Raw genomic sequence first — 55,209 nt, forward strand, 5'->3', positions numbered from 1 at the left:
GCCATGCACCGAAGCTGAGGATGTGGATTTATCCACGTGGTAGCGGAGCGTTCCGTAGGCCGATGAAGGAAGACCCGTGAGGGCTTCTGGAGGTATCGGAAGTGCGAATGTTGACATGAGTAACGATAAAGGGAGTGAGAGACTCCCTCGCCGAAAGACCAAGGGTTCCTGCTTAAAGTTAATCTGAGCAGGGTTAGCCGGCCCCTAAGACGAGGCGGAAACGCGTAGTCGATGGGAACCACGTTAATATTCGTGGGCCAGGTGGTAGTGACGGATTGCGTAAATCGTGAGGACTTATTGGATTGTCCTTGCGGTGAAGCGGTTCCAGGAAATAGCTCCACCATGAGACCGTACCCGAAACCGACACAGGTGGTCAGGTAGAGTATACCAAGGCGCTTGAGAGAACTGCGTTGAAGGAACTCGGCAAATTGCACGCGTAACTTCGGAAGAAGCGTGACCCTTTTATACGCAAGTATATGAGGGTGGCACAGACCAGGGGGTAGCGACTGTTTATCAAAAACACAGGGCTCTGCGAAGTCTTTAAGACGACGTATAGGGTCTGACGCCTGCCCGGTGCTGGAAGGTTAAAAGGAGATGTGCAAGCATTGAATTGAAGCCCCAGTAAACGGCGGCCGTAACTATAACGGTCCTAAGGTAGCGAAATTCCTTGTCGGGTAAGTTCCGACCTGCACGAATGGCGTAACGACTTCCCCGCTGTCTCCAACGCAGACTCAGTGAAATTGAATTCCCCGTGAAGATGCGGGGTTCCTGCGGTCAGACGGAAAGACCCCGTGCACCTTTACTATAGCTTTACACTGGCATTTACCAAGACATGTGTAGGATAGGTGGTAGGCTTTGAAGCAGGGACGCCAGTTCTTGTGGAGCCATCCTTGAAATACCACCCTTATCTTCGTGGATGTCTAACCGCGATCCGTTATCCGGATCCGGGACAGTGTATGGTGGGTAGTTTGACTGGGGCGGTCGCCTCCTAAAGAGTAACGGAGGCGCGCGATGGTGGGCTCAGACCGGTCGGAAATCGGTCGTCGAGTGCAATGGCATAAGCCCGCCTGACTGCGAGACTGACAAGTCGAGCAGAGACGAAAGTCGGTCATAGTGATCCGGTGGTCCCGCGTGGAAGGGCCATCGCTCAACGGATAAAAGGTACGCCGGGGATAACAGGCTGATGACCCCCAAGAGTCCATATCGACGGGGTTGTTTGGCACCTCGATGTCGGCTCATCGCATCCTGGGGCTGGAGCAGGTCCCAAGGGTTTGGCTGTTCGCCAATTAAAGCGGTACGTGAGCTGGGTTCAGAACGTCGTGAGACAGTTCGGTCCCTATCTGCCGTGGGTGTAGGAATATTGACAGGATCTGTCCCTAGTACGAGAGGACCGGGATGGACGTATCTCTGGTGGACCTGTTGTGGCGCCAGCCGCATAGCAGGGTAGCTATATACGGAATGGATAACCGCTGAAGGCATCTAAGCGGGAAACCAACCTGAAAACGAGTGTTCCCTATCAGAGCCGTTGTAGACGACAACGTTGATAGGCCGGGTGTGGAAGCGCAGTAATGTGTGAAGCTTACCGGTACTAATCGCTCGATTGGCTTGATCGTTCTCATTGTTCATGTTCATCGGCTTCGCCGATGAACACGATCTTTTGTCCTCACGCTGTCGTGGCCTTCGGCCACTACGCTGCGGACGGCGCGCTGCGCGACGCAGGCAAGCTGCTGAGGGTAATCCCTCGACAGTCTTCGCCAATGTGCGTTACTGAAGCGACAACACAACAACAGACCTCACGACCTTGTATCCTTGCTCCTGCATCGCAGGGGAAGGTCGAAGCCAAAGGCTTCGCAAGGCCGACCGGCCGCCGGCGCTCATGCGCCGCCCCGTCCGGAGCGAAGCGGCGCAAGCCGCGTCAGCGTGAGGACATCAAAAAAGTCCAGCTTCTCGAAAACATGCTGCATTTGGCCGACCTGGTGGTTATGGCGGGGTCCTTAACACCCGTTCCCATTCCGAACACGGCCGTGAAATACCCCAGCGCCAATGGTACTTTGTCTTAAGACACGGGAGAGTAGGTCGCTGCCAGGTCTGCCAAATGCAGCAAAATATCTTCTCTTAACGGCGACTGCCGATATCAAGCCGCCGTAAAGGCGGCTTTCGTCGTTCTAAAACATCAATAACCCGGGCTGGAGCAGCCCCCGTCGACCCGCAGGAAGCAAAGCTTCCGAGGACCGACAAAACAAAATTCCGGGCGAGGCCAAGGACCATCCGTCTCAACCCTCAATCCCGGAAGCTCAGAAATAACGCGGGGTGGAGCAGCCCGGTAGCTCGTCAGGCTCATAACCTGAAGGCCGCAGGTTCAAATCCTGCCCCCGCAACCAACGCCTCGCAGTCCGGTGAGAGGCGTCCAAAGCGCCCTCCCGCAACCAACACTTCGCACTCATCTGGGTTAAATTCGGACAAATCCGCATTCACTGCGGGCTTGTCGTGACCAGAGGCGATTGCGAGAATTCCCGCAAGATCACCTACCAGATCGATGACAGGACGTTCCCGCTCCGCCGATGGCGTAAGCACGATCCCCTGAACAAGCGATCTGACCAACTCCGAAGCCTCTTCACGATGCTGCGGGTTATTCAAAGATTCCAGAAGCCGTTTCACTTCTTTCTTGTAGCGCGCGGCAATTCCGGGCTCGAAGAGCGCGGGACGCTCTACCTTACCCTCAAGCAGCGTTTCCAGTTGGTTCATTCGGGACTCGATCCTGGCCGCGTCGTCCTTCAGCAGGGTGCCGGACACGCCGTCCAAGATCGATTGCACCAGTTTCTTTTTTTCCCGTTGGAGCTTTGCCAGTTCCGCCTCGTACTGATGGAGAGATGCGTTATGCTGGCGTGTCAGTTCTGCACGGTGGCGTGCATATTCCTCACAGAAGACCTTGCAAAGCTCTTCATCCATCAAGTGATCCCGCAACGAGCCAAGCACTGCTTCTTCAAGTTCGTCACGTCGGATCGTCTGCTTGTTGTCGCATGTCCCTTTATTACGAGCATTCGAGCAGCCGATGCGTCCCTTTGAAACCGTCGAGCACCCGCCGCCGCAAACGCCGCATTTGATCAGATAGGCGAAGAGGTTTCGCGGGCGGTTCGTCTGCCATAGCTGTGGCTTGTGGTTCAACGCCTCCTGACGATCTTTCGCCTTCTGCCAGAGCTCTTCGGATATGATCGCGAGTTCGGGAACGTCCTGAACAATCCAAGCATCTTCTGGGTTCATCTTTGACACGCGCTTATGCCCGTGAAGAACTGGTTGCCGAACTTGGCGCGGCGTTTCTTTGTACTGATCTGGAATTGACCCCAGAGCCAGGCACCGATCATGCAGCCTATATTCAAAGCTGGCTCAAAGTGCTGAAAGAAGACAAGCGCGCCATCTTCAGCGCCGCCGCCCATGCGCAGCGCGCCACCGATTTCCTGCATGGTCTGCAAAGCCCTGCGGACGCCAAGGAAGGAGCCGCCGCGTAAGCGTCGGTTTCCCTTGCTCTGGCGGGAAAAATCGCGCCCGCCAGAGGCGGGCGCTGGAGATAGAGGTTTGAATATCGCTGAATACACTCAATTTCATTGAGCGTATTGCGATTTTGTCAAACTTGAACATGGTTTGAGAATCGTGTAATATACTCAGTATGGCTGAGCAAAATGCATCACTGTTAAACCGACTTGAGAAAGATCTGCCCGAAGGGCTGGTCGTGGATGCTGCTTGGCTGGAAGAGCGCGGCATCGCCAGCAATCTCCGCGCCTACTACGTCAAGAACGGCTGGCTGGAACAGCCCGTGCGCAGCGTCTACAAAAGGCCGCGCGGCACACTGAGCTGGCAGCAAGTCGTCATATCGCTCCAGACCCTGCTTTTGCGAACGCCGTTCTACGTTGGCGGGCGCACGGCGTTGGAGTTACAGGGCTTTGCCCATTATCTCGCGCATGAGACCAAGACCGTTCATCTCTACGGGCCGGAAAAGCCGCCCGCATGGCTGGACAAACTGAACCTTCCCCAGCGCTTTGTCTACCACAACAGCGCGACCCTCTTCCGCAATGATCCGATCACGCAGGGGCTTGGCAGTCTTGCCTGGAATGTCGCGGAGGGAACAGGCCGCGATCTTGCCCGCTTTCAGGGCGGCAGTCTGACCTCTCTTGCCTGGGGGCAATGGGATTGGCCATTGACGCTTTCCCAGCCCGAGCGCGCCTATCTCGAAATGCTCGATGAACTGCCGCGCCATGAGAGTTTCCATCAGGCCGATATGATCATGCAGAGTGCCGCAAATTTCAGCCCGAGGCGGCTGCAAAAGCTGCTGACAGATTGCGACAGCGTGAAAGTCAAACGCCTGTTCTTCTATTTTGCGGATCGCCATACCCATGCTTGGCTCAAGCGTCTGGACAAAACCGCCATCGATCTCGGCAAAGGCAAGCGCATGCTTGTCCCCGGCGGCAAGCTCGATCCGGTCTATCTCATAACCGTGCCGGAGGACCTCAATGCCGTTTCGTGATCAGTATCAGGCTCAGGTCCGGCTTCTCATGCGCCTTATTCCCATTGTCGCGCGCGAAGCCTGTTTTGCGCTCAAGGGCGGAACGGCGATTAATCTTTTTGTGCGCAACCTGCCGCGCCTCTCCGTGGATATCGATCTGATGTATCTGCCCGTGAATGACAGGCCGGAGGCGCTGGCGGACATCGACGCCGCCATGAAGCGTATCAGGGCGGCAGCTCTGGCGGAACTGCCCGGCGCGCGCGTCACCGAAAACGTCCATGATGACGCGATCCTGCGGTTGCTTGTGATGGCCGAAGGGACACAGGTAAAGATCGAAGTCTCGCCCGTGCTGCGCGGTGTAGTGCATGAACCCTCCACAATCCCTGTCACCGAGGCCGTGGAAGAGGCTTTCGGCTTTGCGGAAACGAGTGTCGTCTCCTTCGAAGACCTCTTCGCGGGCAAGCTGGTTGCTGCGCTGGACCGTCAGCATCCGCGCGACCTTTTCGACGTGCGCGGTTTGCTCGCCCATGAGGGGCTCAGCGATGACCTCCGCGAAGCCTTCATCGTTTATCTCCTCAGCCACAACCGCCCTATGGGCGAGGTGCTGTCAGGCCGCGTCAAAGACCTCGCGAATGAATACCGCAACGGCTTCGAAGGTATGACCGAAGAGGTTGTTGCCATTGATGAGCTGATCGAAACACAGCATGAAATGATCGAGGTGCTGATCGGCGGCATGCCGGATCACCACCGTGAATTTCTCATCGGCTTCGAGCGCGGCGAACCGGACTGGTCCTTTCTCAAGATTGGCCATGTTGCAGAGCTTCCGGCGATCCGCTGGCGGCAGCGCAATCTGGACAAGCTCAAACCGGAGCAACGATCTGCGTTGGTCGAATTGCTGCAATCTTCTCTTGAACGGCGCGCACAAAAATAGCTGCTTCCCGGCGTGAGACCGGAAAGCAGCCGGAGTTTACAAGCCAGGAACGCGCGCGGCCAGTTCTGCTTCGATATTGCGTATCGAAGTCAGAGCAACATCGCGGTCTTGCGATCCGCGTGGCTCAGCGGCAAAGGCATTGAAAGCCTCTTTCAGCAGGCCATGCAATTCGGTTGTGCTGCGGCTTGCCGCTTCAAAGCGTGAAACGAGTTTCATCGTATCCTCCTTTGTTTCAAGGAGGCCCCGAACCATTCAGGGCCTTTCGGCCCTCGCACACACCATCATCGGCCCAGCAAAGGCGCTGATGGTTCGGCGGACGATTGAAATGAAAAGGTCAGGATGCGCCTGAAATCCCGGTTGATGCTTGACGGCAGTTTCTCCGTAAATCTTGGCGCGAACCTATGCAGCATGAACGGAAAAGAGGTGCAGCATTTTGCCTTGCCAGCCGTCTCTGGGATCGGTGGCCACCTCGCAATTGCTCAAGATCGAGTATTCGTGGAACTGGACATGCCGTTCTCAGGCAAAAAACTCCGGCCTTCATGATCACTGTGGAGGTGGGCTGTTTGCGCGGAAGCGCCGTTTCACGCTCCTTGTCCCGGCATGGCTTACAGCAAGAACGCCTGAACTCCTGACCGAATGCGGCTCGACCTTCAATGGGCTGCCCGCACCACCTGTCTGCGCCAGCCGTGTTGCCCATGAATTCCGATCCTATGCCTCCGGCCTTTGGGAGGGCGTTAGCAAGCCAACCCGAACAAAGGAGATCAAACATGGCACGCGAAAACACACAGACCCCCGACGCGCTGAATGCACCGGACTTTCTGGCCTGGCACGTTACCCAGAAGGGTACAAAATCATTCTGGAACAAAGTCGGGGCAGCTTGGAAGCACAAGGACGGCAAGGGCTATACGCTTCAACTCGAAACCTGCCCGATCAATGGCCGCATCGTCTTGCGTGAACCGCTGGACGAGGCTTCCACCGACACAGACCGGACATAGGGAGGGCGCAATGACACATCCGTATTCAGTCGGCCCCTACACCCCCGGCCATCCATGGTACTATCTTTTGGGCGGCGAGGTTCTCTCGCCCAAAGTGATCCGCTTCGAGGCAAAGCTCAACGGTTATCAGGGATACCGCGCCAACGAAATCCTCGCCATCGCGGCATTGGCAGAGCCGCAACGGACGCGGAGGCTTCGCCAGATACGTGAAGAAGTCCTTCTCACTTTGCGCGCCGACATCTCGCGCTACCGCGAGGTTGTTCGCGAACTTCATCGCCATCGTAAGGAAACCGAAGGGCGGTCCGTGCCGTCATGTTCTGCTCCGGTGCACACGAGCGTGAGCCTGAAGCACAATCATATTTACAATGATTTTGCCCATTTGCTTTTGCTGGACAGTATACCAGAGCAGATAGATCTTTTTCATTATGAAGACTGATTTATATATTCTATAAAATTATAATAAACAAAATAAATATTGATTATAGGTAAAATATATAGATATGTTCTGTAATTATACTTTAATTAATAGGGAGGTCACATGACGTCATATTTCAACAAGAAAGCGGCCAAATCAGCGGCTGTCGTGGGAATTACAGCTGGAATAGCAATCGGCGGATTGGTCGCCATAACCGGCGGTCCTGTCGCTACTATTGCGGTTCCATTTACAATGGCTGCTGCGCTCTTCCATTACGGCGGCTATTGTATCGGTGCGAACGACGCAGAAAAAAAGCCGCAGTCCACTGAGACGCCGACCACCGCTGCGCCCTGATCCTATGTACAAATCTCTTGCCGAGTAGTATCGTTGTTCATGTTCTATTTGGGGTTGGTGGCAGGAGGTTGGGGTATGCGTTCCGTAGCCTATGGCTTGATCGTGTTCGCTTTCGTAAATGTGTCAAGTGCTGAAGCGGGTAATCCAGAGTACCGCTGTGATCTTGGGACGGTTGATCATGATGCCAGTGCGGTCGCCTTTCCGGGCGTTGATGTTGGAGCCTATTCCAATCCGAATGACAAGGTTTGCACCTTTGCCATCGGGGGAGCCTCGCCCGACGGGCCATCAAGCGGCGTTTCTCCGATAGCTCAAATTCTGGAGCAGGCTCAGACAGGCGAGTTCCAAACCCTATTTCTGAGGCTAATGATTGCGCGACCGTAAGCCAAAGAAACCGATGGGAAATATGTTGAGGGCGCCTTCTCATTGATGAAAGAAAATGAAGGGGCGATTTCGAATTGCGTCAAAGCGATAATTCTGGTGTCAAAAAGCGGTGACCAAACAAGCCTTTTCGCTCTGAGCGACGAGTTGCCCAAACCGGAATTCAGTTCTGGAGATGGGGCGTTCACATATGTCTCAAGCGAGAATGACGTTGCTTCGCTCCAGTGTTCGGTTTTCAGCCCCGTCCACGACGAAACGCTTCGATCAGACTACCCCACGTTTCGGCTGTATGCGCGATCACAAATAGATGGCTCCTCTGATAGTCTATTTGTCCCTTCGGCGGCGGCGAAATGAGCGCTGACGACCCCGCTCCAAAGAAATCTCTCCGTGCGCGAATTTGGGAGTTTCATCGCCAAATTGTTCAAGGACTGATTGTCGCTGCACTGATCGCCTTTATAGGTGGAGGCTTCTGGTATCTCGAAAGCCGCATCATCGCCAGGCCAGTCAATGCAAAATTGGCAAATAGCACTGGACAAACAAGTATCCGTCCGATCTTTGATATTTTGATACGACCAGCCTTCGCAAAATACTGTTCCGAGCCAGCATGGATTAAGTGGTTCGGTAAACGCCTCTGGGATCAGGAGTGCCGCCGGATCGTCTTTGAGCCGCATGAATTGGCGGACTTACAAACAAGGCGCGTTGATTTTAACGAGTCAGCCGATCCGTTAACCCTCATGTTTCTCTTTGAAGAGCGTCACAAAGACTGTATCAAAATTCAAATTGTCGATGATACATACAAGATCACTGAGTCAGAAAACTCTGCCATCCTACGGATAAACAACCAGCTTGTTTGTCCTTGACCGCCGCACGCCGGAACATCGGGTCTTTCTAGAACATGAGCCGACTGGAGCGAAGCGAGGATCGACAAGATCATGCGACCCAAACAACAATTTGGAGCGGTGATCCGCTTCAACCGGATCGAAACGCGCGGTAGACATGTTTTGAAGATCAATCATTGAGAACCTTGAGCATGATGTTCAACTGGTGCTCATGTCGTTCTTGGAAGCGGTCCTTTTTAAGGGTTGAACTTTGACGAGAATGACGAGGAGCTTTTTGATGGCACCGGACTTTCTATGATCCGTTACAGCACCTGAATAATATCAGGCGTCGTTTCGCCGCTGAATTCTTCGCCAATGCTCATACGAAAATTCGTGCGCTTGTGTCCTCTCCTTTGGGCTCTTTGTAAATTTGCGTCCGATGATTGAAATGAGCTAAAATATTAAAAACAAAACAAAAACGGAAATGGATGGTTTATTCTCTGGAGTTCAACGCGGTATCTGGCAGTGAGGCGCAAAAGCGCTCTCAGCAGGATTTCGACGATCTTCAGAATGAAGTCGCTGGCCGCGATGTGGGCCGGATCGAACGCTTCCTGAATGGCGAAGGCAATCACCCGAACTCGGAAAAGCAACGTCGCAAGGCGCGTGAAGAGCAATTGAGCCGCTTCATGATGCTGATGAGCGATCCGGTTTACGCCAAGCTTTACGATGACTGGGGCAAGAAGCTGAACGAAACACGTCAGTTTCTGGATGATGCCAGAGATCAACTCGCAGCATTCCGTGCCAGAATTGAGGCCGAGCGCCTGGATATCGATTCCCGCGCCGTGCGCTTGCCGGATGGAACCCTTGCCTATCGCGGTGAAGATGATCGCGCCTATAACCGTGACGGCACACTATCGGACAATCCCGACGCGCAGGACATTATCTGGAGCGAGGACAGCGCCCGCCTCGCTGAAAGCCAGCACAATGACGAACTGGCAGGCCGCGCTGATCGCCTCGAAAAGAAATTGGATCATGCTGATATGATTCATGGCGAAATGGTCGAGCGCCGCGACAATACCAATGACCCGCAAACGCCGGACGCCATCAAGGCTGATATGCAAAGCCTTGATGGTATCATTGATGATATTTCCGGCGATTTGGCAGGAATAAAACCAGACAACTCTCCGGGCTATGCGCCGGAGGAAGCCAATGGGTTGTCCATCGCGCTCCCTCAGCTATAGCGGTCAAGCTTACCGCGAGGGAAATCTCCCGCAAACTTTCTGTATATGGGCAAGTATCACGGCATGCGGCCAAAAATCCTGATGCTCGCGGATAAGACCGAGCATCACGTCCTGTTGCTCCCGCTTTTTCTCCCCCGTTCCATACCAGTCGATCATGCAGCGCATCAGCCAGTAGCCGCTTGAGCTTGGCGTTCTCGTCTTCCAAAGCCTTGAGACGGGCGGCTTCAGAAACCTCCATGCCACCATATTTGGCCTTGAACTTATAAAAACTCGCCGGGCTGAGGCCGTGCTTGCGGCAGATCTCGGACGTCGGAAGTCCGGCTTCCTGTTCCTTGATCATCCCAATAATCTGCGCCTCGGTGAAACGGCTCTTTCGCATAAATCTGCTCCATATGAATGAGCAAACTCTACATCAAAACGCGGGACCATGCGGGGGCAGGTCAATTCCAGCGAGATCGCCCCTGACGTGCCACTGAGAATTTCCTCCAGAATGGATTAGAGTCCGGCCTATTAAGGGATGGACGAATGAAGAAGCAGAGATTTACGAAAGAGCAGATTATTGGTGTGCTGAAGGAGCAGGAGGCTGGCGCGAAGGCGGCCGATCTCTGCAGCAAGCACGGGATTTCAGAAGCGACGTTTTATAACTGGAAAGCCAAATTTGGCGGCATGGAAGTGTCCGAGGCCAGGCGGTTGAAGGCGCTTGAGGACGAGAATGCCAAGCTGAAGAAGCTGCTCGCCGAGCAGATGAGCCGTCCGGCGTCAATCGCATCTACCGACTGTATCGGGAGGAAGGTCTTTCCTTGCGTAAGCGCAAAGCCAGGAGGCGTGCTGTCGGAAAGGACCTGCTGGTTTTGCAGGCACGCTCGGTTCTCGAGATCGCCTATGATGTCGGCTTCAACTCCAAATCCGCCTTCTACACCGCGTTCCGGCGCGACACCGATAAAACGCCGGCGGCCTTCCGCAAGGCGCAACAGGCGGACTGCTGCGTAGACCCGAACGAGGCGGCCGGCTGAGACTGGCGGCCTGCCTTTTCTTCAATCGCGGGATGCGGACGCACCGCGCCGTCGCCGCACTGCCCAGAGGATCAGAAACAGGAGCAGGAGACCGTAGGCGGCGCTGTCAAAGACGGACTTGGCCGTCGTTATCCGGCTGGCGGTTTCAACCTGTTCGGGCTGAAGGGCCGAGGGGCCTGCCACAAGCATGGCCCTGACGGCGGCGTTCTCCAGATAGTCGAACACCATGCCGGCCACCGGTATTGCGGCGAAGAACAGCTTCCAGAACCGGTTGAGGGGGGCGAGGCGATAGAGCGCGAGGCCAAGCCCGAGGGCGAGCGCTGCCGGAAAGACAAGATCGAGACGCTGCTGCGGACCGAGATAAAGCGTCCGTCCCTTTTCCGAAAGCGCCGTTAGGAAGGCGTGCGCTTCGCCAAAGTCATAGCCGCCCGGACGCATGCAGAAAGGCGGAAGCCCGCCGGAGGCCTGGGCGATCGCCGGCAAGGTCCAGAGCGTCGTGACTGCATAAAGGCAGGCGGCAACCGAAAGGGCAGTCCATGTTGCAATGCCGATGGGTTTCATGGTCTCTGATCTTCAAAACGTCGGTGATATGTTTTTTGCATCAACACTGGGCGGTGGACAGAATGGCCCAGCCCTTTGCCCCCAAATGCAGGGATCTGTCGCCGGTAAGATGCGCATCGCGTCCCGCAAGCACCGTCTTCGCATCCGGCGCGGTGAAGGATGCCGGTTCGTCGAGATTGAGCGCCAGATAGAGCCGTTTGCCGTGATGGGCCAGTTCGACGAGGAGCCGGGTGTTTTCGAGCCGAAGCGGCTTCGCGCGCGCCCTGATAAGCCAGGGGTGGCGGCGTCTGAGCCCGATCAATTCCTGATGGCGGCGATAGACCGGCCAGCCATCCGGCCAGAGACCCTGCGGGCTTTCGGGAAAGGCCGGGCGGACCGCGTCGTCGCCGCCAACCCCTTCCGTCTTGATGCCATGAAAGGCCTGCTCGTCGCCGGCATAGACCGAGGGGATGCCGCCGACCGCAAACAGCACGGCAAGCGCCTGCTCCAGCGCGCCGCCATCCTCAAGACGGCTCGCCAGCCGGGTGACGTCGTGATGGGGGCGCCGGTAAACCCGAGCGGGTAAAGGTGCCAGAAAATCGCGTGTTCGATCCATGAGGGCATGGTCCGCCCCGCATTATGTACTGACTGGTACATTGTTCGTCTAATCTCCGTTCGAAGAAGCAGGCGGCAGGGCGCCGTTCAGGAACATGGCGACCGTGTCGGCCGCCGAGCGCGCATTCAGCGTGGCGAAGCTGTTGAGCGCGATGCCGATATGATTGTTGACCAGGCCGAGAAAGGAGGCCGCCAGCAGCCTGTGCCGCCCCGTCAACCCGTGACCGGAAGCCTGTTCATGGGCGCGAAAACAGGCGTCGAACGCCTCGAAATGGCGCTGGTGATGCTCTTCGGCCGCCTGCCGCGCCTCGCTTTCGACCGGCGCGAACCAGAGCGTCAGATAGAAGCGGTAGAGCTGAGGCTCCTCCCGGGCGAAAGCGAATGTCGTCTCCGCAAGCGCAACGAGCGCATGATCGAACGGGGTCAGCGCGCAGGCCCGCTCCAGCGCTTCATGCAGGGGCGCAAGCCGTTCCCTCAGCAGGGTTTCGAGAAGGCCGAGCTTCGAGCCGAAATAATGATAAAGCGTCGGCTTTCCCACGCCGGCATCATTGCAGATCTGCTGAACCCCCACGCCTTCATAGCCATAGGCGGAAAAGAGGCGAAGTGCCTGATCAAGCAGGAAGATTCTTGTGGGAGGTGCAGGTTTCATGACGTTTTATATACCGAATGGTATATAAAACGTCAACGTGAAATCTGAGTAAGTACAGTCCTTCGGCATGAAGACGCTGCGCGACCTGCCTGATATCGAGGCGCTGGAGGATGTCGGCCGACTCGGCAGCCGTGCAGGAGGAGGTGATGGCGGCCGTGGCCGATGGCGAGGAGGAGTGAGCGACTGTCTTTCTGGTCAAGCGTTTTGTTCGCGCCATGGATGATTGTCCCGGAGGATTGCGTTGAGGATGGTGATGAGTTTTCGTGCGACTGCGATGATGGCCACGAGTTTAGGTTTTCCATGAGCGACCAGACGATCCCTGAACGCCCTGAGGCTTGGATTGTGATGCGCTGCAACGAGGGCTCCCATGTAGAGCGCCGTTCTGACGCCGGCGCGTCCTCCGCCGATGAAGCTCCTTCCGCGCCATTGGCCGGACTGACGCGTCCATGGAGCCAGACCGACGAGAGCGGCGATCTGACGTCGGTCGAGCGTACCGAGTTCCGGCAGTTCGGCGATCAGGGTGCGGGCGATCTGGTCACCGATACCGGGGACAGACTTCATGAGCTCGACCTTGGCCCGCCAATGGGGCGATCGGCGAATGCTGTCGTCAATGTCCTGATCGATGTCGGTGAGTTCCTTCTGCAGCGCCTTGAGGAGCCGGTTGATGCTCTTGGCCGTGCGCTGAGACGATCGCTTCAGGCGTTGGTTTTCCGCGCCGATCATGGCGATGATCTGCCGCCGGCGAGCGACGAGATCACCCAGGGCCTGGGTTTCGGCGTCCGGCAGCGGCCGCAGGGCGGGCCTTGTGGCCTCGGCGAAACGGGCGATCACGGCTGCATCGATCGGATCGGTCTTGGCCCTCTTGCCGAGCGCCTGGGCAAAGGCCCGCACCTGCGCCGGATTGACGATGACAACCGGCAGTCCGGCCGAAGCCAGCGCCGCCGCGACCACGGTTTCGAAGCCGCCGGTGGCCTCAATGGCGATCCGTGCGGCCCCGAGCGGCTTCAGCCGCGCGATCAGGTCCTCCAGCCCGTCATGATCGCGCGGGACATGAAAAGGGGCCATCGAAGACGTGTTGGCGGCGACATCCAGACGATCCCTGGAGACGTCGATACCGATGTTAAGAGCGTCCATCCGATCCCATCCTTGCTTAAGCGGGCTTCGCTTCGAGCGGCCCAAGCGACTGTTCGGGTTCGATGGAACGGCGGACGAGGACCCTTGCTCACTCACGGGCTTGGTGTCCCTCAGGGTGACCGGTCTCCCGTCCGCCACCGCAACCTGCTCTATACCACAAGCAGCGGATTCGAAGTTACAAGGTGTTGCCGTAGGGCTCGCGCGACTCCTTGAACCTTCATGACAACTGCCACCCCGAACCTGTCTTCAGTTGAAGGCGGCCCGGAACTGGGTCGCCATCAGTGAAACATAGGCTTCGAGCGGCGGCCGGAGCTCGAACGCGCGCGTCCCGGGAAAAGTTGAACAGACGCACCAGGCTCCATTCATGACGACGGGCCTCTGCCAACTCCAGCTCGTTATTTGAGATGTAGAAGGGCGTGCACTCCCATCCAATCGACGGTGCCTTGTCGGATATCCGCGCTTTCTTTACCGCATTGAACGCTGCGGGGCCGGCGTTCCTGAGGACGATAGTTGCCTCTCTCAAGCCAGTTGTCGGGGTGAGTTCGAAGCGAGAGCGCGTCAGCCCATATGAGCGGACAATGTTCTGAGCTTCTTTCGCGCCGTTCCGTTGTTGCCGAGTTGATAGATCGCGAAGCCGGCGGGACGAAAATCGAACGCGTCGAATGGTTGCCGTTCGATTTTCTCGAGGAAGTCCAGAGGCGCCAGGCCTGCGGTCATGTGGGCAATGAAATTCGCGCCGCTGTGAACCGGCACGTAGTTGGCGACATAGTCGAGCGTGTCGGCGTTTATATGCGGTTCATCCTCGGTTGTCACAAATGCGCGTCGTCGCCCCGGTCCGCCGTGAAAGGCGCGACCGCATCGATCAAAGCGGATTGCAGGATCAGTACCTCGGGGCCAGGCTGAACCACGATAGCCGCAAGGCCATGGCCGGGTATGGTGGAAATCGGCATGTGGCCAAGACCGGTCGCCTTGAACGACAGGCTCTCGCGCTTGACGGCTTGCACAACCTCCTCGACTGTGGCGAACAGTTCGGCAAGCCGCTCCGACCATACATAGCGTTGCAGCAATGTGATGTGCGGCATGTGCAGGGCATCAAGCGCAAATCCCTCCGGGTATGCCTCGCGCAGCCGGCTGTTCTCGGCGCCGACCCGCTCAATCGCATTGCTGTCCGGTTCGACCAGGATGTCGATGGCTGTGAGGTCATTCATGTCGTACGCTCTTCGGTGAGCGCCACCCGCAATTCGCGGAGTGTCCCGCTCTCGATTTTCAGCCCGTCCTCAAAATATGCGTCCAGTGAGCCGAAGGTTCTCCGCATCTCCTCGAACGCCGCTTCCAGATAGGCGGGCTGAACCCCGAGCACCGGTTTCAGCAGATCCGGGTCGCCTCCGGCCGCCGCGAACCGGTCGAACACCGGCTGAAGGGCAGGCAATAGCTGCAGGTTGGTGAGCATGTAGTCCTGAAAGACATCGTCCTGCGAGACGCCCAGCAATGATAATGTCGCGGCAGCCGCCCATCCGGTGCGATCCTTTCCCGTTGCGCAATGGAAAAGCAGAGGTCGGCGGGTTTCGTCCGCCAGGACCAGAAAATAGCGTCGAAAGGCGTCGAGGGCGCTCGGAAGGGAGACGATGTCGCGATATCCTTGCGCGAAGAGGCTTTCGGCCTTTCCGTCTCCAAGAAGTTCACCCGCATTTCGGGGATCGGCCATGATCATGGGAAGCATGGCGGGCGCCGCGTTCCGGGCATCGGCCAGGACGTCGCAATAAAGCTGTGTCGCTCCGTCCGGCAGTCGGTCGGGCTGCGGTTCCCGCTCCGCGACCGTCCTCAAGTCCACAATGGTTCGCAGCCCGAGCCTCGCCAGGGCCTCCAGCCCGGCGTCGGCGACGGCATGAAGGTCGGTTGAGTGAAAGATCAGGCCGGAACGCACCCGACGCCCGTCCCCGGCAGGCCATCCTCCGAGATCCCGAAGATTGTGGACGGCAAGGATATCTATCTGCGTGCCGGGCGGTTGCGTTGCGTGCATTCGGTTCTCCTGTTCCTGTTGCCCGGTCGCGCAAGCTGCGCGGGCCCGTTCGCTTGGCCCCAATGAACCCTTGAAGCCGAACTTCGCCGAAGCGGCAGGACAACAGATTTCGCGGGCCGTCGCCATTCATTTCACGCCACGGATCCGCTGCTTCCGCCTGATCCGGATTTCGCGATGACGGAAAAGGCGCTGAACGCATCGCGAACTTCGGGCCCGCGAACAGCGTTTTCTCCGGGCGGGAGAGACGAAAACTGTTCTGCGGCGCCATGTGGCCAGTCTCTCGTCCGAAATTCCCGCGGTCCGTAGCCGGTTACCTTTCTGAACGCGCGCGCGAAATTGGCGGGGGAGGAATATCCCATCTCAGCCGAAACCGCGGTGATGGTTCCCTCGGTGTGTCGAAGCAGCTCGATCGCCCTCTGGGTCCTGATCGCATTCACCATGCCGCGAAAATCGGCGCTGGTCCGGTTCAGCTCGCGCTGCAGTGTCCGCACGCTGGTGTCCATCGCGCGCGCCGTGCTGTCCAGAGAGACGCGGCCGGTGCGGACTTGCGTGCGGATCTGCTCGATGACCACGTCCAGCAGATCGCGCGGAGCGCCGCCCCGCCTTGCTCGCATGACATCCTCGATGGTGACGATCGATCTTGCGTCACGGCGTGCCGTCGCCGCGAGATGATGGCGTTCGATCACAACCGTCACTGCTCGCGCTCCAAAGATGACGGGGCACTGGAACACCGTTTCGAACGCTGCTGTCTGGCGGGGCTTCGCGATGTCGAGTTCCACCCGTAGCGGTTTCCAGTCGGCGGGCAGATAGGCTCTCATCACGCTGAGAAGCACGCCGGCCGCCGCAACCGCGATCGCGTCGTACCCCTCACAGCCGGCAAGGGCAAAAGCATAGCTGTATCGCACTTCGTTGCCGACAATGGCGACCGACATTCCATCGCCCGTGCTGTGATAGGGCAGGGCGGTGATCGCCCGCTCAATGGCAAGGCCCAGCGTTTCCGCGCCAAGCAGGTAGCGACCATAGCTGCCGTAATTGGCGGCATTCATCGCGGGCACCATCAGGATGCCGATATTGGGTTCGCCCGCCGCTCTTGCCGCGACGTTCAGAAACGAGACCACCGCCGCATGCGGAATGAAACAGTTCTGATCTTCAAGAAGCTCGAGATCGAAGCCCGCGGCGCGATTGGCCTGCCGCAGCGCCCGCTCCCCCAGTTCCTGACGGACAAAGTAGGGTACGCCATGCAGTATGCGGCTGGAAATAACGGGTATTTCAGTCATATCTGCAAATCCTACGTCGGAGGCGAGTTTGGCGCAAAATGAGTGGTTACGAATTTCTTTCGTTGCTACGTCTTGTCGTGTGGATGTTCCTGAGAAGCGAAGTCTCCTTCAGGGCATGCGCACAGATACGACCTTAGCCGCGTAAGCCACAGGCCATCGACACGTGAATATCAGGCGAGCCGATCAGTCGTCGCCCGTCATGTTTCTAATGGTCGTGCCTTTCACGCAAATGACAGATCTGGATACAGTTGAGATTCTTCTCCCTCAAGTAAAGGGAGAATATTTCGTCTTGCCTGTATCCCCAAGCATTTTCGGGCGGCGCTGTCCGTCTTGATTGGCCGGCAGCCATGCGCCGTGGCGAGCCTTGTGGAGCGCGTTCATAAAAGTGGATGCCGGGTCTCGGTCCGGACGCGCATGAAAACAAAGAGAAAGAGCATCGCCGGTGGTCCGGTTCTTCACCGCAAGTGCTCCATGGAAGGATTGAGCTATGATGATGCGAACTGGCAGGCTTGTCGGCAAGGTGATGCTGGGTCTGGCGGGATCTCTCGTCGCATTTTCGGTGCAGACGGCCAATGCAGAAGACTGGCCAAGCATTGTCGAGGCGAAGCAGATCGCCGAGGAAGGCTACGTCTACGGGCTGCCGATCGTGATGAATTACGCGATCATGTACGACTATGCGGTCGATCGCGACTCAGATCAGTTCAAGGCCCCCTTCAACGAGATCAAGAACGAGGCGCGGGTCTACACTTACAAGGACACGACGATCATCAGTCCGAACAGCGATACGCCCTACTCGGTTGCGTCTCTCGATCTGCGGGCGGAACCGGTCGTTCTGTCGGTCCCGGCGGTCGACAAGCGCTACTACTCGGTGCAGCTCGTCGACGGCAATACCTATAATTTCGGCTACATCGGCAGCCGCGCGACAGGCAGCGACGCCGGCGACTACATGATCGCCGGTCCGGACTGGAGCGGGGAGACGCCGGAGGGCATCAAGAAGGTGTTCCGCGCCTCCACGCAGTTTTCGCTGGCGATCTATCGCACGCAGCTCTTCGGCCCCGATGACATGCCCAATGTCGAAAAGGTCCAGGCCGGCTACAAGGTGCAGACGCTTTCCGCCTACGCTGGCGAACCCGCCCCGGCGGCCGCCCCGGCCGTCGATTTCCCGAAGGTCGACAAGGAACTCGTCAAGACCAATTTCTTCGAATATCTGGACTTCGCACTTCAGTTCGCCCCTGCGTCTTCCGCCGAAACGGAGATCCGCGCCAAGCTCGCCAAGATCGGCGTCGGCCCGGGCAAGTCGTTCCAGTTCAAGGACATGCCGCTTGAGCACCGGCTCGAAGTCGCCCTCGGCATGCGTGACGGGGACGAAAAGGTGAAGGCGTACCTCGCCGACAAGCTGTACAAGGCGAATGGGTGGTCGATAAGCGATCTTTGGGGCGATGCCGCGTTCATCGACGGCGACTGGATCAAACGGGCGGCGGGTGCATCCGCCGGCATCTATGGCAATGATGCCGCCGAGGCGGTCTACATCCTGGGCAGGAACCTCGCCAATGGCGACCTGCTCGATGGCAGCAAGCAAAGCTATACGCTGACGTTTCCGGCAGGAGAACTGCCGCCGGTCGAAGCGTTCTGGTCGATCACCATGTACGACGGCAAGACGCAGTTGCTGATCGAGAATCCGATCAACCGTTACCTGATCAATTCGCCGATGCTGCCGGAACTGAAGAAGAATACGGATGGTTCGCTGACGCTCTACATTCAGAAGGACACTCCTGGCGCGGACAAGGAATCGAACTGGCTTCCGGCGCCGGACGGGCCGATCTATCTGGCGATGCGCATGTATTGGCCGAAGACCGGAAAACCCTCCGTCCTGCCGGTCGGGCAGGGCACCTGGCAGCCGCCGGCCCTCGAAACGGCGAAATAGGCAGACGACCTCGCGCCGCTCATGGGGCGGCGCGACAGCCGGCGAGGACCGGGCCCGACGCTTCCGTTCGGTCTTCGACGCGCAATGCCATCAAACCTTTCGGGACTGATGTTTCCGGATGGCGCAAGCGGTTTCAGGCGGAATGATGCCCACGTGGAGGAAAGAGAACAATGGTGCCCATGAAAAACCTGGTCTGCGTCACTTTTGCGGTGATGCTTGCGGGCGCAGTCCGCGCCGAGGCGCCGCCCGTCATGAAGATGACGACGACCATCCCTGAAGCCATTGTCACGCCGGAAAGCGTGGAGACCCGTCTTGGAACGCTGAACTTCTTCGACGGCTATCCGGACGATGCCACCGCGAACCTGGTCTACGACAACCTTGATTTCATGCGCGGCGTCGAGGCATTCCTGAACGCCATGCCCGGGGCTTCGGCGGAAGCGATGCGGGTCGGGTTCGCAAGCCAGGGCGCGGACAACAACCAGTCCGTTCTGGTTTTCGAGGATCTGATGGACTCGCATTCGCTGTTCCTGACCGGGAACACGGAAAGCGTCTACAATCTGGCCTGGCTCGACACCAAGGCGGGGCCGCTGGTGATCGAAACGCCGCCGAACATCCTCGGCTTCATCGACAGCCACTGGTTCGAATATGTCGGCGATATCGGCAATGCCGGTCCTGACAAGGGCAAGGGCGGCAAGTATCTGCTGTTGCCCCCGGGCTATGACGGCGAGGTGCCGGATGGCTATTTCGTGCTGCGCTCGCCCACCTACGGAAACCTTCTGTTCTTCAGGGGGTTCATGGAGGATGGAAGCACCAAGACGGCGGTCGACAACACCAGGAAGTTCACCAGGATTTACCCGCTGTCGGAAGCCGACAACCCGCCGCCGATGACCTTCATCAACGCGTCCGGAAAGGTGTTCAACACCATCCATGCCAATGATTTCCATTTCTACGAGGAAGTGAACGATATCGTTCAGCATGAACCGAACGATGCCTACCATCCCGAGGTGCTCGGTCAGCTCGCCGCGATCGGGATCGTCAAGGGCAAGCCTTTCGCGCCCGACGAGCGGATGAAGAAGATCCTCACCGATGCCGTGGCCGTTGGCAACGCCACGGCCCGCACGATAACCTTCAGGACACGCATCGAGGAGGCCTATTACTATCCCGACAGCGCCTGGTTTACCGGGTTCGTCGGCGGTAGCTATGAATTCCTTCTTGAGCCCGGTGTTCGCTTCCTCGACGCCCGGACGCTGTTTCACTATTACGCGACCGGGATAACGCCGGCTATGGCGATCAAGCGAGTCGGCGTCGGTTCACAATATGCGGCCGCGACCATGGATGGCGACAAGAAACCTTTCGACGGCGGTTCGACCTACAGGCTTCATCTGCCCCCGAACATCCCGGCCAAGGATTTCTGGTCGCTCGTTGTCTATGACAACCAGACCCGCTCGATGCTGCAGACCGACCACCCGTTTCCGAGCATCGGCAGTGACAAGAAGGATATCGTCGTCAACGCCGACTCGTCCGTCGATATCTGGTTCGGCCCGACGGCGCCGGAAGGCCACGAGACCAACTGGGTTCAGACGGTGCCAGGAAAGGGGTGGAATGTCGTGTTGCGGCTCTATGGTCCATTGGAATCATGGTTTGACAAGTCGTGGAAACCGGGTGAAATCGAACGGGTCGATTGAATGGATAGCGCTTCCGACGTAGGGATTGAGCGCCGGACGCCGGTATTTCCAAGCCGTCGACCCGATGGCCCGGCATCGTTTGTCTGAAAGCAGACCGATTGGGTTGGCGGCGTGAATTGGTTTTGAGTGGCCCTGGTGAACGAACAACCCATCGTCAGCGATCTCGTCGCGATCGTGCAAACATCCCTCGCGCCCGTCTTCCTGCTGGCGGGCACCGCGGGCTTTGTGAGTATCTATACGATACGTCTGGGGAGAGTTTCGGACCGTTTGAACGAGATCGCGGACAGCGGACGGGCGCTGCGCGAACAGGACCCGGACCTGCGGCTAAGGGCGCTGACGCTTGTGGTCGCCATGATCCTCGGCGCGGTTGCGGCGATCTGCACGGGCAGCGCGATCCTGAACCTGCTGGCGGGCGCGCTCGAGATCGGGTTGCGCGAGGAAAACCTGTTGTGGCTCTTCGGCGGCGCGATCGTATCGCTGATTGCGTCGCTCGTCGCATTTCTGTTCGAGCTGCTGGTCTGCGCCCGAACGATGTTGCGGCAGTTGAGAATGGATCGAATGCACAGATGACATGAATGATCGGACAAGTCCGGCAGGACAAAGCCGGTGGTGGCGGTTGAACAACTGAACCGCATGCGACAACAGTATGGGAGACAACATGAAAATCCGCCTGGTTTCGTCTCTTGCCGCGATCGGCGTCTGCCTGGCATTTCAGCAGGGTCGGGCAGCAGACATCTACCTGCCGATGACGCCAAACGTCCAGGAGGCCTCCACGCCCGAGGGCTGGACGTTTACGTTCGCGCCTTATTTCTGGGCTGCCGGAATTTCGGGCGACATTGCCCAGTTCGGGCTTCCGCAAGTGACCGTCGACGCAAGTTTCGACAATATCTTCGACCATCTCGACATCGGCCTGATGGCGATCGGCGAAGCGCGCTACGGGCCATACAGCGTGATCGGCGATGCCATCTATATCAAGCTGTCCGGTCAGACCGGTTCGCCGGTTGGAAACACCGCCGCCTCCGTCAAGCTGGAAACCAGCACTTTCGCAGGCCTGCTCGGCGCCGGCTATACCTTCGCGGAGGATGAGAAATACCGGCTTGAAGTCGTCGGCGGTCTGCGGGTCTGGTCCGTCGACAGCACGCTTTCCATCACCGGCGGCGTTTTCGACGGCCGGTCTAGAAGCGACAGCGCCACATGGGTGGATGCCATGGCGGGCCTTCGCGGCAGCTATTTCCTCACGCCGAAAGTCTATTTGACCGGGTGGGGCTTTATCGGCGCCGGCGGCGCCGATCTCGACTGGGATGTGGCTGCGACGATCGGCTACCGGTTCAACGACACGGTTTCAGCAGTTGCCGGATACCGCGCCCTCGGGGTCGACTACAACAGCGATGGCTTCGTCTTCAACGTCGTGGAGCAAGGACCGATCATCGGGCTTTCGCTGCGGTTTTGAGTATCTCCTGCATATGATCCCGATGCCCGGGAAATCACATGCTTTCTTGACAAAACGCATTTGGCGGCTGGCTTGGCCGAAGCAGTTCGATTAGGGTAAACGAGGGCGCGATCCTGGGGCGCGCGCGGTCGCCTTCGCAAGGCATGGTCCGTGGGATCAATGTCGTGCTGTGGGCCACGCGAAAGGCCTGCTCAAGGCTCCTCCTTGCGCCCTATCCAACTGGCAAGAACGGCGTCGATGCCCTGTGATGGCTTTGCCGGCGGGCGTTTGAAACTGCCGCGACTGGCGCCTTTGGGGTAGAGGCGGGCGAGGCCTGCGGCCTGGATGGTTGCGGCTCTGATCGGGTCGATCAGCATGGCCGGGACGTCATTTTCGATTTCGCCTGCAAGGCCGGCGATCGGGGCGCCGGCGAGGATGAGGCAGTCTGCCTTTCGGCTGGCGGTGATGCAGGTTTTGAGGAGCGGCGTGCGGAGATCTTCGGCAACCGTGCCGATGTTTTCAAAGCTGTCCTCCGGCGTGAAGGTGCCGGAAAACCGGGCGCCGAGACCCATCCGTGTCACCTTTTCGCCGTACCAGGGGGCAAGTTGCGGTGTGAAGGTGACGAAGGCGAAGCGTTCGCCAAGCGAGAGTGCCGTCACCATCGCCGCTTCGCTCATGCCGGTGACGGGAATATCGAAGAGCTCGCGGGCGGCACTGAGGCCCGGATCGCCGAAGGCGGCAATGATTGCCGCATCGAATGTGCCTGCCTTCTCCGCCAGCATCGACAGCACCTCGGCCCCTGCAAGCTGAGCTTCCGCGCGCGAGGAGATATAGGCGAAGCCCCGGCGTGCGGTCATTGTCACCAGCTCCGCGTCGGGTGGCAGGACTGTTCTCGCCGCGGCGGCGAGGCGTTCCGTCAGGGCTTGCGTCGTGTTCGGGTTAATCAGCAGGAGCCGCATCAGTAACCGAGCCTTTCCGGAAGCCAGGTCACAAGTTCCGGCACCAGCATGCAGACCAGCAGCACGGCATACATGGCGGCGATGAAGGGCCAGCTTTCGCGCACCAGTTCACCCATCTTCACCCCTGTCACGCCGCAGATGACGAAGAGCACCACGCCGACCGGCGGCGTCAGCATGCCGATCACCAGGTTGAGAACGAAGAGGAAGCCGAAATGCAGCGGATCGATGCCATATTGCAGGGCGACCGGGTGGAACAGCGGCACCAGCATGATGTAGGCGGCGTTCGATTCCAGGAACATGCCGACCAGAAGCAACATCACGGCGATCAGGCAGAGGAAGGCGAACGGATTGTCGGTCAGCCCCTGCATGAAGCCGGCAAGCTTCATCGGCAGAAGGTCGATGGTGAAGAGAAAGGTGACGGTCGCGGCAAAGGCGATCATCGCGCCGACCAGCGCCGAGGTCTTCGCCGCATCGAGCAGCACATGCGGCAGGTCTGCGAGCTTGAGCCGCCGTGTAACGAAGAAACCGAGAAAGAGCGCGTAGCAGACACCGGCGGCGGCCCCTTCCGTCGGCGTGAAAACGCCGCCGACAATGCCGCCGATGACGATGACCGGCATCAGGAAGACGACGAGGTTGCGGCGTGTCTGGAGCCAGATATTCGAAAATGTGATGGGTTGGCCCGCCAGCGGATAGTCGCGCTTCCAGGCAATGAACCAGCAAAGCGCCATGAAGGTCAGAAACAGCAGGATACCGGGGATGACGCCCGACATGAACATGCCGCCGACCGAAACCGAGGAACCGGCCATGAAGGCATAGACGATCATGGCGCCGGATGGCGGGATGATCGGCCCGAGATTGGCGGCGGCAGCGACAATGCCGGACGAAAAGCCGAGGCCGTACTGCTTCTTCAGCGATGGCACCAGCGTGGAGGCCAGCGCCGAGGCATCGGCCACCGCTGCACCCGAGACAGAGGCAAGGCCCGCGCCGGAAACGATGGTCACCTGGGCCAGTCCTCCGCGCACACGGCCGATGAAGGCATTGGCGAAATCGATCAGCCGTTCCATGATGCCGCCCTTCAGCATAAGCTCACCGGCAATCATGAACAGAGGGATCGACATCAGCGGGAAGGAATTGACGGCGTTGAGAATGCGCGGCGCCATGACGTTGACATCGAAACCCGCGATCCAGAGCCCGACAAGCGCTGCAACGCCAAGCGAAAAGGCAAGCGGCATGCCGAGAAACGCAAGGGCCAGAAAGCTGGCGATGACGATCAGGCTCATGGGCTTGGCTCCGCCGGATAGAGCGAAAGATAAAGAAGGTGGAGCGTGGCATGGGCCGCGCCGATGATGATCGGGAAGAAGAACACGCTCGAGGTCAGATCGATCGTGCCGAGGCGTTCCGACCAGGTGACTTGCGCGGTGATGATCGAAGTCCAGAACACGATGATCATCAGCACGGCGGCGATCAGGTTCATCAGCCGCGCCAGGGTCCGGCGCGGCATGGCCGGCAGGCGGGAGACCAGCATGTCGATGCTGACATGGGTTCCCTCGCGAATGCCGAGCGGGATGGCGATGAAGATCGTCGCGACGAAGGCGAGCCGGCTGATTTCATCGGCCCAGTCAAACGAGCTGTTGAAGACATAGCGCATCACCACCTGGGCAGAGACGACGATGACCATGATGGCAGCGCTCGTCATGACGAGGATGCGGGCGCACCAGTCGGCGCCCGCAAGGATTTTTGAGAAGAGGTGGTCGAAAACCATCGGTTTACATATTGGATTTGGCGGTTTCATCATCGAGCAGCTGGACCAGATCGGGGTCGATCCTGCTCTTCGTGTCAGCAGCCACGCCTGCAGTCTTCTCGCGCAGTGCTGCGGCCAGTTCGGGTGAAACCTCGGTGAAAGTCATGCCTTTTTCGACAAGCTGGTCAAGCCCTGCGGCATCCTGCTCTTCGGCGAGTTCGCGCTGATAGGCGATCGCCGTGCCGATGGCATCGATGACGATCTGCTGGGTATCGCTGTCGAGCCCTTCAAACCATTCCTTGTTGCCGACAACGGAGATGAAGTCGAAGAAGTGGCCGGTGTTGGAGACGTATTTCTGCACTTCGGCATAGCCGGCGACATTGATGATGGCGAAGGGGTTTTCCTCACCGTCGATGACGCCCTGTTCAAGCGCGGAATAGAGCTCCTTCACATCCATGGCGACCGGATTGGCACCAAGCGCGCGGAAGGTGGCGAGATGGGTCTCGTTTGGCTGCAGGCGGATTTTCAGGCCCTCGATATCCTCGACCGTCTCGATCGGGCGTACATTGTTGGTGAGCTGGCGGAAGCCGAGCTCCATATAGCCGAGCGACGTCATGCCCTCATCGGCGAGCTTTTCGTCAAGGGCTGCACCCACGGGGCCATCGACGATGGAAAAGGCCTGTTCGCGATCCTTGAACTGGAAGGGCAGGCCGATGATTTCGAGGCCGGGCACTGTGCGGGTGAGGTAAGCGGTGCCGACCCACATCATCTCGATCGAGCCGAGCTTCACGGCTTGCACGTTTTCCGCCGCGCCGCCGAGCTGCTGGGCGGGGAAGATGTTGACGTCGATTTCGCCATTGGAAAGGCGCTCGACCTCTTCCTCGAATTTCGCCATGGCGAGCGATGAGGAATGTTCGGCGGCAAAGTTTCCGGCGACGCGGATGGTCTGCTTGGCATGAGCGGCGGTGACGCCGGAAAGGGCGAGCGCCGCGGTGGCGAAAAGGGTAAGGACTGTTTTCATGGCTGGGTTACTCCAGGGTTTCAGCTTGGGCGAGGGAGGAGGCGGGCGAACCACCGAAAAGCCGGTTCACCCGCGATTCAATCACCGAGGCGATTTCGGCCAGGGTCAGGGCATGCTCTTCGAGCGCCGAGTGATCGAGGCGGCGCGTGAAGGTCTCGAACAGCGTCCCGAGATCGGGAACGCGGTGAAGGGCGATGATGAAGGGGTAGCCGAAGCGGGCGCTGTAGGCCGTGTTGAGGGCTGCAAGCCGCGCCGCTTCTTCCCGCGAAAGAGCAAGCAGGCCGAGGCGCGCCTGTTCGCCGGTGGAAGCGGCGGTCATGCGACCGGCCATGGCTTCGCTGCCGGCCAGTTCGGGGTGGACGGAAAAGAGGGCGCGCTGCCGCCTCACGCCGGAGCGGTAGATCGTCTCCATCAGCGCTTCGGCAAGCGCCGCGCTGTCGGCGAACGGCCTTGCCGCCAGGCTGGCCTCGCAGACCCAGGCCGAACGTTCGACAAGCGGCTCCATCATGGAAAGCGCCTGGTCATCTGCTGCGGCGTTGAGGGTCATTATGGCGCTGTTCATGTCTTTGGCTGCCCGGTCTGATTGCAATGCACTTCTGTTGACCGCAATGCTACGCGCATTCCTTCATGACTCTCCATGTTATTAAAGGTAACTCTCCATTCTAATTTATAGTATGGTTGGTCATGGCGCTTCATCTCGTACCCCGCAGTCTCCAATATGTCGAAGCGGTTTCGACCCACGGTTCGATCCAGGCGGCCTCGCGCGCCATCGGCATCGCGGCCTCGGCCATCGACCGGCAGATCAAGCTTCTGGAGGCGCGGCTCGAGGTGCAGCTCTTCGACCGCACCGCGACCGGCATGTCGCTGTCACCCGCAGGCGAGATGTTCGTGGTCCTGGCGCGGCGCTGGAATGCCGACGAAAACCGCATCTGGTCGGATGTGAAGCAGATGCAGGGCGTCAATCTCGGCCATATTCGGCTGGTGGCGATGGACAGCCTGGCAAACGGCGTGCTGCCGCGCTTCCTGCATCATGTCGCCGACGTCTATCCGAAAGTGCGCATCGACGTGGAAATCGCCACGCCGGATGATGCCGTGACGGCGCTTCGGGCTGACGAGGCCGATATCGCGCTGGCTTTCAACATGAAGCCCCAGCGCGACATACATGTCCTCTGGACCGACGACCTGCCGCTCCATTGCATCGCCGCGCCCCGCCATCCGATCGCCGGCCGGAAGGAGGTGAAGCTTGCCACGGTGCGCGACCACGCGATTGCCGTACAAAGCCCGGCGCTGGCGATCCGGCGAATACTGGAGGCCCATCACGGCTGGATTTTTTCCGAGAACCGCCCGCCCGTGGTGACCAATTCGCTGCAGCTTCTCAAACAGCTCGTCCTTTCCGGCAGCCATGTGGCGCTGACCTCCGAACTCGACACCGCCCAGGAACTGCTCGACGGCACGCTGGTCGCCATTCCGGTGAAGGGGCTCACCATCGGCCCGCAAACCATCTCGCTCGGTATCAGCGCCCGCCGCCCCCTGCCACTGATCGCCACAAAGGTGGCCGATCTCCTGGCAAAGGATGTGGCTGGGATCCTCTCGGAAGTGCGCGCAAGAGAGACGAAGGCGTGAGGATCCCGAGCGCGCGTCTTGTCCGGTTTGTTATCTTTCAGACCGAAATTCCTGCACATGGTGGCCTGAAGGCAGGCCGCAGGCCATTTTTGCCAAACTTGAGATGCCCAACGTCCGGGCTGACAAAACAGTGTCCAAATCCTGCACCGGCGACCAACACTATTTTACCAGAAATATCAAATATTTAACTCTCTCCTGGTGAGGCCTTTTTGCTGTTTTGCGCCGATACACCCGTCGCGAGATGCAACAGACCCGCAATCGCACCATGAAGGTCGATACCGAGAAGGGTGCCTCCCTGTCCGCCGGCATGCCGCGTTTGTGCGCTAGCCCAGTTGTGGCGAAACCTGTTTGCGGATCCAGTTGATGAACTGGACGGTCAGAGGTTTGATTTCTCCTGCCGGGACTGCAACGAAATAGCTTCTTTCCTGCATGTCCGGCGCCGAAACGATTTCGGCAAGCGACCCTTGCTGAAGCTCTCGTTCGATCAGGTAGGTCGGCAGGATCGCGGCGCCGAGACCGGCAACGGCCGCGCTGATGAGGAGAGAGAACTGGTCGAAATAGCTGCCGGTTCGCAATGATCCCTCCACCGTGGGCAGCGTCTGGCGCAAAGCGTCCCATAGCAGCGGCCGCGACGACAGGTGCAGACGGGGTGCATGGAACAGGTTGGCGGGTTCACGCAGACCGAATTCATCGATCAGCCTGGGTGCTGCGACGACCGCCAGTTTCTCCTTGCACAGATGGGTCAGGCGCGCGCCGGGCCAGTCTTCGACACCGAAATGAATGGCAAGATCGACAGCGTTCTCCACCATATTGAAGGGTTCCGTGCGGCTTTGAACCACCAGTTCAAGATCCGGCTTGTCGGTCTTGAAATTTGTGAGCCGGGGTATGAGCCATCGGGCGCCGAATGTCGGCAGGACCGCAATGCTCAGGACCTCCTTGCGGCTTCCCGCAGCGACGGCGTTGCCGATCGTCTGGCGCAATCGCCCAAGGTCGAGCGTCAGTTCCCGATAGAGGTTTCGTCCCGCATCCGTCAGGCCAACTCCGCGCCCCTGACGCAGGAAGAGCGCCGCGCCAATCTGCTCTTCCAGCTCTTTGACATGTCGGCTGACGGCCCCTTGTGTCAGCCCCAACTCTTCGGCGGCCTCGGTGAAGCTTTGGTGCTTTGCCGCGGCTTCGAAACACCGCAGGAGCGCGAGGGAGGGCAGTGGATTGGAGATCTGCATCAGAGGACTCATTAAGTTAACTCATGCAAAAATGCCTTTTGTTCGTATTTTATGCAAGTCAAATCCGGTTCAAGATGCGCAGGCTCTCTGGAGGGATGAGTTGCGGGGGTGGGTCGACGCAGTGATCGTTCGGACCAGGACGACGCCGGCCAGCGCGGTGGAGAATATTCAAGCGCCTGGTCGACCCTTTCGGGGATGATTTGAAATCGGCCTGTTCCGACAGGTGACGCACTGGGAGGCAATGCGAAATGAGTGACGGTCACGGACCTTCTCTGTCCAGGTTCACGTGGGAAGATCCGTTCTTGCTCGAGGATCAGTTGAGCGATGAGGAGCGCCTGATCCGCGATGCCGCCCATGGCTATGCCCAGGACAACCTGCAGCGACGCGTAATCGCAGCCTATCGGGATGAGACGACAGACCCGGATATCTTCCGCGAAATGGGCGAGATGGGCCTTCTGGGCGTCACCGTGCCCGAGGAATATGGCGGGGTTGGCGCCTCCTATGTCGCCTATGGTCTCGTTGCGCGTGAGGTTGAGAGAGTCGATAGCGGCTATCGCTCGATGATGAGCGTCCAGTCCTCGTTGGTGATGTATCCGATCCATGCCTACGGCTCCGAGGACCAACGCCGGAAATACCTTCCGAAACTGGCCTCGGGCGAATTCATCGGCTGCTTCGGGTTGACCGAACCAGATGCAGGGTCGGATCCGGGGGGCATGCGGACCACGGCCAGAAAGACCGATGGCGGCTACGTGCTGAATGGCACCAAGATGTGGATCTCGAACGCGCCGATCGCCGATGTTTTCGTTGTCTGGGCCAAGTCCGAAGCGCATGGCGGCAAGATCCGTGGCTTCGTCCTCGACAGGGGGCTAAAAGGTCTGTCGGCGCCCAAGATCGCCGGCAAGCTGAGCTTGCGTGCCTCCGTGACCGGCGAGATCGTCATGGACAATGTCGAGGTCGGGGAAGACGCGATCCTGCCCGGCGTCGAGGGATTGAAAGGACCGTTCGGGTGTCTGAACCGGGCGCGCTACGGCATCGCCTGGGGCGCGATGGGTGCAGCCGAGTTCTGCTGGCAGGCCGCGCGGCAATACGGCCTGGACCGCAAGCAGTTCGGCCGGCCGCTTGCCCAGACCCAATTGTTCCAGAAGAAACTGGCGGACATGCAGACCGAGATCGCACTTGGCCTTCAGGCCGCGCTGCGCGTCGGTCGGCTCATGGATGAAGGTCGGGCCGCGCCCGAGATGATATCGCTGATCAAACGCAACAACTGCGGCAAGGCCCTGGACATAGCCCGCGCCTCACGCGACATGCATGGCGGCAACGGCATATCGGAAGAGTTCCAGGTGATGCGGCACATGATCAATCTCGAGACCGTCAACACCTATGAAGGGACGCATGACGTCCACGCGCTGATCCTCGGGCGGGCCCAGACAGACCTGCAGGCCTTCTTCTGAGGATGGGCCCGATGGATCGCTCGACAATCGTTCACGAAAACTTCCTGCGGCGGGTCGCCCAACAGGACCTGCCCGCCGGAAAGGCGCCGGCCGGACCGCTTTCACGCGAGGGCGCCGTGTCCCTCTTCCGCTCCGGATGCCTTTGCCGGGCGCTGGATCGCACCAGCCGGAAGATGCAGGAGGAAAAACAGGGCTTCTACACGATCGGCTCCTCCGGTCACGAGGGAATGGCTGCCGTGGCAGCGGCCTTGCGGCCGACCGATATGGCCTTTCTTCACTACCGCGATGCGGCGTTTCAGATCCATCGCGCCAGCCAGGTGCCGGGCCAGTCCGTGACCTGGGACATGCTTTTGTCCTTTGCCTGTTCCGCCGAAGACCCGATCTCCGGGGGGCGGCACAAGGTGCTGGGATCGAAGATACTGGCCATTCCGCCGCAGACGTCCACGATCGCCAGTCACCTGCCAAAGGCGGTTGGCGCGGCCTATTCGATTGGGCTTGCCCGTCGTCACCCTCCCGAACACAAGGTCCTGGAGGATGACGGGATCGTCATGTGTTCATTTGGGGATGCGTCGAGCAATCACTCCACCGCCCAGGGCGCCTTCAACGCCGCGCAATGGACAGATTACCAATCGGTTCCGTTGCCGCTGCTTTTCGTCTGCGAGGACAACGGCATCGGGATATCGACGCGGACACCGAAAGGCTGGATCGCCGCAACCTTCTCGGCCCGCCCCGGCCTGAAATACTTCGCCTGCGACGGGCTCGACATCTTCGACACCTACCGCGTGGCGCGTGCGGCGGCGCACTACGTCCGCACCCGCCGCAAGCCGGCTTTCCTGCACATTCGCACGATCCGTCTCTACGGTCATGCCGGCGCAGATGTGGCCACGACCTATCTGTCGCGCGACTTCGTGGAAGCGGAAGAGGCGAACGACCCGTTGCTGCACACCGTGCGGCTCCTGGCCGAAGCGGGCGCCGCGACGCCGGCGGAGAGCCTCGAAATCTATGTCGAGACTGCGGAAAGGGTCGAGCGCATCGCAGCCGAGGCTGTCACCCGCCCCCGGCTGTCGACGGCCGGCGAGGTCATGGCCAGCATCATACCGCCGCCACGCGCCTGCAAGCCGACCAACGGCCCGGGCGCCGAGGACAGGGCGCGGGTCTTGGGCGGCGATCTGAAGGCGATGGCCGAACCCCAGACCATGTCGCGGCTCATCAACTGGGCGCTGACCGACCTGATGCTCGACCACGGCGAGATTGTGATGATGGGCGAGGATGTCGGCCGCAAGGGCGGCGTCTACGGCGTGACGCAGAAGCTGATGGCGCGTTTCGGCGCGTCCCGGGTCATCGACACGCTGCTTGACGAACAATCCATCCTCGGGCTCGGGCTTGGGCTCGCCCACAACGGCTTCCTGCCCGTCCCCGAAATCCAGTTCCTCGCCTATCTGCACAATGCGGAGGACCAGCTTCGCGGGGAGGCCGCGACGCTGCCGTTCTTCTCGAACGGGCAGTACACCAATCCGATGGTGCTGCGCATCGCAGGGCTTGGCTACCAGAAGGGCTTTGGCGGGCATTTTCACAATGACAATTCGGTGGCGGTGCTTCGCGATATTCCGGGGCTGATCCTGGCGTGTCCATCCAACGGCGCGGATGCCGCGATGATGCTGCGCGAATGTGTTCGGCTGGCCCGGGAGGAACAGAGGTTGGTCGTGTTCCTGGAACCGATCGCGCTCTACCACACGCGCGACCTGCATGAGGCGGGCGACAAGGGATGGATGACGACTTATCCCGACCGGTCACAACGTGTCGCGCTCGGCGAGGTCGGTATCCATGGCGACGGCGACGACCTTGCGATTGTCACCTTCGGCAACGGCGCCTACCTGTCTCTGCAGGCGAAGCGGGAATTGGAGCTATTGGGAATCGCAACGCGCGTGATCGATCTTCGCTGGCTGTCTCCACTGCCGGAGGAAGCCATCGAAAAGGCGGTGGCCGGCTGCAAGCATGTGCTGATCGTGGACGAGACCCGCCGGACCGGCGGCCTGGCGGAATCGCTCATGGCGCTGATGACCGAACGCACCACGATCCCGCATGTGCGCCTGTGCGCCGAGGACAGTTTCATCGCCACCGGCCCGTCCTATGCCGCGACGATGCCCTCGGCAGAGGCGATCGTGGCCGCCGCCCGCGCCCTGACGGGAGCATCGGCATGAAGACAGCCGCCATCATCTGTCCCGGTCGGGGAACCTACAACAAGTCGGAGCTTGGCTATCTCGGGCGGCACTTTCCCGATCCGGGCCTGCTTGCGCAATTCGACGCGCTGAGAAGCGCCGAGGGACAACCGACGCTCGGAGAACTCGACGGGGCCACCCGCTTCTCGATGGCCACGCACACTCGCGGCGACAATGCGGCGGGGCTGATCTATGCCGCGACGCTCGGCGACTTTCTGTCGATTGATCGCGAGCGCGTGAAGATCGTCGCGGTCACCGGCAATTCCATGGGATGGTACTCGGCGCTCGCTTGCGCCGGCGCCGTTTCGGCTCTGGACGGCTTCACGATTGCCAACACAATGGGCACGCTGATGCACGAGGCGATGATCGGCGGACAGGTGATCTATCCATTCGTCGGAGACGACTGGCGCCCGGATCCAGCCCGTAAGACGGCGCTGCTGGCGATTGTCGATGCCATCGCGGCGAAACCCGACCACTTCCTTTCAGTGTCGATCGATCTTGGCGGAATGCTGGTGCTTGCCGGCAATGAGGCGGGACTGGCAGCGTTTGAGGCAGCGGTCGAGCCCCTGCAGGGCAGGTTCCCCATGCGCCTTGGCAATCACGCGGCGTTTCACACGGAATTGCAGGCGCCGGTCGCCGCGCAGGGCCGCGCGATGCTGTCGCCCGCGCTTTTCACGCAACCCGATCTGCCGCTGATAGACGGGCGTGGCGAGATCTGGTGGCCGAAGACGGTCAGCACCGATGCGCTCCGGGACTACACGCTGGGGGCCCAGGTCACGGAAAGCTATGATTTCACCCGCGCCGTCACGGTCCTCGCGCGCGAGTTCGCTCCCGATCTCTTCATCGTCACCGGCCCCGGAACCACCCTTGGCGGCGCGGTTGCACAGTCGCTCATTCTCGCGAACTGGCGCGGCATGACCGGCAAGGAGGATTTCAAATCCGTCCAGGAGGCCTCACCGGTTCTGGCTTCCATGGGTCTGCCGGAACAGCGAGCCACGATATCGGGAGCAGGAATGCGATGACTGTTCCCATGCTCGGCACGAATTCAGCGCACGCGGTCCGGTCCCGGTCAGGAAAGGCTGTCATGGTTCGCCGGCAGCGCCCCGGCTTTTTCAAGGCTGGCGATGAACCGGGCCTTGCCGCGCAAGACATGCTCTTCCGACACCGCGCCAGCCGTTTCCGCATCGCCTTTCCGGAAGGCCTCCAGCATCAGCCGGTGGTCGTCGTTGCGTTCGCGAAAGCCGCTTTCCGTGGCGAGCGACTGGCTTCGGAAGAGATGCGACTGAAGCACAAGCCGTCGTTGCAGAACAATGAACGGACGGTTCCCTGTGGCCGAGGCAATGGCGTCGTGAAACTGGGTGTTCAGCCTGAAATAGGCGTCAATGTCGTTGTCGCCGATCGCCGCGTCCATCTTCGCGATCAGGCGGTCAAGCCCGTCCATCTGGCGATGCGAAAGGTTCCGCGCGGCTTCGCGCCCCCCGAGCCGCCACAGCGCGGCGCGGACGTCGTACTCGTGGAGCACGTCCTGCAGTTTCACCCGTCTGACAATGACGCCCCGGTTGGGGACGACCTCGACCAGGCCGGCCTCCTGAAGAATCCGGCAGGCTTCCCGAATGGGGCCACGGCTGACATCCCACTGAGCCGCAAGAGTTTTTTCTTTCAGGCGGTCGCCGGCCTTGAGATTCCCTTCGAGGATCAGATGCTCCAGCCGCTCAAGCAGCAGGTCCACAAGGGGACGGTCTTCGCGGTTGGCCTCCTGGCGCAGATCGGGCGTCACAGGTCGTCCTCCATTGGCTTCTCCTCCCAAAAGTGTCAGCACTATATGATAGTTGTTGACATAATTGATATAGTGATTACAAATTTTACAAAACCGCAGGTTGTTTTTGCGATAGGCTTCAGGGAGGTTTCGCCGACGGCGAAAAGAGAGGTGATGCCTGGCTTCGCGACCCGGGGAGGGTTTGCGCAAGGCACCTCGTGGGGCCCCGGCGCCGGCCCGGCCAGATATTCGTTCAGGGAGAGATCGGATCGGCTGTGGCACGGGGCAGCGCGTGCAAGTGGAGGATCACGCCGTCCCGGACATCGGAGCGTGACCATGCCGCGTTCTGAAAGGACGGCAACTGCCCGAGGAGGATCGGTCAGAATAATCTAGCGCATCGACCCAAAGATCGGGATCGATCTTCGGAAGGAATGATGCCTGGATTCAGTAGGTTAGAGCGTCACGCGTGCGTCCGGATGGATACACGGCGCTCTGAAGGGATCTAAAGGGAGGAGAGACCATATGAAACTGTTGTTGAGGTCCGTGGCGGCCATTGCGTTGTTGATTGGAGGCGGCGCTGCTGCCCAGACATATCCTGAAAAGCCTATCCGATTGATCGTTCCGTTCGATCAGGGCGGTCTTACCAGCAACTCTGCCAGGATAATGGCCAAGGCGATCGAGGACAATGATCTGCTGCCTGTGCCGATCATCATCAGCTATGTGCCCGGTGCGGCCGGGACCATTGGCGCGCGCCAGGTGAAAGATTCCAAGCCGGATGGCTATACCGCGCTGATCTGGCATGTCGCTGCCAACGGTGCACAGGCCATGGGCAACGTCAACTTCGGCCCCGACGATTTCAAACTCGTCGCTGGCACCGACCGCCAGTGCTACATGCTTGTCGTGCGGGAATCGTCGGAATATCAGACCCTTCCCGAGCTTCTGGAAGCCGCGAAGGCAAATCCCGATACGATAATTTCGGCAGACAATCTGGGTGGCGCGAACCACATCGCGTCCGTGCTTGCCGAGGACGCTTTGCCCGGCGCGACTTTCAGGCACGTCCAGTTCGGCGGGACCGCCAAGACCTATCCCGCATTGCTCGGCGGACACGCGGAGGTCAACGCGACCTCTACCTCTTCACTGTCGAGCACGTCGACCAACGGGCTGCGTGTGCTCGGCTACATGGGACCCGAACGGCATCCCGATTACCCGGATGTACCGACGTTCCACGAGCTCGGCTACGATACCGAGTTCTGCATGTACAGCTGGTGGTTCATGCCCAAGGACACGCCGGAAGACCGGGTCGCCGTGTTCCGCGACGCCATGGTCAAGGCCATGGATACCGACTACATGCGCCAGCAGACCAAGGCGCAGGGTGTCGAGCACATCATCCTTACCGGCGACGAACTGAACGCCGCAATGGAGACCGAGAAGACCAAGATCTCGGCGATCGGGGCGCGTCTGCGCGGCGAATAGGGTCCGTTTTGCACCGCTCCCGAAATGGGGCGGTGCAAGGCTAACAAGAGATTTGGAAACATGAACGACAAACAGTCTTCCGGCTGGTTTGAGATTGGCGTCTATTCGGTGCTGCTTTGCGTCGTGGCGTCGGTCTTCTGGTCGACGCTCGGTCTGCCCGCTTCGACGCGCGAGCCTCTCGGGTCCGCATCCCTCCCGCAAATCGTCTCGGTGATTATCGGGATCTTTTGCGTGATCCTGATCTGGCGCGCGCTTGCCGCGATGCGCCCTGCGGTCGGGCGGACGCCCGCGCCGAATGACGAAGCGGTGAGCCATCGGCGTCGGACCGACAAGGCCGCAATCTGTCTGGGCATTGCGATCGCGTTCGCTTTGGCGCTCCAGCTTCGGCTGCTGAACGCGGCCATTCTGACGCCTGCGTTTCTTCTCTCGCTGATGCTGGTCCTGCACGGATTTCGACCTCGCACGATCCTGCCCTCGGTGGCGATCTCGCTGATTGTCGGGATCGTCACGGTCTACGCGTTCAAGAACTTCTTCTACATCGACCTACCTTAGGCAGGGACGACGATCATGGATGCCTTTATTTCCGCAACAGCACATATCCTGACCCCGGCGCCGTTATTCTGGTGCTTCCTCGGCGTCACTCTCGGAGCGGTCGTCGGCGCGATCCCGGGACTGAGCGGGTCGATGCTGATCACGATGACCGTGCCGCTGACCTTTTTCATGGGAAGCTATTACGACGCGCTGATCCTTCTGGTCGCCATGTATGTCGGCTCGGTCAGCGGCGGCCTGGTCTCGGCCACGCTCCTGCGCATGCCGGGAACACCCGCCTCGGTGATGACGACCCTGGACGGTTACCCGATGGCGCAGCGCGGCGAGGCCGGCCGCGCGCTCGGCCTTGGCATTACGGCCAGCTTTGTCGGTGGTCTCATCTCCTGGATATTCCTGATCACCCTTTCGCCGACACTGGCGGTCTGGGCCACCTATTTCGGGCCCTGGGAATACTTCACGATGGTTCTCATGGCGCTGGTGCTGATTGCCTCCCTGAGCCAGGGTTCGATGGTGAAAGGCCTGCTTGCCGGCTTCCTTGGAATGCTCGCCTCCATGCCGGGGGTCGACCCCAGTACCGGCATGTTGCGATTGACCTTCGGATTCGATTCCTGGGCGGGCGGGTTCAACCTGCTGCCGGTTCTGCTGGGCGTGTTTGTCGTCAGCCAGGTCCTGAAGTACATCATTGACGCCGAACGGCCGGTGATGCGGATTACCGCCTCGAACAAGGGAATCTTCATGAGCCTTGCCGACTGGAAGCGGCAGGCGGTAAACCTGATCCGTTCCTCGGTGATCGGAACCTGGATCGGCATCCTGCCGGGGATCGGGGCCTCGATCGGCTCGATCTGCGCCTATACGGCCGCCAAGAATCTCTCCAAGACGCCCGAGAAGTTCGGCACGGGATGCGAAGACGGCGTTGTGGCATCGGAGGCCGCCAACAACGCGACCATCGGCGGCGCGCTCGTGCCGCTGGTGACGATGGGCATCCCCGGAAGCGTGATCGACGCCATCCTGATCGGCGCTCTACTGATGCACAATCTGCAACCGGGTCCGCTGCTTTTCGTGACCAACCCCGAGGTGCCCTACACCATCATTTCCACGCATCTGATCGCCAACGTCATGATGCTGGGCGTGATGCTGCTGTCGGTGAAATGGATGTCGAAGCTGATCCTGGTTCCGACCGCCTATCTGATGCCGATCATTCTGATGTTCTGCCTGATCGGTTCCTATTCCTTGCAGAACCGCCCGTTCGATGTCTGGGTGACGCTTGCATTCGGGGTGATCGGGTTCGTCCTCGAAAAGGTCAAGGTTCCGCTGGCACCGTTCGTGATTGGCTTCATTCTGGCCGTCCTTGCGGAATCCGAGCTTCGCTCGGGTCTGATGGCCTCGGCAGGCTCGATCGAGCCGCTCTTCACCCGACCCGTGGCGGCTCTGTTCCTGGCGGTCTCGGTCATCATGCTGATCTGGTCGTTCTGGGGCGAATGGCGCGGCGCGCGCCTGCGCAAGCGGGATCTGATCGAATGAACGACGCGACGATCGAGTGCATGGACGGCTTTGACGAAACCTTGATCTTCGACGCCCTGGAAGGGCAGTCGATGGTCGTCACCAATGGCGCAATCCCTGTGCCGCAGGGACACGGGCTGTCCCTTGATCGAAACCTTCTAGCTGAACTGGCAATAGCATGAGTCAAGAGTTTCAGGGTTTCCGTCGCGCGGACGGATCCGTCGGCGTGCGCAATGACCTGCTGATCTTGTCGACGACGGGACTGACAGGGCCAGCCGCTCGGCGCATCGGAAAGGCGCTTCCGGCGGCCAAGGTCGTCACAACGCCCTTTGGCAGCGGTGTGGTCGGCGATGACGGCGCCCTGCGAAACCGGATGCTGCTTGGCTTTGCGCGTCATCCAAACGTTGGCGCCGTGTTGCTTCTGAGCGGCAAACAACCCGAGGCTGAGGAATACCGCGATCAGATCGTTGCGACCGGACGACCGGTCGAACTGTTGCTTCTCGACGAGAACCGTCAGGATTCCCTTCGGTTGACGGATTTGGGCATCCGCGTTGGCGCCCGGCTCATGCGTCAGCTCAGCCGCCAGCTTCGCAGCCCGGCTTCGATTTCCGAGCTGCTTCTGGCGGGCGAATGCGGGCGCTCCGATCCCAGTTCGGGTCTTGCGGCCAATCCGCTGGTTGGCCGCATCGCTGATCATGTCGTCGCTGAGGGTGGCCGGTTCGTCGCCGGGGAGACAATGGAATGGTTCGGGGCCGAACATGTCCTCAATCGGCGGGCGGCTTCGCCCGAAATCGCGGAAGCGATCCAAGGCGCCGTGGCCCGACGCATGGACCACGCGAAATCCGCGGGCATAGACCTGATCGGCAACAACCCCAGCCCGACCAACATCGCGGGCGGGCTGACAACCCTTGAAGAGAAGTCGCTCGGCGCGATCCACAAGACAGGCACAAGCCCGATCCTCGGTTTGCTCGCGCACGGCCAAGCCCCGGCGGGGCCGGGATGCTGGCTCATGGATCAGCCGTTTTATGCACCGGAATCGCTATCCGGATTCACGGCGGCGGGCGCCCATATCGTTCTGTTCACGACCGGACCCGGCAATAGCTATTGCAGCCTGCTCGCCCCGACCATCAAGATTTCGGCCAATGTCGACACCTGCATGAACCTTCCCGAGCAGATCGATTTCGATGCCAGCGGCCTCCTGCTCGGAACCCTCTCGATGGACGAAGCGACCGAGCGGCTGACAAAACACATCCTGGAGACGGCTTCCGGCGCCTCGACCTTCGGCGAGATCCTGGAGGAAGGCGAAGAAGTCGTAACCCGCATCGGAGCATCGCTGTAATGGAGAATACGCGTCAAAAGGTCATCGTTCAGGACGGCTCCGACTCTGTCGGTGTCGCCCTTGTCCCGCTCAAGGCGGGCGAGGTCCTGGATGTCCGCACGGGCACAGAGACACGACCATTAAGGATCCAGAACGACATCCCCCGCTACCACAAGTTCGCGGTCGTTGACCTGCCCGACGGCGCGGAGGTCCGGAAGAATGGCGAAGTCATTGGCCGCATGATGCGTCCGGCAAGGATCGGCGAACACGTTCACACACACAACCTGACCGGACTGACTATGAAGTGAGGCGCAGCGAGAGCAACCTTGCCAATGGCGACACAGTCACAAATCGTTGAAAACGCCCAATGTGCGAGTTCCGGTGACAAACATAAATCGACCGCATGCGCAAGCAACTGATCAGACCCATGAGAGGGTTCAAGACGAGGAGAACGGCATAGGCGCAGCCTCATGCGTAGCGTCGGGTTAACCAGTCTGTCGTGAGCGGGTTGGTATTTGGTGGCAATGACCGAAGTCGTGCCTGCTCACGTCTGACGCCACTGCTTTCCCGCCGAGATCATCGCCGGAGTTAAGCTAATCCGACCTTGTTTTCAAATTCCATCTTCTGGTTCGGCCTTAGAGCGCCGGATTGAAAATGGGGTTGTAAAGAGGATTTCTATTCTCGGGCTGCTAACGAACCGAAGCGGATTTTATATAGGCGAAGCCCGATTGCAGTCACGATCTCGTTGATCGGGATCCAGGACTTGCGGACGTGGCGGATGGCCATACAGCCTGCATGACCACCCGCCGCCGCTTCATTCCGGCAGATCAGTCCCGAACGCCGCCTTCGTCGTCCAGTCTCATTCTCTTCAGCTGCCGCAGACGGCCGAGGAAGATCGGCAGGACGAAACCGACGATGGCGATGGCCCAAAGCGTGATCGACAGCGGTGAAGCGAAGAGCGTGAGGTAGTCGCCATTGGCGATATTCACGGCGCGGCGGAAATTCACCTCCATCTCGTTTCCGAGAAGCGTGCCGAGAATGACCGGGACGAGCGGCACGTCCAGCTTGCGCAGGACCCAGCCCATGATGCCGAAACCGACCATGACGAGCAGGTCGAAGCTCGAGCCGGAGATGCCGTAGATCCCGACGAAGGAGATCATGGCTACGATCGGCATGAGGATGCGCGGCGGCACCAGCAACAGGCGCGTGAAGAAGCCGACCATGGGTATGTTCATGGCGAGCAGCATGAAATTGGCGATGAACAGCGCCGCGATCAGCCCCCAGACCACGTCCGGGTTTTGCGAGAACAGCAGCGGGCCGGGCGTGATGTTGAGCGACAGCAGAACGGCGAGCAGAACCGCGGTCGTGCCGGAGCCGGGAACGCCAAGCGCCAGCATTGGCACCAGCGCGCCACCGGCGGCCGCGTTGTTACCTGCTTCCGGCGCAGCCACGCCGCGCGGATCGCCCTTGCCGAACGTGCCCTCGCGGTCGACCAGCCGCTTTTCCATCGAATAGGAGATAAACGATCCGAGCGAGGCGCCCGCGCCCGGCAAGACGCCGGCGATGAAGCCAAGGCCCGTGGTGCGCAACATGGTCGGCGTGCATGAACGGATCAGTTTCCATGACGGCGTAATCCGGCCGATTTTCATCTTGGGCTTCGCGGAAATGTCGCTATCGGTGCCCCGATGCTCCAGGAAGACGAAGACCTCCGACAGGGCGAACAGGCCGACGATGGCGACGAGGAAGTCGATCCCGTCATAAAGATGCACCTCGCCGAAGGTGAAGCGGGGGACGCCGGTCTGGGTATCAACGCCGATCATTGCCAGCGCAAGCCCCAGTGCCGCCGCAAAGGCGGCTTTCGCCTGGTTGGTCGACGAGATGCCGCCGAGCGTCGCGAAGGCCAGCGTGAACAGCGCGAAATATTCGGCAGGACCGAACAGAAGCGCCACCTTGACCAGCTGCGGCGCCAGAAGGACGAGGCCCCATGTGGCGAAAAACGAGCCGACGAAGGAGGCGATGCCGGACAGCGCCAGCGCCTCCCCGGCGCGGCCCTGCTGGGCCATCGGATAACCGTCGAGACAGGTCATCATCGCGGGCTCATCGCCGGGAATGTTCAGCAGGATCGACGAGATACGGCCGCCATACATGGCGCCGTAATAGACCGAGGTCAGCAATATCAGCGACGGCGTGGCGCCGAGGCCGAGCGTGAATGCGAGCGGGATAAGAATGGCGACGCCATTCGACGGCCCCAGACCGGGAAGCGCCCCCATGATCGTGCCGAGAAAGCAACCGAGCAGCGCGAGCGCGAGGTTCTGCCAGGTCAGGGCGACGACGAAGCCATCGGCCAGTGAAGAAAGCGTTTCCATCGGTTCCTCCTCAGAATCCGAACGGGCCGCGGGCCAGGGAAAGACCGAGAACCAGGTGGAAGATAATGTAGATGCCGACCGATGTGCCGATGCCGATGATGAGACTTTCGACCGGGCGCGAGCCGAGGCGCCAGGTCAGGTAAGACGCGGCGACTGCCGTGGCGATCACGAATCCGGCAACCGGCAGCAGCTCCGCATAGGCGGCGAGAACCAGCACGGCCAGGCCGATCTCCGCAAGACGTCCGGCGCGCGGCCAGTGCGGCTCGGGGTCCGGCTTCAACAGGAAGTAGACCGAGGAAATACCCATCACGGCGGCGATGATGTAGGGAAAGACTTTCGGGCCGACGGCGTCAGTCAGAAAGCTTTCCTGGATGATCGAGGCCTGCCAGGCGAAGAGGATGGCGATAACCAAGCCGATCCCGCCAAAAATGCGATCGCTCATTCTATCCTCACAATAAACGATGATACTGTCAGGCCCCCGCAGCGGCGTGCGAGGGCGCTTTTCCGGTATTGCGGACGGTTACTGCAGGATGCCGATCTGTTTCGACAGGTCGGTGATGTTCTGCACCGATTCAGCCACGAACTGCTGGAATTCCTCGCCCTGCAGGTCGAGAGGGGCAAGCCCGTTCCGTTCCATCACGGCCTTCCATTCATCGGAGCCATAGAGCGTGCCCACTGCATCGACCCAGTAGTTGTAGGCTGCGTCGCTCATCTTGCCCGGGCCGTAAAAACCGCGCCAGTTGGCGCCGATCGCATCGATGCCCTGCTCCCTGGCGGTCGGGAATTCGGAGAACTCGCCGCTGAGGCGTTCGGGGGCCAGGACGGCAAGCACCTTGATGTCGCCGGATTCGACGAAGCCCTTGGCTTCGGAGAGGTCGCCGGTAAAGGCCTGGAGCGAACCGGCAAGGAGCTGCGTGACGGCTTCGCCGCCACCGGCGAAGGCGATGTACTTGACCTTGCGCACGTCCTCGATGCCGGCCTTCTGCGCAGCGATCAGCACCTTGAGATGATCCCAGCCGCCCACGGCCGAACCGCCGCCGATCGCGACCGAGGTCGGGTCTTCCTTGATCTGATCCATCAGTTGCGGAAGCGTATCGATGTCGCTATCGGCAGCGACCGCAATGACGCCGTAGTCGGCGCCGACGGCCCCGATCCAGCGCACCTCGTCCATCGTGTTGCCCGGAAACGCGTTCTGCGCGAGGCGCGTGGCCGTCGCGGATGAGGCAGCGACGATGAGGTCGTTGTCGTCATTTCGCTTGTTCACGACTTCGGCAAACGCCACGCCGCCGCCGCCGCCCGAAAGGTTCACGACCTGCATGGTGGACGGGATGATATCGAGATCCTGCATGGTCTTGCCCACCTGCCGGCAGGTAAAGTCCCAGCCGCCGCCGGGATTGGCGGGAGCGATACATTCGGGATTTTCGGGCGTGAAATCCTGCGCGGAAACCGCAAGCGGTGCAAGGGTGAGTGCGGCGGCAACCAGAAGGCTGCGCCCGGGAAATGAAAAATTCATGTTCTCTCCTCCAAAAAAGCATGACCGGACATCTTTGTTTGCTGCCCGATCGGCTCACCCTATCAGGACAAGCTGTCACCAACCTGTCATCGCTTGCCAGGGAGACTTTCGCCCTGGTGGAGGCGGGTATACTGTAGCCGGCGGAGGAGCAGCGAAACGAAATGCGGGTACTGATCGTGGAGGACGCGGCGGATGTCGCCGAGGCCGTGGCGGCGAGCCTGGCGCGGGCAGGCTTTGTCTGCGATATCGCTGCGGACATCGCGCACGCGGCGGCTTTTCTCGAAGCGCAGGCGTTCGACGTGATCGTGCTCGACATCAACCTGCCGGACGGGGACGGTCGTGGATTTTTGCGCAGCCTGCGCCGCGATGACAACCGCACGCCGGTCCTGATGCTGACGGCGCGCTTCGACGTATCCTCGCGCGTCGGCGCACTGGACGAAGGCGCGGACGACTATCTGGTCAAGCCATTCGACCTGCGCGAACTGGAGGCGCGGCTGCGTGTGCTGACGCGCCGCAATCGCGGCCTGGCCGACAGCCAGCTCACGCTGGGCCGACTGGTGATCGACACGGCCGGACAGACCGTGCGATGCGACGGCGACCTCGTCGGCATGACCCGCCGCGAAATGGCGCTGCTCAATCTTCTCGCGGCCCATCGCGGTCAGATCATGTCCAAGGAGCGCCTTTTCGACGGCCTGTTTTCATTCGACAACACGGATGTCGGCCTGAATACGGTGGAGCTTTACGTGGCCCGGCTGCGCAAGAAGCTGGCGGGCGCCGGCGTCGCGATCGAGACGCATCGCGGTCTTGGATACCGGCTGGATGTCCGCGATGAGTAAGGCGGCCGGCCTGCGCGGAACACTGTCACTCAAGAGCCGTGTCGCGCTCGCGATGGCCGCCGTGCTGGCCGTCGGCGGCGCGATGGTTCTGGTGGCAGCCCTTGCCTATGGCCGCCAGGCCGCGCGCGAGGCCTATGACCGGCTGCTTGTCGGCGCGGCGAGCGACATCGCGGAATCCATCACGGTACGCGACGGCGCAGCACTGGTCGACATGCCGATCTCGGCGTTCGAGCTGCTGGCGCTCGCGCCCGATGACCGGATCAGCTACCGCATCGTCGGTCCGGACGGAGAGACATTGACCGGTTACGATACCGCGCCCTTGCCACGGGCGGAAGGCGATGTCGTGTTCTATGACGGGGCGTTCGGGAGCGAAAAAGCGCGCTATGTCAGTCTTGTGCGCCGGTTTGCGGAACGCAGTTTTTCGGGACCGGTGCAGGTCATCGTGGGTCAGACATTGAAGGCGCGCACGGAACTGGCCCGCGATATCGCGCAGAACGCGCTCATCGTTCTGGGTGCAGCCGGCGCGGCCATGGCGTTCTTTGCGTGGTTGGTGATGCGCTCGGCGCTTCTGCCTCTGCCGCGTATCGGTTTCGCGCTCAGGCAACGCGACCCGACAGACCTGACCCCCATCGATCTGTCCGCTCCGTCCGAAGTCGCAACGCTCGTCGAGTCGCTGAACGGATTCATGGCACGTCTCGACCATCAGATGACAACCAACCGAAACCTGATCGGCGATGCCGCGCACCAGCTTCGCACCCCCGTTGCCGCCATTCGTGCGCAAGCCCAGTTGGCAGCGGAAGAACCCGATGCCACGCGTCGGGAAAAAATGGTGGCCCGCATTCATGAGCGCGCAGTGAGCCTCAGTCACCTGCTGGACCAGATGCTGAACCATGCGATGATCATACACCGCGCGGATACGGCCCCCCGCGCGCTCGTCGACCTCCGCGATGTCGCGATTGAGGCTTTCGAGGCGAACGAGCCGGGTGCTTTCGGGAAACAGTACGCGGTTTCCCTCGACCTTCCTGACTCACCGGTGATGGTCCGTGGCGACATGATGTCACTTGCCGAGGCGGCCAAGAACCTGCTCGGCAATGCCCTCAATCACGGGCGCCCGCCGGTGCGGATCGGTGTGCGCAGCGGCGACCGCGCGATCCTTTGGGTGTACGATAAGGGCGATGGCCCGCCAGCGGAGATTCTCGACGAGCCGGGCATGCGTTTCGCCGGCGATCAGAGCAAGGGAAGCGGCGGTCTGGGGCTCGCGATCGCGCATGCGGTTGCTGCGAGCCACGCCGGGTGGATATCGTTTCATGCCACCGGAGGCGGGTTCGAGGCCGCCCTCGACCTGCCCAAGGACGGATAACGATATGCGCCATCTCGCTTGTGTTCTTTTCCTCGTCTGGCCCTTTCCCGCCGCGGCGCAGGAACTGTCGGAGACGTTCGGGCCGGCCGCGGCAGAACCGCTCGTCATCCGCTCGACCACGGATCTTACGGCCATGAGGCCGGTGCTCGAGAACTATCTGGCGGGAAACCCGAATCTCAGGATCGAATATGAGCAGTGGGGCTCCAACGATCTCTACGAGCTTACAGCCACGGACTGCGCCGGAGGGATCGCCGGCGCCGACCTCGTCATCAGTTCGGCGGTCGACCAGATGGTGCGGCTGGTCAATGACGGCTGCGCCGCGACATACCGATCCGATCAGACCGCATCGCTTCCAAGCGAGCTCAGATGGCGCGACCAGCTCTGGGGTATCTCGCGCGAGCCCGCGGTGATGGTCTACAATGCCGAGCTGGTGCCCGCCATGGACGTCCCGCGATCGCGCTTCGACCTTCTCGATCTGCTTCGCCCGGAAACCAGCCGCTACCGGGGGCGGCTGGCGACCTATGATATCGAGACATCCGGGCTCGGCTATCTCCTGGCTTTTGCCGATTCGCTCGAGGCAACCACCTTTGGCGGCCTGATGGAGTCCTTCGGCCGCAGCGGCGCGGTCGCGACCTGCTGTTCCGCCGAAATCATCGATGCGGTGATTGAGGGCAAGTACCTCATTGCCTACAATATTCTTGGGTCCTATGCGCTGGCCCGCGCCGAGAAAGACCCACGGCTCGGCATCATCGCGCCCAGCGACTACACGCTCATCCTTTCGCGCGGTGCGATGATACCGCGCGATGCCGCCGCGAAGGCGCTGGCCGCGGACTTTCTCGATTACCTTCTTTCGCGCGCCGGCCGCGAAGCGCTCGAAAAGGCGCTGCTGCTGGTCCGGTTGGACGATGACGATGGTTCGCCGCTCGAATTGCCGGAGGCGGCGCAGTCCAACGAACGCCTGATCCCGCTTTCTCCGACGCTTCTGATCGCGCTCGACAGGCAGAAGCGATATATTTTCCGCGAACGTTGGCGCGCCGCATTTCCAAACGAAGAGTGACAAGCTCGTCCCCTTCCAGACCAGATGTCATCGCGCTAGCGTCTCGTTACCGAGTAATCGATCCAACTCGGGCCCTCCTCTGTCTCAAAAGCGCATTTAGCCGTTCCAGGCTCGCAGAATCACATCGAGGATTGCCCTGCCCGGCCGCCACGCCCAAAGGAAGTAGCAAGACTCTTCTGCCGGCGCAGGTCTCCCTCATACCGCAGCCGTTCGGCATAGGTCGGAAGCTTTGGGTCAACCACACTGCTGCCGGCCGCCTGTCTGATATTGCACGTCGATTTGCTGACAGTATCCAGAAACGCCTGGCTCGAATTTCCCATGAGGTGCCGTCAGTTGGCGATTTGATCAGCATGAGGCAAAGCCTTCGCGACTGCTTCGCCCTATCCACCGCCGCGACCCCGCGTAAAAATCGAGATCGACGGATGTTCGGCAAGCCATGCACGCGCCATATCCACCGCGCGATCCAGCAACTATGTAGCGGATTTCCGCTGCTCGAGATCGCAAACGATCGTTCCATAGGTCTGGCCCCGTCGGAAGGCAAAGCCATCGGCTTGGTCTCCCACATTCAGGGCAAAGTGCTGACAAAGAACGCGACCGCAATAGAATCTTTACGCCTATATCGGCAATTTGCACGGTCTCCACCCTAGCTGCGAAATACTCTAAGCTGATGGCACGCGCAGATCATGCGGCGACACGATCCCCATAAGGGCCATGTCTCGATCGATCTCGTCTCGCAGCAGCCCCATGGCATGGCTGACGCCCGCCTCGCCATCGGTTGCGGCGGCATACAGCAAGGGCCGGCCGACGAAGACGAAATCCGCTCCCAGCATGATTGCCCGGAGTACATCGGTGCCCCGCCGGATACCGCTATCCAGCATCACTGTCATGTCGGGAACGGCCTTTCTGATCGCCGGCAAAGCCACGATGGGGGCCACGGCGCCGTCGAGTTGACGCCCGCCATGATTGGAGACGATGATGCCGTCACAACCGGTTTGCCGTGCCAGTCTCGCATCTTCCGGCGAGAGCACGCCTTTGAGAATGAGCTTGCCCGAAAAGCGTGCGCGGATCAGCTTCAGGTGTTCCCATGTGAGCTTGTCGCGCGCGATCGTCGAGCGCACCAGATTGCGGGAAAAGAGTGGCGGCCCCTGCACCGATTCCATGTTTTCGAAATGCGGCATACCGCGCTTGAAAAGCTCGCGCCCGAGCGTTCCGATCGTCCAGCGGGGATGGGTCATGCCCTGCCAGATCAGTTGCGGGGTGATGCGGAAGGGGGCGTCAAATCCATTACGGGCGTTGTTTTCCCGGTTGCCTGTCACGGGGACATCGCCGGTTATCACCAGATGATCGAAGCCAGCGGCTGCGACCCGATCCACCAGCGCAAGGATACGGTCGTCGTCGCCCGGAACATAGGCCTGAAACCAGCGGCTCCCGGCTTCGCGCGCCACCCGTTCCAATGGCGTCAGCGAGGCGGCGGAACAGATCGCGAAACTGCCCGCGCTCCGCGCTCCCCTGGCGAGAGCGACATCGCCATCATACGCCACGAGAGCGCTGAAGCCCATGGGCGCAATGCCGAAAGGCACGCCGTAGCTGTTGCCGAACAGCCGGGTCTTCTGGCTGCGCGTCGACACATCCCGCATGATCCGGGGTTCGAAGCTTATAGCCTGAAACGCCGCGCGATTGGCGCGAAGACTGCTGTTGGTTTCGACGCCGCCGCTGACATAGCCGAACATCGACAATGGCAGCAGGCGGCGCGCGCGCACTTCGAAATCATCAAGTGAAAGTGCGCGGCGCAGTCGTCTCGGCGTCCGGTCCGCCTTGCGTTGGGCGATGCCGATCGATGACGGCGTCATCTATTCGAATTCGCAGCCACGGGCGTTGAGCGTGTTCAACACCCAGCTACGGTCGTCCGTTCGCGCGGCGATGCGGGCGATTTCTTCCTGCTCCGCGGCAAACTTCTTCTTCGTGGCGGCCAGGACGGTTTCGACCTCGTCATAGGGAATGCTGAGCACGCCATCGCCATCGGCGATGATCAGGTCGCCCGGCTCGATGACCATGCCCTCGATGGCGATCGCCGTGTTGATTTCGCCGGGGCCGTCCTTGTAGGGCCCGCGATGTGTGACGCCAGCGGCGTAGACCGGGAACTTCATCCGGTTGATTTCCTCGGCATCGCGAATGGCACCATAGATGATGATGCCGGCAACCTTGTTGCGCTGGGCGATTCCGACCATGATCTCGCCCATCGTCGCGGTGGTGAGGTCGCCGCCTGCATCGACGACGATGACATCGCCCGGCTCGGCGATATCGAGCGCGTGATGCAGCATGAGATTGTCGCCGGGACGCGCGCGCACCGTAAGCGCCGGGCCCGCCAGAACGCCGTCGGGATCATGGATCGGGCGCAACCTGGAGCCGCCGGCAAACATGCGCGACATGCAGTCGCTGGCATTGGCGACGGGCAGTTTGCTGAATTCTTCCGCAAGCGCGGCGCTGACCGCGCGGCGACGTTTCCTTACACAAAACCCGATGGTCATGCGTTTTCTCCTTCCAAAGCGTTGAGAGCGTCCAGAACCTTCTGGACGATGATCAGTCCGGTGCGGCGCAAACCGGCATTCGTGGATGCGCCGATATGAGGGGTGGCGATGAAGCGGCCGGAGCCGGCAAGCAGCGGGTTGTCGCGCGCCGGCGGTTCCACTTCGAACACGTCGGAGGCGGCGGCGGCGACCTGTCCCGAGGCAAGCGCGTCTGCCAGCGCCTGTTCGTTGACGATCCCGCCTCGCGCGCAGTTGACGATCACCGCGCCGGGCAGGAGCATGGACAGCTGCGACCTGTCGATCAGGTTTCGGGTTTCAGGCAGCAATGGCAGATGCAGGAACAGAAGATCCGTTCGCTGCAGGAGGGCCGGAGTGTCGGCCTCGCGCCGGACACCCGCTGGCCAGGTCTCCTGTGTCAAGGCCGGATCATAGCCCGCCACATCAGCGCCGAACCCGCCAACCAGCCGCGCTGCCACCGCTCGCCCGATGGCGCCCATCCCGAGAATGCCGATCTTGCGCTCCGATACCTCGAAACCCTGCGGAATGTCGGAGCGTTTCGGCGCGTCGTGCCTCAGCGACTGATCATGCAGGTCCGGCGAGCGCAACAGCAGCATCGCGAACAGCACCGCCAGATCTGCAACGGATTCCGCATTCGCGCCATCGGCGCGGAAGACCTGCAGATTGCGCCCCCTTGCCACGTCCATGTCGATATTGTCGGTGCCCGCACCGTGCTTGCCGATCACTTTCAGACCGGGCAGGTTTTCGAGCAGCGGTCTGTCGACCTTGTGGGCGCGCACGACGATTGCGGTGACATCGCCGCGGCGTGCTTCGGGGAGAGGGCCGGGCCCCATCACGTCGGCCGCGCCTTTGAGCATCGCCATGGCGTCGGGATGGATATGCTCGGTTACCCAGATGACGTTACGCCTTTGCATCGGCGTTTTCCGTTTTGGGCGTGAAATGAAGGCTCAGCCAGGAGAGTGCCTCTTCCGGCGATATGTCGGGGCCTGTGCCGGCGGCTGCCGTTCGTGTGAACATCTTACGGGTTGCGGGAAGCATATAGGATGTGAACCCCGCCTCCTGCATCATTTCTTCCACGGCTGCGACCTCATGGGTCCGCCTGCCGGCATGTTTGGGGTGGGTGCGCAGCATTTCATCAAGAAATGCCGGCATGTCGATATCTGCGAGGTCGGCGAGCGCAATGCTCAGCCCGTCGCTCTGGCCGAGCGTGGCTGCGGCAAGCCGGGTTTCGACAAAAAGCGCTTCCAGCCCCTTCATGAACAAGCTGCGCAGCAGTTTCAGCTGGCTCGCGCTTCCGGGCGCTCCGTCAATGCACGAGATCCGGCAGCCAAGCGGCCGCAGCATGGCGGCGGCGGTTTCTGCCTGCTTTCCGGCGAAAACCATCGGCGTTGCCAGTCCGCCCAGTCCGACCGCGCCTAGAACCGTGCCATCGATGAACCGCTCGCCAAGGATAAGTGCGCCTTCCTGCATGGCGCCGGGGGCAGACGAGGTCAGATCCAGAACCGGGCAGGTTCCGGTGCGGGCGGCCAGCTCCCGAATGATACCGAGAGTGGCGGCAGCAGGAGAAAGGATGATCACCAGATCGAACGCGCCGAGATCGCCCGGCAGTTTCGTATCCAGAACAATGCCGGCTGCAAGGGCGGTCTTTTGTGATTTGCCATCGGCAAAGGGATCCATGGCGGTGACGTCGGCGCCTGCCCGGCGAAAGCCGACGGCATAGGCCCTGCCTGCGGCACCATAGCCCGCAATCAATAACCGCACGGTGTTTGATGGTTGCAGATCAGTCAAGCGAGCCTCCTCCTGAACCTCGTACTCTTTGGCTCACGAAAGAACAAAAATCGAGACAAAAATCAATACGAATTTCTCCCGCTTATCGGAAGAGTACCATCGAATGTGAACGGGAACATAAAAAATATCTAATAATAACAATTAGATATTATAATAATATCGGATAGATTCAAAAAAATCTTCCCAGTTCTCGTCGCTTCAAGTAGGTTAAATTGTATCCAGAAATGCCCGGGAGGAGCCGGGCGACAAGGAGGAAAAAGAATGAAGACACTCGCTATCGCATCCGCGATTCTGGCTTTGGGTATCTCTGCGGCCCATGCGGAATACCCCGACCGCCCGATCAATATGATCGTGTCCTACAGCGCTGGCGGCGGTACTGACATCGCGGCGCGCACGCTTGCGCCCTTTATCGAAAAATACCTTGGCGACGACGCGTCCATCGTGGTTCTGAACAAGCCGGGTGCTGGCGGCGAGATCGGCTTCACCGAACTGGCGCAGTCCAAGCCCGACGGTTACACGATCGGCTTCATCAACACGCCGAACCTCCTGACAATTCCCATCCAGCGCAAGGCCCGCTATTCGCTGGAGAGCCTCACGCCGATCGCCAATGTGATCGACGATCCGGATGCCTTCAGCTTCCTGCCAAGCAGCAATATCAAGTCGCTCGAAGAGCTGATCGCCTACGCCAAGGAGCATCCGGGCGAAGTCACCTACGGCACCACCGGTCTCGGCTCTGACGACCATCTTTCCGCTCTCGAATTCGAGCGGAAAACAGGCGTCAAGCTGAAGCATATTCCGTTTCCGGGTAATGCCGATGTGCGCACGGCAGTGCTTGGCGGTCATGTGATGATGGCCAGCATGAACATTTCCGAGACGATTGCCGACGTCCACGAAGGCAATCTGGTTGTCCTCGGCCAGATGGCGGCCGAGCGCTGGGACGGGGCTCCCGATGTCCCGACCTTCCGCGAACAGGGTTATGATATCATTATGGGCTCGATGCGCGGCATCGGCGCGCCGGCCAACCTGCCTGATGATATCAAGGCCAAGCTGGAAGCCGCGGTGAAGGCCGCCGTCGAAGATCCGGAATTCCAGGAGAAGGCAAAACAGCAGCATCTGGCTCTGTCCTACCTCGACTCCAAGGATTTTATTGCCGAACTCCAGTCTCTGAATGCAACCTTCGAGGAACTGTGGAAAACAGAACCCTGGGTACAGCAGTAAACATCTCTGCGGGGCCTCTGCGCCCCGCAGCATTTCTTCCGGGAGGATGTCATGGAAAGAGCTAAGGTCGAAACCGGGGCAGCCCTGGTTTCGCTTCTCTTCAGTGCGCTCGGCCTGTTCGAGGCCTGGGGTTATTCCGGCGAAGGCGGAATGATGCCGCGCGCCATTATGGCACTGATGGTTGCGCTTTCGGCAATCTGGTGTCTGCAATCCGTCGCCTCTCTGGGGCGTCATCCCGACCGGGTCATCTCGATTACGCCGCAGCAGTTTCGCGGCGCCGTCCTGTTGACGGTCGCGGGCCTCGGACTCGTGTTCGGCATGCAGTATCTCGGCTTCTACTCGACGGCGATCGTCATTTTGCCGGCAGTGGCGTATGGCCTCGGCTACCGGGAGCCGAAGGGCCTCGTGATTGCCACGGCGCTGTTCATCGCGCTGCTGATCGTCGTATTCCGCATCTTCCTTGCTGTTCCGCTGCCTGCGGAACGCCTGCTCTCGACTTTCGGAGGCTAGGATGGGTCAGGTTTTTCAGCACATCCTCGACGCGATTCCCCTTCTGCTTGCGCCCATGACCATCCTGGCGATGATTGGCGGCACGGCGATCGGGATTGCGGTCGGCGCATTGCCGGGTCTGTCGGCGACCATGGGTATTGCCGTTCTCATTCCGCTGACCTTCACCATGTCTCCGGTGGCCGCCCTCGGCATGATCGCCGGTATCTATAACGGCGCGATGTATGGCGGTTCGATCCCCGCCATCCTCTTGCGCATTCCGGGCACGCCGGCCGGCGTTGCCACCGTGTTTGACGGCTATCCGATGGCGCAGAAGGGGCAGGCAAACCTTGCCCTTCGCATATCGCTCGTATCGTCCAGCATCGGCTCCGCCGTCAGCGCCGTCGCGCTGCTTGTACTTGCGCCGCCATTGTCGATGATCGCCCTGAAGTTCAGTGCCGCCAATTATTTCTGGCTGGCGATCTTCGGCATGATGACCATCGCGGTCCTGTTGTCGTCCAATCCGGTCAAGGGACTTCTTTCCGCCGGTTTTGGGCTGTTCGTGGGCATGATCGGCATCGACATGCTGACCGGCATCGAGCGGTTCGCCTTCAACAGGCTGGAACTGCTCAGCGGCGTTGACATCATCGTCCTGTTGACGGGCCTTTATGCCATTCCGCCCGCGATCGATCTGGCGCTGAGCCCGATCAAGACGGATACGGACGTCAGGCCTGTGCAGCAGGGTGATACGGTGCGCTTTCGCTGGTCGAGCCTCATTCCGGTCTGGATCAAGGCATCGCTGATCGGCGTGATTACAGGCATCATCCCCGCGCTCGGCGGCAATGTCGCGGCCCTTTTTGCGTGGAACGAGCAGCGGCGCAGCGACCCTGACAAGGAAAAATACGGCAAGGGCGCGCCTGAAGGCATCGCCGCGCCCGAATGCGCCAACAATGCCGATACCGCCGCAACGCTCATTCCGGCGCTGACACTCGGCATTCCCGGCAGTTCGGTTGCAGCCGTCATCCTCGGGGCACTTCTGGTGCATGGCCTGGTGCCCGGACCGCAGCTGTTCCGGGAAAATGCCGACATTACTTACGGATTCATGCTTGCCATGCTCGTGACATCGGGACTGATGCTGCTTCTCGGCCGCTTTGGCGCGCGCGCCTTCGTCAACGTGCTTAAGATGCCCCCCCAGCTGCTTGCACCGATGATATTCATCCTCGCCACGGTTGGCGTCTATGCCATCCATAACAGCATGTTCGAGGTCTGGATGATGCTCGGCTTCGGCATTCTGGGCTATTTCATGGAAAAGCTGAACATCCCGACCGCGCCTGCGGTTCTGGCTGTGATCCTCGGCCCCATCGCAGAGGAAAATCTGCGGCGCGCCTTGCTGATTTCCAACAACGGCGTTATCGGCATTTTCCAGGGAACGATCTCGATCATCCTGATCGCGCTGATCCTCGCAACGACTGTCCTGCCGATCCTTAACCGGCTGATGTCGCGCAAGAAGCGCGAGGCTGTCGCCGCCGGTTCGCAAGAGTAGAAACACGGCTGATCTGTAAATGGCCACGCGCAGACTTGGCCATTTTGCTTCCAGACTGTGCTAACCTCATTCCCGATCAAGGCTGGACGCCGTGTGTTCGTTCGGGCGCACAAGGGCTGCTTCGGCCGACTGGATTTGCGCATCGCGCCTTTCGCGGGCCGGTCCCGATTTTCGGGATGACGGCAAGCCGGAGAGCGCGGAGAAGGAAGAGAAGATGAAAGTTTCCGAGGTTGTCTACTCCAAGCTCAGGCGGCGGCTGGTTTCCGGATACTATCTCCCCGGCAGCCAGTTAAAGGAGGAGGCCCTTGCCCAGGACTTCGACGTCAGCCGTACTCCCGTTCGCAATGCCATCGCACGGCTGACATCCGAAGGTCTTCTGATACCCGGCGAAAAGCGCGGCGCGCTCGTGACGCCCTGGGGGATGGAGAACACTGCCGATGTGTTCGCGCTTCGTGTCCTTCTTGAAGGGCACGGCGCCTATCTTTGCGCCAAGAAAGCAAGTGACGAGCAGATTGCGGTGATGGAACAGACCTGCGAGGAAATGGAGAGGCAGTTTTCCGTCAAGGGTGCCGACTGGATCAAGAAGATGGATCAGGGCAATCGCGTCATTCACGAAATGCTCTACGAAGCTTCGGGCAGCCCCTATCTGAGGCTATCGGGCAAACATCTGCTCGAAGTGCCGCAGGTGATCGGCGGCTTCTTCATTTACGAGGATGCCGATGTCGAGGAAAGCCTCCGCCAGCATCGGGAGATCGTCAAGGCCATCAAGCTGCATAATGGTGACTGGGCGCGCTCGGCGGTCGCCTGCCACCTGAATGCCGCGCTGGAGCGCTTCAGGCGGCGAACGTCGGAAGAGTGATCTGATGCGGTGGATACCCCCATCCAGCGGCATCGCGCATACAAAGCGTCGATTTGCACTTCAAACGGTTCTGCCTCAAAGCCTGTGATTCAAGGACAGCATTCTCGCCCTCATCAATTCCGGGCCGGCAGGGCCATAGGCATCGTCAACTGAGCGGAATGTGGCACTTGATGTGCGAATGACAGGCCATGACAGACCGTGATCCGCGATATCGTCGCCATCGCTTCCCCCTGAAGTCGTTGCCCACGCCGTGTGGCTCTATTTCCGGTTTCCTCTGAGCCTGCGACTGGTCGTGGGCTTGCTGGCTGCTCGCGGGATCATTGTCTCTCACCAAACCGTCCGGCTGTGGGCGGAGAAATTCGGCCGCACCTTTGCCAACGCAATCCGTCGTAAATCGTCCGGTCAGCTTGGGGACAAGTGCCATCTGGATGAAGCCGTTGTTTCAATGCGTGGCAAGACGCACTGGCTGTGGCGCGCCGTTGATCAGGACGGTTTCGTCTTGGATGTTCTTGATCAAAGCCAACGAAACGCCAAGCGCCTGATGCGAAAGCTCTTGAAGGACCATGGCCGATCGTCGCAGGTGATGATCACGGACAAGCTGCGACCCTACGACGCGGCAAAGCGAGAAATCATGCCTTGTGTCGAGCATCACTCCCGCAAAGGGTTGAACAATCGGGCGGAGAATTCTCACCGGCCGGTCAGGCGGCGAAGCATGATCGATGAAACAGGCCGGTGGCATTGTCTGCCCTCGTTGCAGTTAAGTTTACGATGCCACAGAAGCAGATCAATGAGTTGCTGCCTTGGAATTATTTCGCCAAGGTCTGACCAGAACACCGCATACGGTGATCTGGGGCGATGGAGACCGCTCCTATGGCTGGAGCCAGCCAT

At 60.2% G+C, this 55,209-nt stretch carries 56 protein-coding genes, 1 tRNA gene, 2 rRNA genes and 4 pseudogenes (1 of these 63 running past the window's edge); 37 read left to right on the plus strand and 26 right to left on the minus strand.

The window, feature by feature from the left end; all coding sequences use genetic code 11:
- The 3 genes from Mame_RS07570 to Mame_RS07580 form a co-directional block, all read left to right on the plus strand.
- Window positions 1-1,613 (plus strand): 23S ribosomal RNA (locus Mame_RS07570) (it extends 1,186 nt beyond the left edge of the window).
- Window positions 1,614-1,972: 359 nt separating this feature from the next.
- Window positions 1,973-2,088: ribosomal RNA gene (gene rrf / locus Mame_RS07575) — 5S ribosomal RNA — on the plus strand.
- Window positions 2,089-2,304: 216 nt separating this feature from the next.
- A tRNA-Met gene (locus tag Mame_RS07580) sits at window positions 2,305-2,381 on the plus strand.
- On the opposite strand, the gene Mame_RS27675 is transcribed toward Mame_RS07580, so the two are convergent.
- Window positions 2,338-3,261 (minus strand): recombinase zinc beta ribbon domain-containing protein, encoded by a 924-nt coding sequence (locus Mame_RS27675; protein WP_079920991.1) that lies wholly within the window; start codon window positions 3,259-3,261, stop codon window positions 2,338-2,340. The two genes, Mame_RS07580 and Mame_RS27675, sit on opposite strands and share 44 nt — an antisense overlap.
- Here Mame_RS27675 and Mame_RS07590 point away from each other — a divergent pair.
- The 3 genes and pseudogenes from Mame_RS07590 to Mame_RS07600 all read left to right on the plus strand — a co-directional run.
- A pseudogene (locus tag Mame_RS07590) lies at window positions 3,246-3,506 on the plus strand (zincin-like metallopeptidase domain-containing protein); the annotation flags it as partial. The gene Mame_RS27675 and the pseudogene Mame_RS07590 sit on opposite strands and share 16 nt — an antisense overlap.
- Window positions 3,507-3,664: 158 nt before the next feature.
- Entirely contained in the window at window positions 3,665-4,519 is an 855-nt protein-coding gene (locus tag Mame_RS07595) for a type IV toxin-antitoxin system AbiEi family antitoxin domain-containing protein (RefSeq protein ID WP_018067836.1), read from the plus strand.
- Window positions 4,506-5,429: a nucleotidyl transferase AbiEii/AbiGii toxin family protein gene (locus Mame_RS07600; RefSeq protein WP_018067837.1), complete on the plus strand. Its 924-nt coding sequence runs from the start codon at window positions 4,506-4,508 to the stop codon at window positions 5,427-5,429. The genes Mame_RS07595 and Mame_RS07600 overlap by 14 nt, the downstream gene beginning before the upstream one ends.
- 36 nt (window positions 5,430-5,465) lie before the next feature.
- Here the strand turns inward: Mame_RS07600 and Mame_RS07605 are convergent, their stop codons facing one another.
- Window positions 5,466-5,645: a hypothetical protein gene (locus Mame_RS07605; protein WP_026174000.1), complete on the minus strand. Its 180-nt coding sequence runs from the start codon at window positions 5,643-5,645 to the stop codon at window positions 5,466-5,468.
- Between the two features lie 123 nt (window positions 5,646-5,768).
- Here Mame_RS07605 and Mame_RS07610 point away from each other — a divergent pair, with 123 nt between their 5' ends.
- From Mame_RS07610 to Mame_RS26615, 7 genes are all read left to right on the plus strand, one after another.
- On the plus strand, window positions 5,769-5,972 hold the full coding sequence (locus Mame_RS07610; RefSeq protein ID WP_018067839.1) for a hypothetical protein: 204 nt from the start codon (window positions 5,769-5,771) through the stop codon (window positions 5,970-5,972).
- A 224-nt stretch (window positions 5,973-6,196) separates the two neighbouring features.
- The gene (locus Mame_RS07615) at window positions 6,197-6,424 is read left to right on the plus strand and encodes a hypothetical protein (protein WP_018067840.1); all 228 of its coding nucleotides are present in this window, start codon (window positions 6,197-6,199) and stop codon (window positions 6,422-6,424) included.
- A 10-nt stretch (window positions 6,425-6,434) separates the two neighbouring features.
- On the plus strand, window positions 6,435-6,860 hold the full coding sequence (locus Mame_RS26600; protein ID WP_155122049.1) for a hypothetical protein: 426 nt from the start codon (window positions 6,435-6,437) through the stop codon (window positions 6,858-6,860).
- A gap of 102 nt (window positions 6,861-6,962) precedes the next feature.
- Complete coding sequence (locus tag Mame_RS26605; RefSeq protein WP_155122050.1) at window positions 6,963-7,193, plus strand: hypothetical protein; 231 nt, start codon at window positions 6,963-6,965, stop codon at window positions 7,191-7,193.
- A gap of 75 nt (window positions 7,194-7,268) precedes the next feature.
- On the plus strand, window positions 7,269-7,574 hold the full coding sequence (locus tag Mame_RS26610) for a hypothetical protein (RefSeq protein WP_155122051.1): 306 nt from the start codon (window positions 7,269-7,271) through the stop codon (window positions 7,572-7,574).
- A 347-nt stretch (window positions 7,575-7,921) separates the two neighbouring features.
- Window positions 7,922-8,431, plus strand: coding sequence for a hypothetical protein (locus Mame_RS07625; protein WP_018067842.1), 510 nt, complete (start codon window positions 7,922-7,924; stop codon window positions 8,429-8,431).
- A 446-nt stretch (window positions 8,432-8,877) separates the two neighbouring features.
- Entirely contained in the window at window positions 8,878-9,630 is a 753-nt protein-coding gene (locus tag Mame_RS26615) for a hypothetical protein (protein ID WP_018067843.1), read from the plus strand.
- Window positions 9,631-9,780: 150 nt separating this feature from the next.
- Here Mame_RS26615 and Mame_RS07640 read toward each other — a convergent pair.
- Window positions 9,781-10,009, minus strand: a pseudogene (locus Mame_RS07640) (transposase); the annotation flags it as partial.
- 146 nt (window positions 10,010-10,155) lie between these two features.
- Between Mame_RS07640 and Mame_RS07645 the strand changes: the two are divergent.
- Together Mame_RS07645 and Mame_RS27120 are read left to right on the plus strand one after the other, a co-directional pair.
- Window positions 10,156-10,425 (plus strand): annotated as a pseudogene (locus Mame_RS07645) (transposase); the annotation flags it as partial.
- Window positions 10,426-10,430: 5 nt separating this feature from the next.
- Window positions 10,431-10,643, plus strand: a complete 213-nt coding sequence (locus Mame_RS27120; RefSeq protein WP_210162313.1) for a helix-turn-helix domain-containing protein — start codon at window positions 10,431-10,433, stop codon at window positions 10,641-10,643.
- 21 nt (window positions 10,644-10,664) lie between these two features.
- Here the strand turns inward: Mame_RS27120 and Mame_RS07655 are convergent, their stop codons facing one another.
- From Mame_RS07655 to Mame_RS26620, 9 genes are all read right to left on the minus strand, one after another.
- Window positions 10,665-11,204 carry a hypothetical protein gene (locus tag Mame_RS07655; protein ID WP_018067879.1) on the minus strand — a complete coding sequence of 180 codons (540 nt, stop codon included), beginning with the start codon at window positions 11,202-11,204 and terminating at the stop codon, window positions 10,665-10,667.
- 40 nt (window positions 11,205-11,244) lie between these two features.
- Window positions 11,245-11,799 carry an alpha-amylase family protein gene (locus Mame_RS07660; RefSeq protein WP_018067878.1) on the minus strand — a complete coding sequence of 185 codons (555 nt, stop codon included), beginning with the start codon at window positions 11,797-11,799 and terminating at the stop codon, window positions 11,245-11,247.
- A 48-nt stretch (window positions 11,800-11,847) separates the two neighbouring features.
- Complete coding sequence (locus tag Mame_RS07665) at window positions 11,848-12,447, minus strand: TetR/AcrR family transcriptional regulator (RefSeq protein WP_018067877.1); 600 nt, start codon at window positions 12,445-12,447, stop codon at window positions 11,848-11,850.
- 195 nt (window positions 12,448-12,642) lie between these two features.
- A complete protein-coding gene (locus tag Mame_RS07670) occupies window positions 12,643-13,581 on the minus strand; it encodes an IS110 family RNA-guided transposase (RefSeq protein WP_079920685.1) in 939 nt (312 codons plus the stop codon).
- Between the two features lie 558 nt (window positions 13,582-14,139).
- Complete coding sequence (locus Mame_RS07675) at window positions 14,140-14,394, minus strand: hypothetical protein (protein WP_018067336.1); 255 nt, start codon at window positions 14,392-14,394, stop codon at window positions 14,140-14,142.
- A complete protein-coding gene (locus Mame_RS07680) occupies window positions 14,391-14,789 on the minus strand; it encodes a 2'-5' RNA ligase family protein (RefSeq protein ID WP_018067337.1) in 399 nt (132 codons plus the stop codon). The genes Mame_RS07675 and Mame_RS07680 overlap by 4 nt, the downstream gene beginning before the upstream one ends.
- Window positions 14,786-15,727 carry a tyrosine-protein phosphatase gene (locus Mame_RS07685; RefSeq protein WP_210162298.1) on the minus strand — a complete coding sequence of 314 codons (942 nt, stop codon included), beginning with the start codon at window positions 15,725-15,727 and terminating at the stop codon, window positions 14,786-14,788. The genes Mame_RS07680 and Mame_RS07685 overlap by 4 nt, the downstream gene beginning before the upstream one ends.
- Before the next feature lie 5 nt (window positions 15,728-15,732).
- Complete coding sequence (locus tag Mame_RS07690; RefSeq protein ID WP_018067339.1) at window positions 15,733-16,878, minus strand: AraC family transcriptional regulator; 1,146 nt, start codon at window positions 16,876-16,878, stop codon at window positions 15,733-15,735.
- A 264-nt stretch (window positions 16,879-17,142) separates the two neighbouring features.
- Window positions 17,143-17,337 (minus strand): hypothetical protein, encoded by a 195-nt coding sequence (locus Mame_RS26620; RefSeq protein WP_155122052.1) that lies wholly within the window; start codon window positions 17,335-17,337, stop codon window positions 17,143-17,145.
- Between the two features lie 28 nt (window positions 17,338-17,365).
- On the opposite strand from Mame_RS26620, the gene Mame_RS07695 reads away from it, so the two are divergent.
- From Mame_RS07695 to Mame_RS07710, 4 genes are all read left to right on the plus strand, one after another.
- Window positions 17,366-18,802 (plus strand): DUF1254 domain-containing protein, encoded by a 1,437-nt coding sequence (locus Mame_RS07695; protein ID WP_018067340.1) that lies wholly within the window; start codon window positions 17,366-17,368, stop codon window positions 18,800-18,802.
- A gap of 170 nt (window positions 18,803-18,972) precedes the next feature.
- Entirely contained in the window at window positions 18,973-20,487 is a 1,515-nt protein-coding gene (locus Mame_RS07700; RefSeq protein ID WP_018067341.1) for a DUF1254 domain-containing protein, read from the plus strand.
- 135 nt (window positions 20,488-20,622) lie between these two features.
- The gene (locus tag Mame_RS07705; protein ID WP_026173919.1) at window positions 20,623-21,057 is read left to right on the plus strand and encodes a DUF2721 domain-containing protein; all 435 of its coding nucleotides are present in this window, start codon (window positions 20,623-20,625) and stop codon (window positions 21,055-21,057) included.
- An 88-nt stretch (window positions 21,058-21,145) separates the two neighbouring features.
- The gene (locus tag Mame_RS07710; RefSeq protein WP_018067343.1) at window positions 21,146-21,937 is read left to right on the plus strand and encodes a hypothetical protein; all 792 of its coding nucleotides are present in this window, start codon (window positions 21,146-21,148) and stop codon (window positions 21,935-21,937) included.
- 191 nt (window positions 21,938-22,128) lie between these two features.
- On the opposite strand, the gene Mame_RS07715 is transcribed toward Mame_RS07710, so the two are convergent.
- The 5 genes from Mame_RS07715 to uraD are packed head-to-tail and all read right to left on the minus strand — an operon-like array spanning window position 22,129 to window position 26,199.
- Window positions 22,129-22,875 (minus strand): aspartate/glutamate racemase family protein, encoded by a 747-nt coding sequence (locus Mame_RS07715; protein WP_018067344.1) that lies wholly within the window; start codon window positions 22,873-22,875, stop codon window positions 22,129-22,131.
- A complete protein-coding gene (locus Mame_RS07720; RefSeq protein ID WP_018067345.1) occupies window positions 22,875-24,155 on the minus strand; it encodes a TRAP transporter large permease in 1,281 nt (426 codons plus the stop codon). Before Mame_RS07720 ends, Mame_RS07715 begins: the two co-directional genes overlap by 1 nt.
- A complete protein-coding gene (locus tag Mame_RS07725; protein WP_018067346.1) occupies window positions 24,152-24,637 on the minus strand; it encodes a TRAP transporter small permease in 486 nt (161 codons plus the stop codon). Before Mame_RS07725 ends, Mame_RS07720 begins: the two co-directional genes overlap by 4 nt.
- 4 nt (window positions 24,638-24,641) lie before the next feature.
- Window positions 24,642-25,637 (minus strand): TRAP transporter substrate-binding protein, encoded by a 996-nt coding sequence (locus Mame_RS07730; RefSeq protein ID WP_018067347.1) that lies wholly within the window; start codon window positions 25,635-25,637, stop codon window positions 24,642-24,644.
- 7 nt (window positions 25,638-25,644) lie between these two features.
- On the minus strand, window positions 25,645-26,199 hold the full coding sequence (uraD, locus tag Mame_RS07735; protein WP_079920726.1) for a 2-oxo-4-hydroxy-4-carboxy-5-ureidoimidazoline decarboxylase: 555 nt from the start codon (window positions 26,197-26,199) through the stop codon (window positions 25,645-25,647).
- Between the two features lie 122 nt (window positions 26,200-26,321).
- Between uraD and Mame_RS07740 the strand changes: the two genes are divergently transcribed.
- On the plus strand, window positions 26,322-27,260 hold the full coding sequence (locus tag Mame_RS07740) for a LysR family transcriptional regulator (RefSeq protein ID WP_018067349.1): 939 nt from the start codon (window positions 26,322-26,324) through the stop codon (window positions 27,258-27,260).
- A gap of 323 nt (window positions 27,261-27,583) precedes the next feature.
- On the opposite strand, the gene Mame_RS07745 is transcribed toward Mame_RS07740, so the two are convergent.
- Entirely contained in the window at window positions 27,584-28,483 is a 900-nt protein-coding gene (locus Mame_RS07745) for a LysR substrate-binding domain-containing protein (protein ID WP_018067350.1), read from the minus strand.
- A gap of 248 nt (window positions 28,484-28,731) precedes the next feature.
- Here Mame_RS07745 and Mame_RS07750 point away from each other — a divergent pair, with 248 nt between their 5' ends.
- From Mame_RS07750 to Mame_RS07760, 3 genes are read left to right on the plus strand one after another with little or no spacing between them, the layout of a single operon-like run.
- Window positions 28,732-29,934 carry an acyl-CoA dehydrogenase gene (locus Mame_RS07750; protein WP_026173920.1) on the plus strand — a complete coding sequence of 401 codons (1,203 nt, stop codon included), beginning with the start codon at window positions 28,732-28,734 and terminating at the stop codon, window positions 29,932-29,934.
- Window positions 29,935-29,945: 11 nt separating this feature from the next.
- Complete coding sequence (locus tag Mame_RS07755; RefSeq protein WP_018067352.1) at window positions 29,946-32,135, plus strand: dehydrogenase E1 component subunit alpha/beta; 2,190 nt, start codon at window positions 29,946-29,948, stop codon at window positions 32,133-32,135.
- The gene (locus tag Mame_RS07760) at window positions 32,132-33,175 is read left to right on the plus strand and encodes an ACP S-malonyltransferase (protein ID WP_018067353.1); all 1,044 of its coding nucleotides are present in this window, start codon (window positions 32,132-32,134) and stop codon (window positions 33,173-33,175) included. Before Mame_RS07755 ends, Mame_RS07760 begins: the two co-directional genes overlap by 4 nt.
- Window positions 33,176-33,222: 47 nt before the next feature.
- Here the strand turns inward: Mame_RS07760 and Mame_RS07765 are convergent, their stop codons facing one another.
- Window positions 33,223-34,119 (minus strand): GntR family transcriptional regulator, encoded by an 897-nt coding sequence (locus Mame_RS07765; protein ID WP_169929166.1) that lies wholly within the window; start codon window positions 34,117-34,119, stop codon window positions 33,223-33,225.
- Between the two features lie 312 nt (window positions 34,120-34,431).
- On the opposite strand from Mame_RS07765, the gene Mame_RS07770 reads away from it, so the two are divergent.
- Genes Mame_RS07770 through Mame_RS07790 form a run of 6 tightly spaced genes read left to right on the plus strand, consistent with a single transcriptional unit; the run spans window position 34,432 to window position 39,057 of the window.
- Window positions 34,432-35,382, plus strand: a complete 951-nt coding sequence (locus tag Mame_RS07770) for a Bug family tripartite tricarboxylate transporter substrate binding protein (RefSeq protein ID WP_079920728.1) — start codon at window positions 34,432-34,434, stop codon at window positions 35,380-35,382.
- Window positions 35,383-35,442: 60 nt separating this feature from the next.
- Window positions 35,443-35,934 (plus strand): tripartite tricarboxylate transporter TctB family protein, encoded by a 492-nt coding sequence (locus Mame_RS07775; RefSeq protein ID WP_018067356.1) that lies wholly within the window; start codon window positions 35,443-35,445, stop codon window positions 35,932-35,934.
- 15 nt (window positions 35,935-35,949) lie between these two features.
- Window positions 35,950-37,452, plus strand: a complete 1,503-nt coding sequence (locus Mame_RS07780) for a tripartite tricarboxylate transporter permease (RefSeq protein WP_018067357.1) — start codon at window positions 35,950-35,952, stop codon at window positions 37,450-37,452.
- Entirely contained in the window at window positions 37,449-37,613 is a 165-nt protein-coding gene (locus Mame_RS26625; protein ID WP_018067358.1) for a hypothetical protein, read from the plus strand. The genes Mame_RS07780 and Mame_RS26625 overlap by 4 nt, the downstream gene beginning before the upstream one ends.
- A complete protein-coding gene (locus Mame_RS07785) occupies window positions 37,610-38,770 on the plus strand; it encodes a UxaA family hydrolase (RefSeq protein WP_018067359.1) in 1,161 nt (386 codons plus the stop codon). The genes Mame_RS26625 and Mame_RS07785 overlap by 4 nt, the downstream gene beginning before the upstream one ends.
- The gene (locus tag Mame_RS07790) at window positions 38,770-39,057 is read left to right on the plus strand and encodes a UxaA family hydrolase (protein ID WP_018067360.1); all 288 of its coding nucleotides are present in this window, start codon (window positions 38,770-38,772) and stop codon (window positions 39,055-39,057) included. The genes Mame_RS07785 and Mame_RS07790 overlap by 1 nt, the downstream gene beginning before the upstream one ends.
- A 519-nt stretch (window positions 39,058-39,576) precedes the next feature.
- On the opposite strand, the gene Mame_RS07795 is transcribed toward Mame_RS07790, so the two are convergent.
- From Mame_RS07795 to Mame_RS07805, 3 genes are all read right to left on the minus strand, one after another.
- A complete protein-coding gene (locus Mame_RS07795; protein ID WP_018067361.1) occupies window positions 39,577-41,115 on the minus strand; it encodes a tripartite tricarboxylate transporter permease in 1,539 nt (512 codons plus the stop codon).
- 10 nt (window positions 41,116-41,125) lie between these two features.
- On the minus strand, window positions 41,126-41,557 hold the full coding sequence (locus tag Mame_RS07800) for a tripartite tricarboxylate transporter TctB family protein (protein WP_018067362.1): 432 nt from the start codon (window positions 41,555-41,557) through the stop codon (window positions 41,126-41,128).
- A 78-nt stretch (window positions 41,558-41,635) separates the two neighbouring features.
- Window positions 41,636-42,628 (minus strand): Bug family tripartite tricarboxylate transporter substrate binding protein, encoded by a 993-nt coding sequence (locus Mame_RS07805; protein WP_018067363.1) that lies wholly within the window; start codon window positions 42,626-42,628, stop codon window positions 41,636-41,638.
- Between the two features lie 161 nt (window positions 42,629-42,789).
- Between Mame_RS07805 and Mame_RS07810 the strand changes: the two genes are divergently transcribed.
- The 3 genes from Mame_RS07810 to Mame_RS07820 are packed head-to-tail and all read left to right on the plus strand — an operon-like array spanning window position 42,790 to window position 45,881.
- Window positions 42,790-43,464 (plus strand): response regulator, encoded by a 675-nt coding sequence (locus Mame_RS07810; RefSeq protein WP_018067364.1) that lies wholly within the window; start codon window positions 42,790-42,792, stop codon window positions 43,462-43,464.
- Window positions 43,457-44,824: a sensor histidine kinase gene (locus tag Mame_RS07815; protein WP_026173922.1), complete on the plus strand. Its 1,368-nt coding sequence runs from the start codon at window positions 43,457-43,459 to the stop codon at window positions 44,822-44,824. The genes Mame_RS07810 and Mame_RS07815 overlap by 8 nt, the downstream gene beginning before the upstream one ends.
- A gap of 4 nt (window positions 44,825-44,828) precedes the next feature.
- A complete protein-coding gene (locus tag Mame_RS07820; protein ID WP_018067366.1) occupies window positions 44,829-45,881 on the plus strand; it encodes an ABC transporter substrate-binding protein in 1,053 nt (350 codons plus the stop codon).
- A gap of 659 nt (window positions 45,882-46,540) precedes the next feature.
- On the opposite strand, the gene Mame_RS07825 is transcribed toward Mame_RS07820, so the two are convergent.
- From Mame_RS07825 to Mame_RS07840, 4 genes are read right to left on the minus strand one after another with little or no spacing between them, the layout of a single operon-like run.
- Window positions 46,541-47,731: an alpha-hydroxy acid oxidase gene (locus tag Mame_RS07825; RefSeq protein WP_018067367.1), complete on the minus strand. Its 1,191-nt coding sequence runs from the start codon at window positions 47,729-47,731 to the stop codon at window positions 46,541-46,543.
- Window positions 47,732-48,409 carry an RraA family protein gene (locus Mame_RS07830; protein WP_018067368.1) on the minus strand — a complete coding sequence of 226 codons (678 nt, stop codon included), beginning with the start codon at window positions 48,407-48,409 and terminating at the stop codon, window positions 47,732-47,734. It abuts the gene before it with no gap.
- A complete protein-coding gene (locus tag Mame_RS07835; protein ID WP_018067369.1) occupies window positions 48,406-49,341 on the minus strand; it encodes an NAD(P)-dependent oxidoreductase in 936 nt (311 codons plus the stop codon). Before Mame_RS07835 ends, Mame_RS07830 begins: the two co-directional genes overlap by 4 nt.
- Window positions 49,328-50,215: a DUF1932 domain-containing protein gene (locus Mame_RS07840; protein WP_155122053.1), complete on the minus strand. Its 888-nt coding sequence runs from the start codon at window positions 50,213-50,215 to the stop codon at window positions 49,328-49,330. The genes Mame_RS07835 and Mame_RS07840 overlap by 14 nt, the downstream gene beginning before the upstream one ends.
- Window positions 50,216-50,476: 261 nt before the next feature.
- Between Mame_RS07840 and Mame_RS07845 the strand changes: the two genes are divergently transcribed.
- From Mame_RS07845 to Mame_RS07865, 5 genes and pseudogenes are all read left to right on the plus strand, one after another.
- The gene (locus Mame_RS07845; protein WP_018067371.1) at window positions 50,477-51,433 is read left to right on the plus strand and encodes a tripartite tricarboxylate transporter substrate binding protein; all 957 of its coding nucleotides are present in this window, start codon (window positions 50,477-50,479) and stop codon (window positions 51,431-51,433) included.
- Between the two features lie 51 nt (window positions 51,434-51,484).
- Window positions 51,485-51,943, plus strand: coding sequence for a tripartite tricarboxylate transporter TctB family protein (locus tag Mame_RS07850; protein ID WP_018067372.1), 459 nt, complete (start codon window positions 51,485-51,487; stop codon window positions 51,941-51,943).
- Between the two features lies 1 nt (window position 51,944).
- Window positions 51,945-53,462: a tripartite tricarboxylate transporter permease gene (locus Mame_RS07855; RefSeq protein ID WP_018067373.1), complete on the plus strand. Its 1,518-nt coding sequence runs from the start codon at window positions 51,945-51,947 to the stop codon at window positions 53,460-53,462.
- Window positions 53,463-53,676: 214 nt separating this feature from the next.
- On the plus strand, window positions 53,677-54,321 hold the full coding sequence (locus Mame_RS07860; RefSeq protein WP_155122054.1) for a GntR family transcriptional regulator: 645 nt from the start codon (window positions 53,677-53,679) through the stop codon (window positions 54,319-54,321).
- Between the two features lie 188 nt (window positions 54,322-54,509).
- Window positions 54,510-55,039 (plus strand): annotated as a pseudogene (locus Mame_RS07865) (IS6 family transposase); the annotation flags it as partial.
- Between the last annotated feature and the right edge of the window lie 170 nt (window positions 55,040-55,209).

The sequence above is a fragment of the Martelella mediterranea DSM 17316 genome, from assembly GCF_002043005.1.
Lineage (GTDB): Bacteria > Pseudomonadota > Alphaproteobacteria > Rhizobiales > Rhizobiaceae > Martelella > Martelella mediterranea.

Excerpts from the sequence above, each read along its gene's own strand:
- Mame_RS27675 (WP_079920991.1), bottom strand. The coding sequence starts at position 3,261 with ATGAACCCAGAAGATGCTTGGATTGTTCAGGACGTTCCCGAACTCGCG.
- Mame_RS07595 (WP_018067836.1), top strand. The coding sequence starts at position 3,665 with ATGGCTGAGCAAAATGCATCACTGTTAAACCGACTTGAGAAAGATCTG.
- Mame_RS07600 (WP_018067837.1), top strand. The coding sequence starts at position 4,506 with ATGCCGTTTCGTGATCAGTATCAGGCTCAGGTCCGGCTTCTCATGCGC.
- Mame_RS07605 (WP_026174000.1), bottom strand. The coding sequence starts at position 5,645 with ATGAAACTCGTTTCACGCTTTGAAGCGGCAAGCCGCAGCACAACCGAA.
- Mame_RS07610 (WP_018067839.1), top strand. The coding sequence starts at position 5,769 with ATGCGCCTGAAATCCCGGTTGATGCTTGACGGCAGTTTCTCCGTAAAT.
- Mame_RS07615 (WP_018067840.1), top strand. The coding sequence starts at position 6,197 with ATGGCACGCGAAAACACACAGACCCCCGACGCGCTGAATGCACCGGAC.
- Mame_RS26600 (WP_155122049.1), top strand. The coding sequence starts at position 6,435 with ATGACACATCCGTATTCAGTCGGCCCCTACACCCCCGGCCATCCATGG.
- Mame_RS26605 (WP_155122050.1), top strand. The coding sequence starts at position 6,963 with ATGACGTCATATTTCAACAAGAAAGCGGCCAAATCAGCGGCTGTCGTG.
- Mame_RS26610 (WP_155122051.1), top strand. The coding sequence starts at position 7,269 with ATGCGTTCCGTAGCCTATGGCTTGATCGTGTTCGCTTTCGTAAATGTG.
- Mame_RS07625 (WP_018067842.1), top strand. The coding sequence starts at position 7,922 with ATGAGCGCTGACGACCCCGCTCCAAAGAAATCTCTCCGTGCGCGAATT.
- Mame_RS26615 (WP_018067843.1), top strand. The coding sequence starts at position 8,878 with ATGGTTTATTCTCTGGAGTTCAACGCGGTATCTGGCAGTGAGGCGCAA.
- Mame_RS07655 (WP_018067879.1), bottom strand. The coding sequence starts at position 11,204 with ATGAAACCCATCGGCATTGCAACATGGACTGCCCTTTCGGTTGCCGCC.
- Mame_RS07660 (WP_018067878.1), bottom strand. The coding sequence starts at position 11,799 with ATGGATCGAACACGCGATTTTCTGGCACCTTTACCCGCTCGGGTTTAC.
- Mame_RS07665 (WP_018067877.1), bottom strand. The coding sequence starts at position 12,447 with ATGAAACCTGCACCTCCCACAAGAATCTTCCTGCTTGATCAGGCACTT.
- Mame_RS07670 (WP_079920685.1), bottom strand. The coding sequence starts at position 13,581 with ATGGACGCTCTTAACATCGGTATCGACGTCTCCAGGGATCGTCTGGAT.
- Mame_RS07680 (WP_018067337.1), bottom strand. The coding sequence starts at position 14,789 with ATGAATGACCTCACAGCCATCGACATCCTGGTCGAACCGGACAGCAAT.
- Mame_RS07685 (WP_210162298.1), bottom strand. The coding sequence starts at position 15,727 with ATGGCGACGGCCCGCGAAATCTGTTGTCCTGCCGCTTCGGCGAAGTTC.
- Mame_RS07690 (WP_018067339.1), bottom strand. The coding sequence starts at position 16,878 with ATGACTGAAATACCCGTTATTTCCAGCCGCATACTGCATGGCGTACCC.
- Mame_RS07695 (WP_018067340.1), top strand. The coding sequence starts at position 17,366 with ATGATGATGCGAACTGGCAGGCTTGTCGGCAAGGTGATGCTGGGTCTG.
- Mame_RS07700 (WP_018067341.1), top strand. The coding sequence starts at position 18,973 with ATGGTGCCCATGAAAAACCTGGTCTGCGTCACTTTTGCGGTGATGCTT.
- Mame_RS07710 (WP_018067343.1), top strand. The coding sequence starts at position 21,146 with ATGAAAATCCGCCTGGTTTCGTCTCTTGCCGCGATCGGCGTCTGCCTG.
- Mame_RS07715 (WP_018067344.1), bottom strand. The coding sequence starts at position 22,875 with ATGCGGCTCCTGCTGATTAACCCGAACACGACGCAAGCCCTGACGGAA.
- Mame_RS07720 (WP_018067345.1), bottom strand. The coding sequence starts at position 24,155 with ATGAGCCTGATCGTCATCGCCAGCTTTCTGGCCCTTGCGTTTCTCGGC.
- Mame_RS07725 (WP_018067346.1), bottom strand. The coding sequence starts at position 24,637 with ATGGTTTTCGACCACCTCTTCTCAAAAATCCTTGCGGGCGCCGACTGG.
- Mame_RS07730 (WP_018067347.1), bottom strand. The coding sequence starts at position 25,637 with ATGAAAACAGTCCTTACCCTTTTCGCCACCGCGGCGCTCGCCCTTTCC.
- uraD (WP_079920726.1), bottom strand. The coding sequence starts at position 26,199 with ATGAACAGCGCCATAATGACCCTCAACGCCGCAGCAGATGACCAGGCG.
- Mame_RS07740 (WP_018067349.1), top strand. The coding sequence starts at position 26,322 with ATGGCGCTTCATCTCGTACCCCGCAGTCTCCAATATGTCGAAGCGGTT.
- Mame_RS07745 (WP_018067350.1), bottom strand. The coding sequence starts at position 28,483 with ATGCAGATCTCCAATCCACTGCCCTCCCTCGCGCTCCTGCGGTGTTTC.
- Mame_RS07750 (WP_026173920.1), top strand. The coding sequence starts at position 28,732 with ATGAGTGACGGTCACGGACCTTCTCTGTCCAGGTTCACGTGGGAAGAT.
- Mame_RS07755 (WP_018067352.1), top strand. The coding sequence starts at position 29,946 with ATGGATCGCTCGACAATCGTTCACGAAAACTTCCTGCGGCGGGTCGCC.
- Mame_RS07760 (WP_018067353.1), top strand. The coding sequence starts at position 32,132 with ATGAAGACAGCCGCCATCATCTGTCCCGGTCGGGGAACCTACAACAAG.
- Mame_RS07770 (WP_079920728.1), top strand. The coding sequence starts at position 34,432 with ATGAAACTGTTGTTGAGGTCCGTGGCGGCCATTGCGTTGTTGATTGGA.
- Mame_RS07775 (WP_018067356.1), top strand. The coding sequence starts at position 35,443 with ATGAACGACAAACAGTCTTCCGGCTGGTTTGAGATTGGCGTCTATTCG.
- Mame_RS07780 (WP_018067357.1), top strand. The coding sequence starts at position 35,950 with ATGGATGCCTTTATTTCCGCAACAGCACATATCCTGACCCCGGCGCCG.
- Mame_RS26625 (WP_018067358.1), top strand. The coding sequence starts at position 37,449 with ATGAACGACGCGACGATCGAGTGCATGGACGGCTTTGACGAAACCTTG.
- Mame_RS07785 (WP_018067359.1), top strand. The coding sequence starts at position 37,610 with ATGAGTCAAGAGTTTCAGGGTTTCCGTCGCGCGGACGGATCCGTCGGC.
- Mame_RS07790 (WP_018067360.1), top strand. The coding sequence starts at position 38,770 with ATGGAGAATACGCGTCAAAAGGTCATCGTTCAGGACGGCTCCGACTCT.
- Mame_RS07795 (WP_018067361.1), bottom strand. The coding sequence starts at position 41,115 with ATGGAAACGCTTTCTTCACTGGCCGATGGCTTCGTCGTCGCCCTGACC.
- Mame_RS07800 (WP_018067362.1), bottom strand. The coding sequence starts at position 41,557 with ATGAGCGATCGCATTTTTGGCGGGATCGGCTTGGTTATCGCCATCCTC.
- Mame_RS07805 (WP_018067363.1), bottom strand. The coding sequence starts at position 42,628 with ATGAATTTTTCATTTCCCGGGCGCAGCCTTCTGGTTGCCGCCGCACTC.
- Mame_RS07810 (WP_018067364.1), top strand. The coding sequence starts at position 42,790 with ATGCGGGTACTGATCGTGGAGGACGCGGCGGATGTCGCCGAGGCCGTG.
- Mame_RS07815 (WP_026173922.1), top strand. The coding sequence starts at position 43,457 with ATGAGTAAGGCGGCCGGCCTGCGCGGAACACTGTCACTCAAGAGCCGT.
- Mame_RS07820 (WP_018067366.1), top strand. The coding sequence starts at position 44,829 with ATGCGCCATCTCGCTTGTGTTCTTTTCCTCGTCTGGCCCTTTCCCGCC.
- Mame_RS07825 (WP_018067367.1), bottom strand. The coding sequence starts at position 47,731 with ATGACGCCGTCATCGATCGGCATCGCCCAACGCAAGGCGGACCGGACG.
- Mame_RS07830 (WP_018067368.1), bottom strand. The coding sequence starts at position 48,409 with ATGACCATCGGGTTTTGTGTAAGGAAACGTCGCCGCGCGGTCAGCGCC.
- Mame_RS07835 (WP_018067369.1), bottom strand. The coding sequence starts at position 49,341 with ATGCAAAGGCGTAACGTCATCTGGGTAACCGAGCATATCCATCCCGAC.
- Mame_RS07845 (WP_018067371.1), top strand. The coding sequence starts at position 50,477 with ATGAAGACACTCGCTATCGCATCCGCGATTCTGGCTTTGGGTATCTCT.
- Mame_RS07850 (WP_018067372.1), top strand. The coding sequence starts at position 51,485 with ATGGAAAGAGCTAAGGTCGAAACCGGGGCAGCCCTGGTTTCGCTTCTC.
- Mame_RS07855 (WP_018067373.1), top strand. The coding sequence starts at position 51,945 with ATGGGTCAGGTTTTTCAGCACATCCTCGACGCGATTCCCCTTCTGCTT.
- Mame_RS07860 (WP_155122054.1), top strand. The coding sequence starts at position 53,677 with ATGAAAGTTTCCGAGGTTGTCTACTCCAAGCTCAGGCGGCGGCTGGTT.